The following is a 57671-nucleotide window of genomic DNA, read 5'->3' as shown; positions in this document are numbered from 1 at the left end:
TTCCGCTGGTGATGGCGGCGCTTTACTACCCGCTCGATTTCTCGCTGCTGCAAAAGATCGTCGCGTCGGTGCTCGTGGTCGGCTATTTCGTGTTCGCGCTGCCGTTCGTGATGCTGCTGCACGCGGTCATCATCCATCACGGCTCGCTGCTGTTCTTGCCGTTCTGCTATTTCCTGCTTGGCGGCCCGCTGCTGATCGGCCTGCTGGTCACGCTCTACACCTACTGCGCGAGCTGGCCCGGCTCGCTGACGAATCCTTAGATGGTTCGCGCGGAGATAGCGCGCAAACGCCGCCGTATCAGTGATGAAACGATTCGGCCGCGTTTTCGGCCGGCCTGTCGGGAGCCCGGCGCACGAAGCGAGCGCGACCGGGGCTCTGGCGCCAATGGCACGTTGTTCGCTTCTTCTCCTTCGTCGCATCGATTCGTTTTCCCCGGAGAAGACGGCGCGGCAAGCCGGGGCCGATTCACCGTCCGGCTGCCGATGGCAGATGCCGTTCGATGCTCGACGAACCGGGCAGCCCCACACATCCACCGGGCAAGGTTGGTTGACCTGACGGCACGCGCAGCGCTGCCGCCGCGCGCCACTCATTCCTGAAGCGAGGAGCACACCATGTTGGCAAAGTCAGGCAAGTTCTTGCGGATTCTGTTTGCGTTGTTCGCGCTCGCGATCGCATTCAGTCCGGGCGTCGTCCGGGCGGCCACCAACCAGCTGCTGCTGCTGGTGCCCGACACGCTGACACTGCCGGATCCGCGCGTGTCCGCGTGGCTCGATACCGCGCAGGAAGAAGGGCTGCAGATCAAGGTGATGACCGACAGCCAGTTCATGGCCGCCGGCTCGACGCTGTCGCAGTATCCGGGCCTGATCCTGCCGGACCAGATTCATACGACGGCCGCCGACACGCTCGTGACGGCAATCCAGAACTATGCGCTCAATGGCGGCAAGGTGATGCTCGTCTATGATTTCGGCGTACTGAACGCCGCAGGCTTCTATGTGAGCCCGAAATCGCGCTTCAGCAGCATGGCCGGCGTCGACTACGTGCTGTATGACCAATACGGCGGCAACATGATCGGCCTCGGCACCGTGACCGGCATGAGCAGCTGGCTGCGCACGCTGCAGGTGCCTCCGGGCAAGTCGATGGCCTGGACGACGACTGCGTCGGGCACGACCGCCAGCCCCGCGACGTCGTTCGCGTCGACGAGCAACTCCGGCACGTCGACGACTTCGGCATCGACGGGGTCCACGTCCGGCAGCGCGCTGTTCCTGCCCGCAAGCCCGTCGAACCCGGGCGGCCTCGCGAACTACAACCACGGCGCGTGGTTCCAGTACTCGACGCCGCCCGCCGGCAGCGGTGTGCTGAGCCAGTCCCTCCCGAAGATCACGGGCGCCGTGACCGGCAAGCTGAAGAAGACCACTTCGTATAGCGCCGGCTCGCTGCTGAGCACCGCGACGGGTACGACCGCCAACACGCTGGCATCCACGCTGGCCACCACCACCGACACGCTCGAAGGGATCTCCGGCTACGTATACGGCTTCCTGAGCTATCCGAGCTTCGTCACGCAAGGCACGTACACCGGCACCACGATCCTGACCTCGCCGACGTTCGGGCTGGTATCGGGCTACAACACGTACGGCAACGGCGGCGTGCTGTTCGTCAACCTGCCGCTGGCCTACCTCGACGGTCAGACCGACGGGATGCTGATCCACGGCTACCTGCATTATTTCGGCATGAAGCTGCTGAACCTGCCGTCGCTGTCGCCGCTGCCGAAGGCGCAGGCCGGGCTCGTGTTCAACTGGCACTTCTGCGCAGGCGATCAGATCCAGCCGGCGCTTTACCTGAAGAGCCTCGGTGTGTGGAACAACGGGCCGTTCTCGCTCGTGGTGACGGCCGGCCCCGACGAAGCAGCCTTCGGCGACGGAGGCGGCATCAATCTCGCCAACAATCCGTCCGCGCAGAATCTCCTCAAGTACTTCCTGCTCAAGGGGCATCGCGTCGGCAGTCACGGCGGCTGGATCCACGACTACTGGGGCGCGAATGCAAGCGAGACGAACGCGAGCACGTTCACGCAGTACCTGGTGATGAACCATCAGGCCGTGCAGGCCGTGACCGCTCAGCCGGACGTCGAATACGCGGCGCCGGAAGGCAACACGCCGACCTGGTCGGTGAACTGGCTCCAGAGCAACGGCTTCAACGGGTACTACTTCACCGGCCACACCGGCTCGGCGCCGACCCGCGCGTATCGCAACGGCGCGATGCTGAACCCGGGCCTGTGGGCTTATCCGGTGATGCCGTTCGGCAAGTACGCGACGTTCGAGGAGTTTCAGCAGTTTGCGGTGCCGACGAGCGACGTGAACAACTGGTACGCGTCGCTGATGAACTTCGTCGTCGCGAATCGCACGAGCCGGCTGATCTATGCGCACCCGCTCGGCGCGTCGTCGTACACGTCGACGCTGTCCGCCATCTTCTCGCAGGCCAACTCGCTGAAGCTGACCGGGCAGTTCAGGTGGTACACGATGACCGACATCACGGTGTTCGACCGCGCACGCCTGAACGTCACGTGGTCGGCCACCGACACGGGCACCGGCTGGGCCTTCTCGGCCAGCCACCCGACGAGCCTCGCGAACATGACGTGGCTGCTGCCGAAGGCCAGCTTCGGGACGCCGATCATCACGCAAGGCATCGGCACCATCGGCATCACCGACTCGACGTACTGGCTCGTGACCGCGACCAGCGGCACCAGCCTCAAGTTCAGCAGCGTCAAGCTGCACTGAGTCGCACCGTCGACCTGTTCGCCGGACGCGACGCGGCCAACGCCGCGTTCGGCGACGAATGCGCAGCACTACCGCGCAGGAGCCCCACATCATGAACTGGCCCGCGCTTTTCCCCGCCGCACGCACGTGCGTGGCGGCCACCGTCAGGCTGTGCCATGCGTGGCGCGTTGCCTGCTGCGTCGCCGCGTGCTGCTCCGTGCTGCCCGCGGGCGCCGCCGAACTCCAGCTCAACGGGCTGTATCAGCGCCCGGACGGCGCGATCACCGTGCGGCTGAACGGGGCCGGCATCGATCCTTATTTTGCGGCGAAGGCGCTACTTGCCGCGGCCGATACGCGGATGGATGCCCGTCAGTCGGCGCTCGCGTGGATCGCATGGCTGTTGCCGCGCCAGCGCCCGGACGGCGGCTTCGACCGCTATTGCGTGAAGGACGGCCTGACGAACCGGTGCGCGGAAGCCGACGCGGACGACGCGATGATGGCGACCTGGATCGAGCTGCTCGCACGCTTCGCACCGCCTGACGGGATGCCGGCCGCGTGGGAGCTCAGCCTGAACCGCGCGGGCGCGCACCTGGACGCGCTGCTCGACAAGACGACCGGCGTCTATCAGATCTCGTCGTCGCTGCATGTCGCGCTGCTGATGGACAACGTCGAGGTGCACAGTGCGTTCCAGGCGTTCGCCGCGTATTACATGCGCCGCGGCGACGCCGCGCGTGCGGCGCCGTGGAGCCAGCGCGCCGACCGGCTGTCGTCGGCGATCGTGAAGGTGTTCTGGCGCGGCACGCAATCCGGCTTTCGCGCGAGCACGCAGAAGATCAGCGACGCGAGCTTCTATCCGGCGAAAGTCGCGCAGATTTTCCCGATCCTGTCGGGCATCCAGGTGCCGGACCAGTCGAACGACCGGATCTATGCGCAGTGGATGCAGAAGTACGGCAAGACCTGGATGCAACTCGCCGGCTCCGATTTTCCGTGGGGGCTGATCGCGCTGGTCGCATACAAGATGAACGACTGGAACACCGTCGCCTGCTGGTATGCCCGCTCGGGCCCGTATCGTCACGGCCCGCACTGGAATGTACTGGAGGAGGCACTGTACCTGGCATTCGAAAACAGGATGACCGACCCGCTCGCGCCCGCCAAATGCGGGTTCACGACGGCGGAGGTCACGGTGACCGGATCGCGCTGATTGATACAACGGCGCACGGTTCGGCCCGCGGTTCATGAACGGACAAAGGGAAGGAGACGTGTCATGTGTGGCATCGTCGGCGCGGTCGCGCAACGGAACATCGTTCCGATTCTGATCGAAGGTTTGCGCCGCCTCGAATATCGAGGCTATGATTCATGCGGCGTGGCGACCGTCGTCGATGGCCACGCACGCCGCGAGCGCAGCGTGTCGCGCGTCGCGGATCTCGACGCGCACGTGCGCAGCGCCGGGCTGTCCGGCACCACCGGCATCGCGCACACGCGCTGGGCGACGCACGGCGCGCCCGCCACGTGCAACGCGCATCCGATCTTCTCGCGCGACGAAATCGCGCTCGTGCACAACGGCATCATCGAGAATCACGAAACGTTGCGCAGGCAACTGTCTGACGAGCATTACGAATTCGACGGCCAGACCGACACCGAGGTCGTCGCCCACCTGATCCACAGCAAGTATCGCGGCGACCTGCTCGCCGCCGTGCGCGATGCGACGTCGCAGCTGCACGGCGCATATGCGATCGCGGTGTTCAGCAAGCACGAGCCGCAGCGGCTGATCGGCGCGCGTGTCGGCTCGCCGCTCGTCGTCGGCCTGAAGGACGACGAATGTTTTCTGGCGTCCGACGCGCTCGCGCTCGCCGGCATCACCGACCGCTTCATCTTTCTCGAGGAAGGCGACATCGTCGAGCTGACGCCGGGCGGCGTGCGAATTCTCGAGCGCGGCGGCACGCCGGTCGAACGCCCGATCCAGACCGTCTCGTCGACGCAGGGCGTGGTCGAGCTCGGACCGTACCGGCATTTCATGCAGAAGGAAATCTTCGAGCAACCGCAGGCCGTGGCCGCGACCATTCCCGATGCGGGGCTGTTCGATCCGGCGGCATTCGGCCCGGATGCCGCGCGGGCGTTCGAGCAGATCGACAACGTGCTGATTCTCGCGTGCGGCACGAGCTACTATTCCGGCCTGACTGCGCGCCGCTGGCTCGAGACGATCGCGCGGCTGCCCGCGCAGGTCGAGATCGCGAGCGAATACCGTTACAGCGACGCGCTCGCGCTGCCGAATACGCTGGTGGTCAGCGTGTCGCAATCGGGCGAGACCGCCGACACGCTTGCCGCGCTCAAGTACACGCAGGCGCTCGGTCATGTCGACACGCTCGCGATCTGCAACGTGCCGACCAGCGCGATGGTGCGTCAGACCAGCCTGCGGTTCCTGACGCGCGCCGGCCCGGAAATCGGCGTCGCGTCGACGAAGGCGTTCACGACGCAGCTCGTCGCGCTGTTCATTCTCGCGGTGACGCTTGGCCGGCTGCGCGGCTATGTCGACGATGCGCAGCTCGCCCGCTATGCGACGCAACTGCGACGATTGCCGGACGCGCTCGAGGACGTGCTCGGGTTGGAGCCGCAGATCGAGCGCTGGGCGGTCGAGTTCTCGCGGCACGAGAATGCGCTGTTTCTGGGGCGCGGGCTGCATTACCCGATCGCGCTCGAAGGGGCGCTGAAGCTCAAGGAGATTTCGTATATCCACGCGGAAGCGTATCCGGCCGGCGAGCTGAAGCACGGGCCGCTCGCGCTCGTCACGCACGCGATGCCGGTCGCGACGATCGCGCCGAACGACGCGCTGCTCGAGAAGCTCAAGTCGAACATGCAGGAGGTGCGGGCGCGCGGCGGGCAGCTTTACGTGTTCGCCGATGCCGATACGCGGATCGACAACGGCGAAGGCGTGTCGGTGCTGAGGATGCCGGATTACTACGGGTTGCTGTCGCCGATCCTGCACGTCGTGCCGCTGCAATTGCTCGCCTATCACGCGGCGTGCCTGCGCGGCGCGGATATCGACAAGCCGAGGAATCTCGCGAAATCGGTGACGGTGGAGTGAGGAGAAGGGGGCTCGATGGGGCTGCTTCGGTGCAATGCGGAGCGGCTTCGGAATGGCGGCGGGCAAACCGACGCGATTCGTGCACGGCCGCCCGGTCCGTTACGATTTCGCGTCGTCAGCCGGAGCGTCGTCGTCGATGCGGAACACGATCGGATCGCGCGGATAGTGCTTGATATCCGGCGATAAAGCGTACCTGCCCTCGGCCCAGTAATACGCGAAGGAAACGATCAGGATCGCCAGCGAAAAGGGCAGCGACATGCGCCCCCATGCCCAGAAGGCCAGAAGCCCGAGCGCGACGATGATCGAAAAAGCGATCATCGCTGGGCGTCGTGCTTTCGCGAGAGGCTGCCAGGTTTCAGGGTGGATCCCCGCGGCGATGAACGTCCTCGGATTGAAACGCAGCCCCTGATGCGCGAGGCCGCACAGCAGCGCGACAACCAGTTCGTGATGATTCTTGAAGCGAACGCAGCGGATGGCACTGTCAGAGTCGTAATCCACGAGACTCGTGCGCAGCGTGAATCGCGTCGCCGGTTCGCGCTTGGCACCGCGTCGCCAGAACTGGAAACTCGCCGGCCTCATGGCCACTCGGGATGCCGTGTCGTATTCGACATCGCAGCGCGGGTCCTGGCTGGGTACGACTTCGCGCCATTCGATGTGTCGTTCCTGCTGCAGGGCCGCCGCATTCGAGCGCTTGCCGATCCCATATCGGAAGCCGGTTGCATCGACATGAAACCAGCCGCCCGTATTCCGCATGGCCCGAATGACGACGACCACCGCCCACGCGAGGCAGCCCAATATGCCGAGCCACAAAACGAATCCAATGAAGCCGCCTCGCGCGAAAGACGCATCGCCGAATGGCGCGGTGAGCAGCCCGACGAACATCGTGCCGAAAAACAGCAGGAAGCCGATATTGACCAGATAGGTGTTGAACAGGTCGGGAATCCCGTCACACGATGGAATCTGCCGAAGATGCGCCGGTAGCGTAATGACGCGCGGGTTTGCGCCGGTGCCCTGTCTTGATGGGTTCGACGTGTCGGCGATGCCGGACGACACGGTGCCGTCTGAGCGGGTAGTCATGGCGCGTGGCTCTTTTCCGGAGGAGGTGTTCTGGAGATCGACGATTGATCAGATGTTAGTCGATCTCGCGGAATGGCTCGAATCCCGTATCCCGCATCCGGAATTCGCATGAATGCGAAAGGCGAAAAAATCCGGCCCATTGTTCGCGCCTGTGTCGGAAATCGAGTAGACGATGGTGGTCGGATATCGCCGGGCTGCTCACGAAGCGGTGCGCTCACACCGCCCCATTCGTGCGAACATTAACCCTCTATCCGACCACCGAACTCGAGACCGTCGTGATCCGATCGAATCCCGAAGGCAATCCGCAATCCGGTCATCCGCCGTGGATGTCCGTCGCGCTGGCCGAGCTGGGCATCCGCCGTTTCCCGCCCGGCAGCATCAATCCGCGCATCGTCGAATACAACAACCACACGAATCTCGTCGGCTACGACGACAAGATTTCGTGGTGCTCGTCGTTCGTCAACTGGTGCATGACGCATGCCGGCATCCGCGGCACGGGGTCGGCGCTCGCGCGTTCGTGGCTCGAGTGGGGGCGGCCGCTGACGCGCCCGGTGTACGGCTGCATCGCGATCCTGACGCGCGACGATCCTGCGAGCTGGAAAGGCCACGTCGGGTTCTATCTGCGTCATGACGACGAGCACGTGCATCTGTTCGGCGGCAATCAGCTGGACGAGGTGCGCGAGCTCGCGTATCCGCTGAGCGAGGTGATCGGATACCGGTGGCCCGACGCCGGCTGAGCGCGCCGCCGGCACGGCACTCCCTGCATGCACGGGCGACGGAGGCGTTGCAGGGTGGCCGCGGTCAGTCCTTCGCGACCGTGGCCGCAACGGCCACCGCTTGCGTGTTCGTCCCGCCCGCCGCATCGTTCCTGCTCCACCCGCCGCCAAGCGACCGATACAACGCGACCGCGGCGAGCGCATGCTCGCGCCTCACCTGATTGAGCGCATCCGAGTCCCGCAGATAGACCTCCTGCGCGGACAGCACATCCAGAAAATCCGTCGCACCGCCCTTGTAGAGCTGATTCGCCAGGCCGAGCGCCTTGTCCGACGCCGACAGCGCACTGTCGAGCCGCCGTGCCGCTTCATCGCTGCTGACGAGGTTCGCGCGTGCATCCTCGACTTCCCGCAGCGCCTGCAGCATCGTCTGCCGCAAACCGAGTTCCGACTCGCGCATCCGGCTTTCGCTCTGCGTGATGTCGGCTGTGATCCGCCCCGCGTTGAAGATCGGGCTGGTCGCGCTCAACGCCGCGCTGAACAGGTTGTCGGTCAGCGTCGGCAACCCGAGGTACGACGCGGCAAGAATCCCGTCCGCCAGGTTCAGCGAGAACTTCGGATACCGCTCGGCCTTCGCGACACCGACCTGCGCCGCGCGCCGTTCGACCTGCGCGTAAGCGGTGAGCACGTCGGGCCGTCGCAGCAGCGCCTGCGACGGCAGCGTGGTGGGCGACCCGGCGGGCGGCGCGGGAATCGCGCCGGCCTGCGCGAGCACGAGCCGGTCGACCGATTCGGGCGTGCGGCCCGAATACACGGCGATCAGGTTGAGCTGATGCGCGATCTGCGCCTGCGTCGGCGGAATCCGCGCTTCGAGCGCATCGAGCTGGTTCTGCGCGCGCGTGACGTCGAGTTCCGTCGACAGCCCGAACGCCTGGCGCTTGCGCGTAAGCTCGAGCGCATGCCGGCGGATCGCCGCGTTGTCCTGCAGGATCTTCAGTTCCTGCTGCGCCCAGCGCAGGTCGACGTACGCGGACGCCGCATCGGCCGCGAGCGCGAGCCGCATCGCATCTTCCGCATGCTGTTGTCCGACCAGCTCGGCCTGGGCGGCCAGCAGGTCGAGCCGTTCCCCGCCGAACACGTCCGGCGACCAACTCAGCGCGAGCCCGATGCCGGCCTGCCGCACGTAGCCGAGCGGCGGCGGCGTGTTCTGGCGCGCGTCGGATGCACGCGCGGTCGCGTCGAGTTCGGGCAGCAGCGCCGCGCGCTTCTGCACGGTCAGCGCCTGCGCCTGCTTCACGCGCTCGGTGGCGGCCTGCAGATCGAGATTGCCGTCGAGCACGGTCGCGATCAGCCGGTCGAGCACGGGATCGTGGAAGCGCGCCCACCACGCGGCGGCATCGATGTCCGCGCGCGGCACGTCGATGTCCCACGCGGCGGGCGCGAGCGATTGAACGGAATCGTGCAGCGCGGGATGCTGCGCGGGCTGCACCGCGCAGCCGGCGGCGAACGCGCTGACGGCCAGCGCGACGAGTAGCTTTTTCATAACGATGACCTCTGCTTCAGTGCGCGTCCGGCGGCGGCGCGGTCAGGGTAATGGGACGGGAAAACGCGACGGCGATCAGCGCGACGATGAAGCACAGCGACAGCGCGTAGTACGCATCCGCGTAGGTGAGCGTCAGCGCTTCGCGATAGATCAGGCGGTGCAGGTTCGCGAGGCCGGCCTGCGCGGTATCGAGCGTGTTGCCTGCCACCGAGGTCCAGTACGCGGCCTGGCGATCGAGCAGCGACGCGATCTGCGGCTCGCCGGCGCTCACGTGCTCGTTCAGGCGCAGGTAGTGAAAGTTCAGCCGGTCGTTGAGCATCGTCGCGCTCACCGCGATGCCGATCGCACCACCGAGATTGCGCATCAGGTTGAACAGGCCGCTCGCCGATTTCAGCCGCGACTGAGGCAGCGAGCCCAGCGCCATCGTCACGATCGGCGGCACGCTGAACTGCTGGCCGATGCCGCGCAATGCCTGCGGCAGCAGCAGTTCGCGCCAGCCCCAGTCGTGCGTGATCGGCGTGTACAGGTAGCAGCCGAGGCCGAAGCAGATAAGCCCGAACACGAGCAGCGCGCGCATGCTGAAGTAGCGCGCGGCGAACGCATACGCGCAGAGCGCGAGCAGCTGGAACGCGCCGACCGACAGCAGCGCGATGCCGATCTGCAGCGAACTGAACGCGCGCACCTGCGACAGGAACAGCGGCGTGAGGAACACCGTCACGAAGATGCCGATGCCCGTCACGAACGACAGCAGGCTGCCGATCCCGAAGTTGCGCACGGCGAGCGCGCGCAGGTCGACGACCGGATCGTCCGCGGTCAGCGCGTGCACGATGAACAGGAAGCCGCAGATGCCGGAGATCCACGCGCAGATCACGATCGCGTCGTCGCTGAACCAGTTCTTGCGCGGGCCTTCCTCGAGCACGTATTCGAGGCAGCCGAGGAAGCCCGACATCAGCGCGATGCCGAGATAGTCGCCGCGCTTGAGCAGGCTCGGGTCGGGTTCGTCGATATGCACGTAGCGCGGCACCAGCACGGCCACGGCGATGCCCGGCACCAGGTTCAGGTAGAACAGCCAGTGCCACGACCATTGATCGGTGATCCAGCCGCCGATCACCGGCCCGATCGCCGGCGCGAGCGACGCGAGCGCGCCGATCGTCGTCGACGCAATCAGCCGCTGCCTGCCCGGGAACAGCACGAACGCGGTCGTGAACACGGTCGGGATCATCGCGGCGCCGAGCGCGCCCTGCAGCCCGCGAAACAGGATCATCGAGTTGATGTCCCACGCGAGCCCGCACAGCATGCTCGTGATCGTGAAGCCGACCGCCGACGCGACGAACAGCCAGCGCGTCGACATCACCTTCGACAGCCAGCCCGACATCGGGATCACGATGATCTCGGCGATCAGGTAGGCCGTCTGCACCCACGACAGCTCGTCCTGGCTGGCGGACAGGCCGCCGCCGATGTCGCGCAGCGACGACGCGACGATCTGGATGTCGAGCGTCGCCATGAAGAAGCCGACGCACATCAGCGCGAACGCGAAGACGCGCTGCTTCGTCGGTTGCGACGCGGGGTCGCCGGAAAACGCGGTGGTCATGGTCGGCTCCGGGTCAGTTCGCGTGGTCGGTGTGCACCGTCACGGCCGCGGACAGGCCGGGGCGCAGCACGTGCTCGAGGCCCGGCTGCGGATCGAGATGCACGCGCACCGGCACGCGCTGGACGATCTTCGTGAAGTTGCCGGTCGCGTTCTCGGGCGGCAGTACGCTGAAGGTCGCGCCGGTCGCGGGCGCGAGGCTGTCGACACGGCCGTGCAGGCGCGTGCTCGACGCATCGAGCGTGACGTCGACGCGATCGCCCGCGCGCATCTTGCGCAGCTGGTCTTCCTTGAAGTTCGCGTCGATCCACAGCCCCGACGCGGGCACGACCGTCAGCAGCGGCACGCCGACATTCGCGAGCATCCCGACGCGGCTCGTACGGTTGCCGACGTAGCCGTCGACCGGCGAGCGGATCGTCGTGTACTCGACGTTGAGCGCCGCGACGCGTTGCGCGGCGAGCGCCGTGTTCACGCGGGCCCGCGCATCGGCGAGCTGCGCGCCGAGCACGTCGAGCTGTCGCTTCGACGCGAGCAGCACGGCGTCGCTGCGGGCGACGGCCGCATCCGCCTTCGAATAGTCGGCATCCGCGCGCTCGACGATCTGGTTCGACACCGCATCGGATTTGACGAGCTCGCGGTAGCGCACGCGGTCGGACGACGCACGCGTGAGCTCGGCCGACGACGCATTGCGGTCCGCCGCGTGCTGGCCGATCACCGCGTATTGCAGCTGCTGCTTCGATTCGAGTTCCGTCACTGCTGAGCGCGCGCTGTCGACTTCCGCGGCGGCCTGCGCGAGCTTCGCATCGTAGTCGCGCGCATCGAGCTGCACGAGCACGTCGCCGGCCTTCACGCGCTGGTTGTCGGTCACGAGGATCTTGTCGACGAAGCCGTTCACCTTCGGCGCGAGCACGGTGACGTCACCGCCGACATACGCATCGTCGGTGCTTTCCTGGAAGCGCAGCACGAACAGCCAGTCGAGCGCGGCCGCGGCCACGACGACCACCACGGCGCCCACCGCGATGCGCATCCACGGCATGCGGCGCTGCTGCTTCGCGGGCGGGTCGATTGTGGCTGCTTCGCGGGAAGCAGCGGCTTGGGTCGTTTCCATCGATTCACCTATGTATATGCACTTATCAAAACGATCGACGACGTCGCATCGATCGGGAAAGGGGCTAGCGCTCCGGCAGGTTGTGCGTGATCCGAAACAATTCGTCTCTGAGGCGGGCCGCCTGGGTCGACCCGAACCGCTGCTCGAACGCTTGTTGCGCGGCGAGCCAGTGCACATGCGCGTCGGCAATCCTGGCTTCGCCGTGCTCGGTCAGCGCGAACATCTGGCGGCGGCAACGCGGCTCCATCCGGCCCGTCACGAGCGCCGCGCCGATCAGCGGCTTGAGCGCACGCAGGAGCGCCGTGCGCTCGATCACCAGCACCGCCGACAGCGTCGCCATCGTCAGGCCCGGGCGCTCCCGCAGCAGCGCGAGAATGCTGTACTGCGACGGCGTGACGCCCGCCCGCGACAGATAGCGCTCGTAGAACTGCGAGATTCGCCGCGCGGCCTGCCGGATCGCGAAGCAATCGTCATCGGTGAGGGTGGTCGTGTGCATGTGCACATATTAGGGGGCGAGGCGGCCTGAAGCGAGGGTCGGGGCGCGATCAGATTGGTGTCGTGGCTGTACCAATCGGCGGCCGGACGGCGCGTTTTCGCGCCGGATCAGGCGGCGGCAGGAACAATCCGGCCTTCGCGGTCGCAGTACGCGGCCGTGTAGTCGATGAACGCCTTGACCTTCGCGGGCAGCAGCGCGCGGTTCGCGTAAGCGAGCTTGATTTCCACGAACGCGTCGACCAGATCCGCGCCTTCGAGCAGCTGCACGAGCGCGCCCGACGCGAGTTCGGCCTCGACGAGCGTTCTCGGCACGACGCCGATGCCGAAGTCGTGCATCACCATTTCACGGTTGAAGACGGGGCTGTTCGACGAGATGTCGAAGCTCAACGGCACGGTCAGCGTGTCGCCGTCGACGCGGAACGACAGCGCGGGCCGGCGCAGCGACGGCGACAGCGGCACGAACGCATGCTCGGCGAGCGCGGCCGGCGTTTCGGGGCGCGGGTGCGTGCGCAGATACGCGGGCGTCGCGACGATCACCACCGGAATGCGTTCGACGAGGCGCACCACGGTCGTCTCGCTCGTCAGCATGTACGGGACGACGATGCCGATGTCGTAGCCTTCGCCGACGAGGTCGACCGGGCGCTCGGTCAGCGTGACGTCGAGGCGCACCTTCGGATGCGCGGCCTTGAAGCCGGCGATCAGCGGTACGAGCCGGTTCAGCGCGGCCGTCGTGTGCGCGACGAGCCGCAGCAGCCCCTCGGGTTCGCGCGTGTGCGATTGCGCCTGCGCTTCCAGCGAGTCGAGTTCGTCGAGCACGGCCGCGCAGCGCTCGTAGATGCGCTCGGCGGTTTCGGTCAGCGAGACCTGGCGCGTGGTCCGGTGCAGCAGGCGGCTGCCGAAGCGCGCCTCGAGATCCGCGACCGCCCGCGACACGACCGGCCGCGCGAGGCCGTGCATGTCGGCGGCGCGCGTGAAGCTGCGCATTTCCACCACCGACCGGAAGATCCGCAGCTTGTCGATGTAGTCCATGTTCGTCTCCTCGCGGCGATGGCGGCGCGCGGTGAAAGCGGCCCGCCCGGCCATGTTACGGCGGAGTGTACATTGACTTTATGCATATGCACATATAAATTGCCGATCATGAACGATATCCAGATCGCCCAGGCCTGCAATTGCCTCGCGCTGCGCCAGGCGGCGCGCTTCGTCACGCAACTCTACGAGCGGCATCTGGCCCCGGTCGGGGTCACGCCCGCGCAGTTCTCGATCATGGCGAACCTGTCGCGCCGGCCGGGCCTCGTGATGAGCGAGCTTGCCGATACGCTGGTGATGGACCGCACCACGCTGTTGCGCGCGCTCAAGCCGCTGCAGCGCGACGGATTCGTCGCCGCGGCCGCGTCCGAGCATGACGCCCGCGCGCACGCGCTCAGCCTGACGAAGCTCGGCGAGCGCACCTATGCGCAGGCGAAAGTCGCGTGGCAGGCCGCGCAGGACGAGTTCGACACGCAGTTCGGCCGCGACCGCGCCAAGGCGCTGCGCGACGAACTGTTCAGCCTGACCGCGCAGCGATAGCCGCAACGCGCGGTAGTATGACAAAAGCGATCCGGACCCGCCGGACGAGACACGAGGAGCACCCCCCATGCTGCAGTTGAGCGAGCGCGACGACGCGATGCTGCGCGGCGCATTCGGCGACGGCGCCGCGCGCGCGATGCGGATCGTCACGCGCACGGCCGAGGTCATGTCGGCGCCGCACCTGATCGACATCACGTCCGCGCATATCGACGGCTGCCTTTACCACGGCCAGACGAGCCTCGACTTCGTCGAGTATTTCGTCGACACCGGCGCGCGAGTCGCGGTGCCGACCACCCTGAACGTCGGGTCGCTCGACCTGATCCATCCCGAGCTGTATCACGGTGACCGCACGATCGAGCGCGACGCCCGGCGGCTGATGGATGCGCATCTGCAGCTCGGCTGCGAATCGAGCTTCACGTGCGCGCCGTATCAGCTGAAGAATCGTCCGCGCCTGGGCGAGCAGATCGCGTGGGCCGAATCCAATGCGATCGTGTTCGCGAATTCGGTGCTCGGCGCGCGTACCAGCCGCTATGGCGACTTTCTCGATCTGGCCGCCGCGATCACCGGGCGTGCGCCGTATGCGGGCCTGCACGTCGAATCGAATCGCGCGGCGCGGATCGTATTCAACGCGCCGGACTTCGGCAACCGGCCGTCGCGCGACATCTATTTCGCGGCGCTCGGGTTGCTGATCGGCAGGATCGCGGGCGCGATCGTCCCCGCGATCGTCGGGCTGCCCGCGGACACCACCGAAGACGAACTCAAGGCGCTCGGCGCGGCCGCCGCATCGAGCGGGGCCGTCGCGCTGTTCCATGCGGTGGGCGTCACGCCCGAGGCGCCGACGCTCGACGCCGCGTTGCATGGGCAGGCGGCGCAGCGAACGGTCGATGTCGCGATGGCCGACCTCGACGAGATCCGCCGCACGTTGAATCATGGCGCGGCCGGCGATGCGCTCGTCGCGGTCGCGCTCGGCACGCCGCATTTTTCGCTGGCCGAATTCCGCATGCTCGACGCGCTGCTCGATCAGTTCGACGGCAAGCCGAAGTGCGATTTCTACGTGAACACGAGCCGCTTCATCCTGTGGGAGCTGGGCGAGCTCGGGCTCGCCGGCAAATTCGATGCGCGCGGCGTCCAGATCGTCGTCGACACCTGCACGTACATCACGCCGGTGATGAAACAGCTGTCGGGCCTGGTGATGACCAACTCGGGGAAGTGGGCGTCGTATGCGCCCGCGAACATCGGCGTGACGGTCGCATACGGCAGCATGCGCGAGTGCGTGCGCTCCGCGTTCGACGGAAAGGTGCGATTCGATGACTGACGCAACGATGAGGCAACTGACGGGCGACACGCTCGTGCCGGGCAGCGCATGCGCGAACACGATCGTGCTCGACAAGCCGCTCAGCTTCTGGGGCGGCTACGACTCGGCCGCGGGGCGAATCGTCGATCGCGGGCATCCGCAGGCCGGCGCGAGCCTGGCCGGCCGGCTCATGGTGATGCCGCACGCGAAGGGTTCGAGTTCGAGCAGCAGCGTGCTCGCGGAAGCGGTGCGCAACGGCACGGGGCCGGTCGGGATCGTGCTGAAGGAGCGCGACCTGATCATCTCGATCGGCGCGATCGTGGCGGCGGAACTCTATGCGATCGCGGTGCCGGTGGTCTGCGTGACGGACGATGTGTATGACGCGATTGTCGCGGCGACGGGCGAAGTGCGGATCGAGGCACACGAAGGCGATGGCGGCGCGCGGATCGACGTCGGCGGCTGACTTTCCGGCTTACTCGCGTGCCGGATCGCCGGCCGAGTCCCGATAGGCACTCGGCGTCTGCCCGGCCCACCGTCGAAACGCCCGCGTGAAATTCGCCGGGTCGGTGAATTGCAGCCGCTCGGCGATCGTCTTCAGGTCGAGATCCGATGCCGCGAGCAACTGCTTCGCATCGCGAAACCGCGCTTCGTCGAGCAGTTGCCGGTAGCTCGACCCGGCTTCCTCGAGCCGGCGCCGCAACGTGCGCGTTGACACGAGCAGCGCGTCGGCGAGCGCCTCCGGGCTCGAATAGTCGCCGGCCGTGCGCGCCAGTTCCGCGCGCACGCGCTCGACCAGATCGCCTTCCTCCTGCCGCACCTGCGCATACTCGCGCTCGACCTGCACGAGCGCCTGCCGGTGTGCGACTTCGTCGGCGAGCGGCAGCGGCCAGTCGAGCACGTCGCGCGCGATCCACAGCGCATTCGCCGCGCAGCCGAATTCGACCGGCGGCAACTGGTCGCGATATCGCGCGAAATAGCCGGGCTCCGGCCACACGAAGCGCAGCGCGATCGGCGGCGATGCGCGCCCGGACCACTGCGAGATATTTTGCGCGAGCCCGGTCAGCACGAACTCGAACATCACGTGATGCTGCAGCACGGGGCTCGCCTGCACGCCGTGCAGTTCGAGGGTCGCGCCGTGTTCGTCCTCCGCGTAGGTCAGACGATATTGGCGATTGCGCATCCGGAAGTAGCGCTGCGTGACGACCAGCGCGTCGCGGATGTCCCGCGCGGTCAGGGTCGCATAGCCGAGGAAGCCGTGCACGGTCGGCTTCAGCAGCAGCCCGAACGCGAGCCCGATGCCCGGATCGCCGCCGATCCCGATCGCGTTCAGCACGAGCCGGCCCCATTGAGATGGCGCGACGCGCGCGTCCGGTTCGGCCAACACCGCGTCGCGCAGCCCGGTGCCGGCACGCACCGCGGCCAGATCGACGCCGCGCGCGGCCAGCGCCTGCAGCAGCAGGCGCGGATAGGCGACCGGAATCGTCGGCCGGCGCAGCCCGAGGTGATCCTTGCGTGACGGAGAGGTCATGTCGATTTGGCCGGAAATGACAAGCATTATGGCTGTTTGCCCCCTCACGTTCAAGGCGGCGCGCGCCTACGATGACACCCATCGCTTATCGGCAGACTCATCATGACGAACCCCTTTCCGCACCTGCTCGCACCGCTCGACCTCGGCTTCACCACGTTGAAGAATCGCGTGCTGATGGGCTCGATGCACACGGGCCTCGAGGACAGCCGCAAGACGCTGCCGCGGCTCGCCGACTATTTCGCCGAACGGGCGCGCGGCGGCGTCGGCCTGATCGTGACCGGCGGCTTCGCGCCGAACGTGGCCGGCTGGACCAAGCCGTTCGGCGGCACGCTGATGACGTCCGCCGGCGCGCGGCGCCATCGCGTGATCACCGACGCCGTGCATGCGGACGACGGCAAGATCGCGCTGCAGATCCTGCATACCGGCCGCTACGGCTACCACCCGTTCGCGGTCGCGCCGTCGAAGATCAAGTCGCCGATCTCGCCGTTCGTGCCGCATGAACTCAGCGCGCGCGGCGTCGAGCGGCAGATCCGTGCGTTCGTCCGCTGCGCGCAGCTCGCGCGCGAGGCCGGCTACGACGGCGTCGAGATCATGGGCTCCGAGGGCTACCTGATCAACCAGTTCATCTCGATGCATACGAACAAGCGCGGCGACCAGTGGGGCGGCTCGTATGAAAACCGCATCCGCCTGCCGATCGAGATCATCGAGCGCACGCGCGAAGCGGTCGGGCGCGACTTCATCCTGATCTACCGGCTGTCGATGCTCGACCTGATTCCGGACGGCAGCGACTGGCGCGAGACCGTGCAGCTTGCGAAGGCCGTCGAGCGCGCGGGCGCGACCATCATCAACACGGGGATCGGCTGGCACGAGGCGCGCGTGCCGACGATCGCGACGTCGGTGCCGCGCGGCGCGTTCGCGTGGGTGACCAGGAAGATGAAGGGCGAGGTCGGCATCCCGCTCGTGACGACCAACCGGATCAACCGGCCCGAAGTGGCCGAGCAGATTCTCGCGGACGGCTGCGCGGACATGGTGTCGATGGCGCGTCCGCTGCTCGCGGATGCCGAGTTCGTCGTCAAGGCCGCGCAGGGCCGCGCCGACGAGATCAACACCTGCATCGGCTGCAACCAGGCGTGTCTCGACCACGCGTTCAAGAACAAGATCGCGTCATGCCTGCTGAACCCGCGCGCCTGCCACGAGACGGAGCTGGTCTACGCGCGGGTGCAGCAGCCGAAGCGCATCGCGGTCGTCGGGGCAGGGCCGGCCGGGCTCGCATGCTCGACCGTGCTCGCGCAGCGCGGTCACCACGTCGACCTGTTCGACGCGGCCGCGGAGATCGGCGGCCAGTTCAACATGGCGAAGCGGATCCCGGGCAAGGAAGAGTTCGATGAAGCGCTGCGTTACTTCGGCCGGCAGGTCGAGCTGACCGGCGTGAACCTGCATCTGAACCGCCGCGTCGACGCGAACGACCTGATCGCGGGCGGCTATGACGAGATCGTGCTCGCCACCGGCGTCGCGCCGCGCGACCCGAAGATTCCCGGCCAGGACGGGCCGAACGTGCTCAGCTATATCGACGTGCTCGCCGGCAGGCAGCCGGTCGGCCGGCGTGTCGCGGTGGTCGGCGCGGGCGGCATCGGCTTCGATGTCGCCGAGTATCTGGTGCAGGACGGCGCGTCGCCGACGCTCGATCTGGAAGAGTGGAAAGCGGAGTGGGGCGTGACCGATCCGGCCGCGACGCGCGGCGGCGTGACGCGTGCGCAGGTCGGGCCGCCCGCGCGCGAAGTGACGCTGCTGCAACGCAAGGCCGCACCGCTCGGCAAGGGGCTCGGCAAGACGACCGGCTGGATTCACCGCGCGACGCTGAAGATGAAGCAGGTGAAGATGATCGGCGGCGTGAACTACGAACTGATCGATGCGCGCGGGTTGCACGTGTCGTACGGTGAACAGCGCACCGATCACGAACTGATCGAAGCCGACACGATCGTGCTGTGCGCGGGGCAGGAACCGCAGCGCGCGCTGCTGGTGCCGCTGCAGGCAGCCGGACGATCGGTGCATCTGATCGGCGGCGCGGAGCTGGCGGCCGAACTCGATGCGAAGCGTGCGATCGATCAGGGTTCGCGGCTTGCCGCGCGGCTGTAACGGGGAATCGTTTCGGGTGCCGGGGCGGTGTGCGTCGCGCGGCGGTGGTCTGCCTGCGCGACGGCTCGCGGTTTTCCGCTCCGTGATTCCACAGGGCGGTTGAGCACGTCGAATCGATGTGCCGCGTCACCACGCGACGGGATCCCCGCACACGGCCATCCGCCACCGGCCCGCGCGCGTCAGGCCGCTTCGGCCCGTTCCTCCTCTTCCGCTTCCAGCATCGCCTTGACGATCAGGTAGACGGCCGGCAGGTCGTCGTCGTCGCGACGCCAGTCTACCGGCTCCTCGACGTCCGCCGCGACCAGCCGGCTGTCGCGCAGGCGGATGAACGCGTCGACGACGGTCGGATCGTTGCGGCTCAGGAAACCGGCGTTCGAGAACGCGAGTTCCTCGACGTTCAGCAGCGCCTGCCAGCTCATCGTGCGGACGGCGGCCGGATGCGTGCGGCGTCGCAGGCCGAGCGCGCGCTGCGCAGGGCCGCCGACGACACGCTGCAGATCGACGACCGCGCGCTGCGCGGCGCGCTCGAAGTGGCCAGGGTTGAAGCCGGGTTGCTCGGGATCGAATGCGGATGACTGGAACATGGTCGCCTCACAAAAGTCCGTCCGTCATGGGTGACGGAATTCGGGTCAAATGGTGCAAAAGCACTGTAAATATATACAGTGTTCGAGGCGCTTTCAAGTGCTGAATGAATATGCGTGTGCCGCGTGCCGTTTCGGACGAGGGGGAGTGCGGCCGCGAGCGATTCATAGCGACGCGGCGATCGTCTCCCGCAGCCATCGATGCGCGGGATCGCGATGCACGCGTTCGTGCCACAGCATCGACATCTCGTAGCCGGGCACTTCGACCGGCGCTTCCACGACGCGTAATGCGGGTATGTTGCGGACCAGCCGCTCGGGCAGCATCGCGACGAGATCGGTGCTTGCGACGGCCGACATCACGAACAGGAAATGCGGAACCGACAGCACGACACGCCGCGCAGCGCCCGCTTTCGCGAGCGCGTCGTCCGTCACGCCGAAGAAGCCGCCGCCGTCGGGCGACACGATCACGTGTTCCAGCGTGCTGAACTGCGCGAGCGTCGGGCGCCGTTTCAGCTTCGGATGACCGGCACGACCGACGAGCACGTATCGCTCGACGAACAGCGGCAGGCGCCGCATGCCGTCCGGCGACCCTTCGCTCGTATGGAAGGCCAGGTCGATGCCGTTGCGCTCCGCGTCCTGCTCGATGCGCGGCGGCACGAGTTCGACGACGGCGAGCCGCGTAGCGGGGGCGGCCGAGCGCAGCGTGTTCAGCGCGGGCAGCACGATCGTCGATTCGCCGTAGTCGGTGGCGGCCACGCGCCACGTGTTCGTCGCGGTCGCCGGATCGAACGGCGTGGCCGTCAGCACTGCCCGCTCGAGCGCGTCGAGCGCGTCCCGCAACGGCTCGCGCAGCGCTTCGGCGCGGGCGGTCGGCCGCATCCCGCGCGGCCCCGGCAGCAGCAGCGGATCGCCGAACAGATCGCGCAGTTTCTGCAACTGCACGCTGACCGACGGCTGCGACATGTTCAGTTTTTCAGCCGCGCGCGTGACGTTGTGCTCGGCGAGCAGCACGTCGAGCGTGACCAGCAGGTTCAGGTCCAGTCGTCTGAGATTGTTCATAGCTATACCTGGGATATCGGGAATTCATTTCCAATATACCGTTGGCGACGGCATCCTGCAGTCATTCAATCAACGGAGTAGTGAACATGAATGTGCTGATCGTCTATGCCCATCCCGAACCGCGTTCGCTGAACGGCGCGTTGCGCGACTTCGCGGTCGAGCATCTCGAAGCGGCCGGCCACGCCGTGCAGGTGACCGATCTGTACGCGATGAACTGGAAGGCCGCGTTCGACGCGCATGACGTGACCGACCGTGCGCCCGATGCGCGCTTCGATCCCGCGCTCGATTCGAAGCGTGCGTTCGAGACGGGCACGCAACGCGACGACATCGCGCGCGAACAGGACAAGCTGAAGTGGGCCGACGCGGTGATCCTGCAGTTTCCGCTGTGGTGGTTCTCGATGCCGGCGATCATGAAGGGCTGGGTCGAGCGTGTGTATGCGTACGGCTTCGCGTACGGCGTTGGCGAGCATTCCGACCAGCATTGGGGCGACCGTTACGGCGAGGGCTCGCTGGCGGGCAAGCGAGCGATGGTGATCGTCACGACGGGCGGTTGGGAGTCGCACTACAGCGCGCGCGGCATCAACGGGCCGATCGACGACGTGCTGTTTCCGATCCAGCACGGGATTTTGTATTACCCGGGGTTCGACGTGCTGCCGCCGTTCGTGATCTACCGGACGGGGCGGATGAACGACGCGCGCTTTGAGGAAACCCGCGCGGCACTCGGCAAGCGTCTCGACGAACTGTGGACCGCACGGCCGATTCCGTTCCGGCGGCAGAATGCGGGGGACTACGACATTCCGGCGCTGACGCTGAAGGCCGGGATCGCGCCGGAGAAGGCGGGGTTTGCCGCGCACCTCGCGCACGAGCAGTGACGGTGTGCGATCACGGCCGGTCGATGCGCCGCTCGATGCGCAGGCGGCCCGGCGGTTCGAAGTAGGTGCCGAAGCGCACGAGTCCCGTGTTCTTCAGGTGGCAGGTCATTTCGAAGCTGACCAGGATGCCGGGATCGCGGTTGTCGACGATCCCGACGTCGATCGAACGGATGCGCGGCTCGTACTTCAGTAGCGTGGCTTCCATCTGCTGCTTGAGCAGATGCGCCGACGCGGGTAGCGCCTTGTAGATGTTCGTGAGGTCGGGCAACCCGTAGTCGGGCAGGTGCTTGAGCGCGCCGGCCCGCGTATTGAGAATGCGGCGCACGTTCTGCTGCACGCTCAGGCATTCGAGCGTTCGGTCGTCGTAGGCGCCGATCGGCTCGCCGCCGATCTGGCCGAGCAGCATGTCGTAGAGGGAGGGGCCGGCGGTCATCGGTGGTTCGGTTGCTCGATGCGGTTATCGGTCGTGGCCGGGGCGTCGACGAAATCGATCGTCAACGCACCTTCAACGCCGGTCGACAGCACGATGTGTCGCGGCGTGACACCCGTTGCCATCCGGGCAAGCAGCTCACGGGACACGACGGGCAGTACACGCTGGTTCAGGAATGCATCGACACCGCGTGCGCCGGATTCCCGTGACACGCAGTGCTGCGCGATCGATTCGATCAGATCGTCGTCGCATGTGAGCGTGACGGCGTGTTGCCGATGCAGGCGGTCTCCAATCTTGTCCAGTTTGATCCGCACGATCGATGCAAGCGCCGCGGCATCGAGCGGCCGATAGACGAGCGTCTGGAAGCGTGCGAGCAGCGCCGGCTGAAAATGCGCGACCAGCTGCGGATGAATGGCTTCGCGCAACGCGACCTGCGTGATCGACGCGTTCTCGGCCGTCGCGTCGTCGATCTGCGCACTGCCGAGATTGGACGTCATCACGATCACGCAGTTGCGGAAATCGATCTCGCGCCCTTCGCCGTCGCGCATCGTGCCGCGATCGAACACCTGATAGAAAATATCGAGCACGTCGCGATGCGCCTTCTCCACTTCGTCCAGCAGCACGACGCTGTACGGACGCTGGCGCACGGCTTCGGTCAGCACGCCGCCGCGTCCGTAACCGACATAGCCGGGTGGCGAACCCTTGAGTTGCGATACCGTGTGCGCTTCCTGGTACTCCGACAGATTGATCGTCGTCAGCGCCGCGGTGCCGCCGAACAGCGCGTCGGCGAGCGCGAGCGCCGTCTCGGTCTTGCCGACACCGGACGGCCCGGTGAGCAGGAATACGCCGAGCGGCGCGTGCTCGCTTTTCAGGCCGGCCTTGGCGGTGCGCAGGCTCTCCGCCAATGCACCGATCGCATCGTCCTGTCCGACCACGCGTGTCGCGAGCGTCGACTCGAGCGCGAGCAGGCTCCGCAGTTCGTCCTCGACGAGATTGCCGACCGGTACGCCCGTCCATTCGGCGACCACGCGCGCGATCGATTGCGCGTCGACGTCGGGGGAGATCATCGGCGACTTTCCCTGAGCGCTCGCCAGCGCGTCGATTGCATTGATCACGGCAGCAGGATCCGGCGCGGGTTCGGCTGCACCACGAAGCGTGCGCACGGCATCGACGAGTTCGCGCTCCCGTGCGTACTGACCGAGCAGCGTGTCGGCGGTGTCGCGCATCGCGTCGTGCTCCGTATCGATCGCGACACGGCGTTCCGCGATGCTGGCGATGCCCGCGCGGGCGTCCGCATCGAGCGCCGCGCGTTCCAGCTCGAGCGCCGCCAGCGCGGCATGCACCTGTTGCAGTTCCGCCGGCAATACGTCGAGTGCCATCCGCACGCGCGCTGCTGCCGTATCGATCAAGTCGACGGCCTTGTCCGGCAACTGGCGCGCCGGAATGTAGCGGCGCGACAGGCGCACGGCCGCGACGATCGCCTCGTCGCGGATGTGCACCTCGTGATGGGCCGCATAGCGGCTCGCGAGCCCGCGCAGCATCAGGCAGGCGGCTTCGTCGTCCGGCTCGTCGACCTTGACGACCTGGAAGCGCCGTTCGAGCGCCGCATCGCGTTCGAAGTATTGCTTGTATTCGGCCCACGTGGTGGCCGCGATCGTGCGCAACTCGCCGCGTGCGAGCGCCGGCTTCAGCAGGTTGGCGGCATCGGCGCCACCTGCCGCATTACCGGCACCGATCAACGTGTGCGCTTCGTCGATGAACAGCAGGATCGGTGTCGTTGAAGCTCGCACCTCGTCGATCACGTTCTTCAGCCGTTGCTCGAATTCGCCCTTTACACCGGCGCCGGCCTGCAGCAAGCCGAGATCGAGCGTCAGGATGCGCGTGTCGCGGATCGTTTCCGGCACGCCGCCGTCGATCACGCGCAAGGCGAGCCCTTCGACAAGCGCGGTCTTGCCGACGCCCGGTTCGCCAACCAGGATCGGATTGTTCTTGCGGCGGCGCGCGAGTACATCGATCATCTGCCGGATTTCGCGGTCGCGTCCGAAGACGGGGTCGATCTCGCCGCGACGCGCCTTTTCGGTGATGTCGAGGGTGAAGCGCGCGAGTGCGTCGTGCTCGATCGCGCGCGTGGGGGCACGTTGCGTCGCGGCCGCCGACGTCGGTGTTCCAGCTACGGGTAGATCGCCGGACGAGTCGGCTTCGCTTGCCGATACGGGTTCGTCAACCGCGTTTTCGCACGAGCGCCGCCCGAGCCGGGGCAGCACGCGACGAATCTGCGCGCTGGAGACGGACAGCAGCGGCCACGCACGCTGGGTGCGCAGCACATGAGGGGCGTCGACGATCGCTTGCAGCAGGTGCCCCGAACGAATCGAGTCGTCGGGATCGTCGGCGGTCGCATGCGCCCACGCATCCTCCAGCACCGTGGCGAGTTGCCGCGACAGCGCCGGCATGCCGCGCAATGTGCGTGGCATGCGCTCGATCACGTCGATCATCGCATCCCACACGGCGTCGATGTCGAGGTCGTAGTGGCGCAGCAGCGCGGGAATGTCGCCGTCGTCGGCTTCGATCAGCTTCAGCACCCAGTGCTCGACCGCGATTTCGTCCGCGAGCCGGGTCTGGCACAGATTCGCCGCGGCTTCGAGTGCACGCGTGCAGTGAGGATTGAGGCGGCGAATGAGATGGGAAGCGTCCCGGAGCGGCGGCGTCATGTCGGTATCGGATCAGGAAGGGAGAAGGGCGGGCGCCCCTGAGGAGCGGAATCCCGCCGCGCAAGCGCGACGGATTCCGCCAGGCGGTCAGTCCATCAGGAACGTTCGTTCCAGGTGTCCTTGTGGATGATGTTGCCGTCCTTGTACGACCACGTGATCGTCTCGTAACGCAGTTCCACGTCTTCGAGATGGTTGTGCTTCTCGTAGTCCGGGTTCTTGATGTCGAGCATCTTCGGCTTCACCGCGACGATCTTCACGTTGTCGAGCTTGGTGTTGAAGTATTCCTTTTCCTTGCCTGCGTCGTCGATTCGATACCACTTGATCTCGACCGACTTCAGCGTCTGGCCGCTCGTCACGGCCTTGTACAGGTACGGCGTCGACGCGTCGGTCTCCTTCGTCAGCGTGATCGGCTTGTGCACGCGCGTGCCGGTCAGCTTGCCCGTATTGCCGTCGGTCGGAATGTGCACGCCATGATCGAACGCGACCAGTTCGACGCTACCCTCGCGATCCTGGACGGTTACCGAACCCTTGATGTCCGCGCCACCGTCGTCCTTGAGCCACATGTAGGCCGGAATTGCCATTTGTTCACTCCTTCTTCTTCGTACTGCGAATCGCCGGAACCGAATTCCGGCGCTGATAACCCCGGGGCGACCGCCCCGGGAACCCAAACGCGTGTTACCTCGCGGCGCCGGTCGGGACGGCAGGCACCGGTGTATCGGGCACGAGCGTGATCTCGACCCGACGATTCTTCGCCCGCCCTTCCGGCGTGGCGTTGTCCGCGACCGGCCGCGTATCGCCGTAGCCCTGGATCGCGAACCGTGTCGGCGGGATACCGGACGCTTCGACGAGCCAGTCGCGCACGGCCGACGCGCGATCGATCGACAGCTTCAGATTGCGATCGGGCCGACCCTGATCGTCCGCATAGCCGGCGACGAGCACGCGTTTGCCCGGATGGGCCTTGATCAGTTCGAGCGCATCGACCATCGCGCGCGTGGTGCCCGTTCGGAGCCTTGCCTTGCCGCTGTCGAATAGCGACATGCTGTCCAGCGTGACGACGGCGGGCGGCGGCGGGGGCGGTTCGTACGACGCGATTGCGTCGTTGAGCACGGGCAGCAGCGGTGCGCCGCGATAGGTGCCGAACGACAGCCGGAGCGGCACGCCGACCCGTGCGTACCGGTCGAGCTGATCGCGGTCCGACGCAAGGACGCGGAGCGCGTCGCGTTTGGCCGCGTCGTGCGTGGCGGGGATACGGTTGTAGTGTTGGAGGTGCTCGCCGATGCGGGTCATCAACGCCTCGTTGTTCTTTGCGGCGCCGCAGATGGCGGCGATTGCGGCGCAGGCGACGATCGCGATGACGTGCGCGGCGGCGGTGATGCGCGGCGACCGCCACGTGCGGCGCGGCATCGCGTCGATCAGCGGCTGCGGCAATGGCCACGGCGTCGGCGACGCAGGCAGTGCGGCCGGGGCGATACCTGTCAGGCTGCGGACTTCACGTTCCCACGGTTTGCCGGGGCCGCTCGCCGGGCCATGGTCGATCCAGCCCGCGCCGAACAACGGCCACGGCGATGCGGGCTGGCGTCGATCCGTCAGCGTGTTGAACACGACGCGTCGGGTCCATCCGATCATCGATGCGACGCCGGCGGCGCGTGCCGCGACCGCGGGGCTGCCGTCGGCATGGAGCGCATCCGACTCGGCTGCTTCGATCGTGGTGTCGAAGCGATGCGTGTTGACGATGGCCGATCCGGTCGACATGCCATACCACCGGGCCGCCGATTCGACGGCGGGCAACGTCGCCGCGGCATTTGCGTTCGAGAGCCGCTGATAGAGGGCGACATAGCCCGGCAGCGACGTGCCGAGCATGCGGGACGCATCGGCCACGGCTTGCCGGATCACGCGCAGCGACTGCGACAGCGTGTCGTCGTTCGCATGAAGGCCCGGCGCGACCGCCAGCACGACACAATCCGGCGCATGACCGTCCCGCCACTGGCGGACCGCGACGGCAAGCCGGGGAAGATCCTGAGGGCGGTCGGCTCGCAACCAGATCGCGCCGTCGCCGACATGCACGAAACGCGACATGGCCGTATCGCGATCGAACAACGCGGACAGACCGTCGCCCGTGACGAGCGCGAGCGGCATTCTCGTGCGCAGCGTGACGGGCAGGTCGGCGGTCGCCGCGCCCAGTTGTGCGATCACCTGAACGTTTTGTTCGCGGGCGCGCGTCAATCCGAGCGAATGCAACCAGACGATCAGCGCGGAAAGCGCGACGACGAGCGCTACCCATCCCCACATGACGCCGCGCTCGACGGGTACAACCCACCCGACGACGGCCAGTGCCAGTGCCGCGGACAGCGTCACGACCGTCCGGACCGGATAGCCCAGGCCCGACAACGCCGCGCGTGCCGCATTGGAATCGGCGCGGGTTGCTGCCGTAGGGAGCATGGTGCCCGAACTCACGGCCGTTTCGCTTGCTGGACGAGTTGGGCCAGTTCGGCATCGAGGATCCGATCCCACGCGAACCAGACGAGTATCGCGATGACGCATGCCGCGCCCGCGATCATCCATGGCGACACATGCCTGAGCCGGTCGAGCAGTCGCGTGTTGGAGCGATCGGTGACGAATCCCGGGCGGACCGCCGGGCGCAATTGATCGATCTGCGCAACCAGCGCGGCGATCAGTGCCTGACGTTTCGCCTCACCGTCATGGGTGCCCGCGGACGACCCCGAGCGAGCGGCATACCGGCCACGGAATCCCAGGCCGAGAACGGCCGCATAGCATTCGAGCAGGTCGACGTTCGGCACAGGCTCGCGCATCCGGTAGTCGAGCCGCTCGTAGATGCGCGTGCCTGCATCGTGCGTGCCGAATCGCTCGACCTGTAGCGGCGTGGATTCCCACTTCGCCTTGGCGGAAGCCGGCAGGTGTCGCAGTGCGACTTCGTCGATCAGCCCGCACTGGGCGATGATCGCGTCGTCCCGTACGTCCGCGGCAATGCCTTGCGCATCGAGCGCGGTCGCGAACTGCGCGACCAGCAGGCGACACTGCTCACGCAGGCTTGCGGCGTTGTCGACTTCGCCGCCGTTCGACAGGTGAGTGACGAGCAATGCGGTATCGCGCAACAGCGCGCGCATCGAAGATCGCTGTGCATGACCGGAAGATGGATCGTGCGCAAGCAGCGCGGTTTCGTGACGCATGGAGGCGACGGCATTCATCAGCGCAGCACCGCATAAAGTTCGAGCGACGCGTCGGGAATCGACGCGGGCAGATAGATCTGGCAAGCGCGCGCGGCGAGCATCCGCGCGTGCGTGGCGTCGTGCGCATCGAGCGCGAAATAGTGGTTGTCCAGCCGGACCGGTATGGCGCCGGGCACCCGCTGCACGGCTTTGAGCGGAATTCCCGCCACCGCCGAATTGACGATGTGCTCGACGTCGTCCGGTGCGCCGATCTTGCAGAGGCGCGGAAACTGTTCGAGCAGCTCGAGCGCCGGCAACGCGGCATTGACGGATAGATACCAGTCCGCGGCGTCTTCGACGATGCGCTCGTCGCGGAACTGACCGACCCAGGTCGTCGGCGTCGTATGCGAGAGCCCGATCGAGACGACGCGCGACGGAATGATCGCGTCGAGCAGATCGCGGATCAGCGATTCGAGCGCTGCGAACACGTCATGGGCGCTCGCGTGGTCGTAGGGTGGAATGTCGGTCAGCGACACGCGTGTCGAGAACGTGATCAGCGAGCCGGCCAGTTGGGCGAGCACCTGGTACAGGCGATCGGTCGGCTGCGCCGGGTGCGACGCGAGGAAGCGCAGTTGCGGCCACGCCTGGTGAATGCAATGCAGGAGCCAGAACAGCTGGACGTCGGCGACGCCGTACTCGGCCACCTGCTCGATGCGCTCGCTGCGGCGCGCACCGAGGAGCGCACTTTTGGCGGCGAGGATGTCGGCGATCCGCCGAATACGCTCGATATGCAGCGTGTGCCCGGATAGCGCGAGACAGGGCGGCACGTATCGGCGATCGACCTGGAACTGCCCGCTCGTCGTGCGCGTGAGGCGTGCGATCGCGCATGCCGTGTCGTCGGCGTGCGATTCGAAGCCGAACAGCAACCGGACGGCGTGACGCTCGGCGGCAATTTCGGTTTCGGCCGAGCCGTTCAGGTCCGTCACCTTGACGAACTCGCGATACGCGCGACGCGGGCGGGCCAGCGCCGTTTCGCCGAAACGGCAGTTGCTGCCGTTCGCGTCCGGTAGCGCGAGCGCGGCGAGTACGTCGACGGTCTGTGTATCGGCGGGAATTTCGCCGACGAGGTCGCGCGCCGGCGGCAATGCGTCGGCGACGGTCGTGTCGATCGGCGTGCCGTCAGGGAAGCGCAATTGCAGCCGCGCAAGCTTCAGGCGGCCGGAGGACAGCGCCTCCTCGTCGATGTCGACGTTCAGCGTTCCCCATGGCGATACGGCGACAGCCGAAGCCAGTTGTTGCAGCGCGAACCCGTTCCAGCGCTCCTGCTGCTGGAAATGCTGCTGCGTAAGAATCAGCCCTTCATGCCAGAGCGGTTTGTCGATCCGCATGGTGTGGTCAATACCGATGTAGGAATTATGAGGCGCCGATTCTATACATCGTTTTCTGATTTCGTATACCCCGTTTTATTCGAATTTGTTGTGAAATGTCTCGGATAAATTGAGATAAATGGGATGTTTATTTTGAGATTTATTGGGTGCGGGGTGTTTCGTCGGTGCGAGCGGTGTCGAGTGGAGTTTTTATTGAGATTTTGTGTTCCGTGTTTTTTGTGGAAGTCGCATATAAATCAAAATGTTGTGAGATCGTTGTAAATTTGCTTGATAGTGATTTGCGGGCGAGCGTGTGGGATTCGGATAGCGTGTCTGGAATGCATCAGGGAATCGGACTAGTCTCATTTGCAAAAGACCTCGTGTCGTTAATTTTCAATTTTCCGTGTTTCGGGTTTACTCGCTGACAAAGAGCGTGATATTTTCTGCCGCCTGAGTCGGATATCGGGCCGCGAATATCCGGATGGGCCGTTCGTCGATGCACGTTGCGGGGTTGGCATGGGCGGTACGGACGGCGATGCACCCATGACTTGCGGGTGCGTGTCGCGGAGTCTTCAAGCTTCCTGAGATAAGGAGAACGAATTGGATAGCTTTCAGCGAGAGATCCCGAAGAGCCGGGTGTCGATCACGCTCGACCTGCATACGGGTGGAGCGCAGAAGAAGGTCGAGTTGCCCCTGAAGCTGCTGGTCGCCGGCGACTTCAGTGCCGGCCGTGAGCAGGCGCCGCTTGCCGAGCGCAAGAAGGTGAACATCGACAAGAACAACTTCGATGCCGTGCTGGCCGACTATGCGCCGGATCTCAGGATCGCCGCGGACAACACGCTGGCCGGCGACGGTTCGGAACTGCCCGTCAACCTGTCGTTCCGCTCGATCAAGGATTTCGCGCCCGAGCAGGTCGCGCGCCAGATTCCCGAGCTGCAGGCGCTCCTCGCGATGCGCAATCTGCTGCGCGACCTGAAATCGAACCTGCTCGACAACGGCACGTTCCGTCGCGAGTTCGAGAAGGTGCTGAAGGACGATCGCCTGTCCGCGAAGCTGCGCGGCGAACTCGCGCAGATCGCGACCGCCGCGACGCAGCCGGAAGGGCATGCGTGAAACGCGCTGGGCAAAACGCGCGTTCAGCGCATTCCGCAACATCGTAGCGATTCGATCGCAGACAGGACACGCCATGAAATCCACTGAAACGCAGCACGCCGGCGCGAGCGAGACCGTCGTGCTGGACGCCCCGCACGGGGATATCGACAGCGTCTATGCGTCGCTGTGCAGCAAGATCAACCTGAAGCCCGTCAGCGAAGCGCGCCCGCTCGAGGCGTTCCGCGACAACGACATGCTGTCCGAGGCGTCGGCCGACGAGCGCATCGCGCGCGGGATGGGCGCATTCCTCGAACTCGTCGCTAACGCGAGCCAGCCGGTTGACCGCCTCGACAAGTCGCTGCTCGATTTCCATATCGGCCAGATCGACCGGCAGATCAGCCGCCAGCTCGACGCCGTGATGCATACGCAGGAATTCCAGGCGCTCGAGGCACGCTGGCGCGGCCTGAAGATGCTCGTGAGCCGCACCGATTTCCGCAAGAACGCCCGCATCGAAGTGCTCGACGTGTCGAAGGACGCGCTGCAGCGCGACTTCGAGGACACGCCGGAACTGATCCAGAGCGGCCTGTACCGCCTGACGTACATCGAGGAATACGACACGCCGGGCGGTCAGCCGATCAGCGCGATGATCAGCGACTTCGAGTTCGCGAATTCGCCGATGGACGTCGCACTGCTGCGCAACATCTCGAAGGTGGCGGCCGCCGCGCACATGCCGTTCATCGGCTCGGTCGGGCCGGCGTTCTTCGGCAAGCAATCAATGGAGGAAGTCGCCGCGATCCAGGATATCGGAAACTATTTCGATCGCGCCGAGTACATCAAGTGGAAGAGCTTCCGCGATACCGACGATGCGCGTTACGTCGGCTTGACGATGCCGCGCGTGCTCGGCCGTTTGCCGTACGGCAAGGACACGGCACCGGTGCGGGCATTCAACTACGAGGAGGCCGTCAAGGGCCCCGACCACGACAAGTACCTGTGGATGAATGCGTCGTTCGCGTTCGCGGCGAACATGGTGCGCAGCTTTGTTAGCAACGGCTGGTGCGTGCAGATCCGCGGCCCGCAGGCAGGCGGCAAGGTCGAGGATCTGCCGGTTCACCTGTACGACCTCGGCACCGGCCACCAGCCGAAGATCCCGACCGAGGTGCTGATCCCCGAAACGCGCGAATTCGAGTTCGCGAATCTCGGCTTCATTCCGCTGTCGTTCTACAAGAACCACGACTTCGCGTGCTTCTTCTCCGCGAACTCGGCGCAGAAGCCCGCGCTGTACGAGACCCGGGAAGCGACCGCGAACAGCCGTATCAACGCACGGCTGCCGTACATCTTCCTGCTGTCGCGCATCGCGCACTACCTGAAGCTGATCCAGCGGGAGAACATCGGCACGACCAAGGATCGTCGTCTGCTCGAGCTCGAGTTGAACAACTGGATCAAGGGGCTCGTGACCGAGATGAAGGATCCGGGTGACGAGCTGCAGGCGTCGCATCCGTTGCGCGAGGCGAAGGTCACGGTCGAGGACATCGAGGACAATCCGGGCTTCTTCCGGATCAAGCTGTTCATCGTCCCGCACTTCCAGGTCGAAGGGATGGATATCGGGCTGTCGCTCGTGTCGCAGATGCCGAAGTCCAAGAACTGATCTGACGTTAGTCGCAGTGGCGCCGGGGTGGACAGGGGCACCCCGGCGTGCCGTGCAGTCGCGCAACCGAGAGATTCCATGTCGATGATTCTGCCTTCGCAGGCTTATGAATTGAAGCTGGCGCCGCACCCGGCGCCGTTCTCGATCCTGAAGTTCACCGGGCTGGACCGCGTGAGCCAGCTCTATCGATACGAGATCGAATTCACGAGCCCGATGGCAGGGATCCCGATGGATCAGGTGCTGGGGCGATCGGCCAAGTTCAGCGCGGATCCGGTCGATTCGAACATGGATTACCTGCGCAAGATGTTCGGGGAGAACGCCGCGCAGTTCAGCGCAAAGCCGGCGGCGTATACGGTTCATGGCGTGATCACGCAGTTCGACGAGTTGGAGACGTCGGCGGACGAAACGCGCTACCGGGTCGTGCTGGAGCCGACACTGGCCGATCTCGATCGCGGCGTGACCAGCCGGTTGTTTCAGAAGCAGTCGGTCGAGGAGATCGTGACCGACACGTTGCGACATTACGGGTACCGCGCGGGTGTCGATTTCCAGTTTCAGCTGCGTGGACAGTACAAGCGTCGCGAGTACGTGACGCAGTATCACGAGACGACGTTTGCCTTCATTCAGCGCCTTTGCGCGGAAGAAGGGATCTGGTTTCGCTGGGAGCAAAAGAAGGATCGCGCAGTGGTTGTGTTCGGCGACGATCTGGATGCCTATGCGCGCAAGCAGCGCATGGTGCAGTATCGGCGTGACTCGGGGCTCGAGAGTGTCGGTGCGGATGCGATCAAGACGCTCGGGCGCGAGATGAAGCGTGTGCCCGAGGCGGTGCGGCTGCACGACTACAACCATCGACAAGCCGAGGTATCGCTGCTGGTCGAGGAAAACGCCGCGCGCGACGACAAGACGACGAGCGCGGTCGATTATCGCTGGGGCGAGCATTACGAGACGCCGGAGGAGGGCAAGCGGGTTGCGCGGTTGCGGCACGAGGCCTATCTGGCGACGCAGATCACGTTCAAGGGGACGGGCAATCCGTTCTGGCTCGAAGCCGGCGAGGTGATGCGGGTCGAGCCGAAACCGGCTGACGCGAAGCACGGGGTTTTCGTTACGTCGGTCGAGTCGCACGGCGGGCGGAATGAGTCGTTCTGGGTGGCGTTCGAGGGAATTCCGTCGGATCGCGTGTGGCGCACGCCGGTGGCATCGGTTTCGCGGCCGGTGGTGGACGGGATTCTGCCGGCGCGGATTGCGTCGCCGGGCAACTACAAGTATGCGTATCTGACCGAGCAGGGCTGGTACGTGATCAAGCTGCCGTTCGATCTCGATGAATGGAGCCCGGGCGGGACGAGCCGGCCTGTGCGGTTTGCGAAGCCGTACAGCGGCGACAACTACGGGCATCACTTTCCGTTGATCGACGGGGCGGAGGTGGCGATCGTCCATACGGACGGCGATCCGAACCGGCCGGTGATCATCGGGGCGATGCATGACAGCGTGCATCCGGATCTGGTGAACAACCTGAACCATACGCGGAACCTTATTCGGACGGCTGCGCGGAATGAGTTGCGGATGGAGGATAAGGAGGGGAGTGAGCATATTCATCTCACGACGCCAACTCAGACCAGTGAGCTGAATCTGGGGCACATGGTTGATGATGCCCGTCACGAACGAGGTCAAGGGGCCGAGCTACGTACCGACGGGCATCTTGCCGCGCGCGGCCCGAAGGGCATGCTGCTGAGTACCGAGGCGCAGGTCGGAGCGTCGGGGCACCAGCTCGACATGAAAGGCGCGCAGGAGCAGCTGCAGCGGGCAATCGACCGCATGGAGTCGCTTTCCGAGGCGGTGCGGGCTGCAGAGGCGACCGTCGCCGAGCTGCAGCAGCAGAAGTCGTTCTATGCGGAAGCACTGGATGGCTTGAAACGCTCTGCAATTCTCGCGAGTGCACCCTCGGGTATCGGGCTCACGTCCGGGGCGCATTTGCAGGTCAATGCAGACCGGAATCTGATCGCGACTGCCGGCGGGAATTTCGACGTCGGAATCATGCGGAACTTCACCGTCGCGGCGGGAAGACAGGTATCGCTCTTCGCGCAGGCACAGGGGGTGCGGGTCACCGCAGCCAAACAGGATGTTGTCGTCCAGGCCCGCACGGGTGCGATGGCGCTATCGGCATCGAAGGACTTGAACTTCACCAGTAGCGATGGCGCGATTCTCGCGGCCTCGCGTGGTGCGCTGACACTGACAAGCGGTGGCGCCTATCTCAAGATCGATGGCGGCAACATCGAACTCGGATGCCCGGGCGATATCACGCTCAAGTGTGGAAATTTCCGCTGGACCGGTCCCGCTTCTCTTTCGGCTCCCCTACCGAGTATGCCCATTGGGCCATGCAAGGAGTGTTTGCTGGATGCGCACCGTGGTGTCGAAGCGATGACGGAGGTCGCCTGATGACCGGAACCGAGCTTGCGATGTCGACCGGCGATTCGGACGCGGCATGGGAGGTGTGGCGTAATCGATTGTTGGCGCAATTCGAAGCGTTTGATGCCGAGGACGTTTCGGCCTACCTTTACATACTCGCCGATGCACGTGCCAATCCGGATCTCGACAAGCTGCTGGTTCAGGTCCCCAGGCTTGAATGGCAGTCGCTGTGGGGCGGCACCGTTCTCGAGTCCTATACGGACATCGCCCCCTATCTGATTGCGATCGATCGCTTCGCGTTGGATGATGCGCGCGATCTGCAGAGCCGGCTCGTGCGGCGGCTCTGGAAAGAGGCGAGCGAACTGCACATGCTGACGTGGATATGGTCTCCGTTTCCGAGTCAGTTTCTGATTGAGCATTTTCGATCGTTCTGTCGTTATTCGACGCCGGACAAGCGCGCGTACTTCCTGCATTTTTACGATAACCGGATTCTTGCGCGGTTGAGGGCGGTCTGGACCGGAGAACAGGCGCAGACGTTTCTCGCGCCGTGCGCCGAGATCTGGTATCGCGATCGCGAATTGAGCGAGATCGTATGGTGTAACGATGCGGGTGCGACCGATGGTGTAGCCGGGGAAGAGCAGGCGATGACGGCGGAGCAGCACACGGCGTTGCTGCAGCTTGGCCGTGCCGACAAGCTCGTGATGCAACTGCGCACGATGTATGGAGCGATGCTCGACGATTTTACGGATCTGGCGCTTTACCGAAGTGTTTCTGAACAGTTGGAGCGTGCCGATCGATACCGTATAGCCGACGATGACGATCTCTTGAACTACGTTTCAAAGGGCGTCGTCATTTCGCCGCGGTTCGATCAACATCCGGTGATTCACGAGCGGCTGGCCCGCGCGATGAACGGCGAGCAGAAGTTTGGGGATGCGTTGAGTCGTATCGACGCTGATGTGTTGCGGGAGGCGTCTCGCATGACCACGGATTGCGCGGATGCGGGAGGGACCTCGCATGATTAGGTGGCTCTTCGCCTTATTGGCGGTCGCGATAGCGCTAACGCAAGCCGGCTGCGACGCGTTTCCATCCGAGCCGACCTACCGCGGCGTCAGCATCATGGGGCTCAATTACACGCCGTTCAATCTGAGCGATTTCACGATTCGTGACAAGTACGGCAACAGAGCGAGTGGAGGGGGGGATTTGCCGCCGGGTTCGGGAGCCGGCAGTCTAACTTGCTGCTACAAGCTGAAGGGAACGGATTTCACGGTTGAGTGGGAGGTCTATGACGCGGATGAAGCCATCAAGGACCTATATGCGCCCATCAAGAAGATCCACAAGACGACTGAGGTCAAATTTCCGCCAACGAAAGTTGCCGGTGGAGCAGGGGAGGACGTGCTTGCCGTGCACTTTTATCCAGACGATCACATCGAGTTTGAGATTCGTAACGACATGAGCGGGACGAGGATCGATTACACGGAAGTGGATTACTGGTTTCAAACCAAATACGGGAAGGCGGCGAACCCGGACAACGCAGATATGGCCGTAGCGTATAGGCGCACAGCGCGCGTTGCGTCGCAAGGGTGGCTGAAGTACCGCCTGACTGATTCAACGGATTTGGAGCAGTACGTGTACTACACGCAACTCATCAACCCGAAGTTCGATGAGCATCCTGTCGTGCAGCGGATCTTGAAGGACACCAAAGGCAAGCCTGGAGCCTTCGGCACAGCGATGCAGAGTTTGCCAGATGCTGTTGTACAGGAGATCAAGCAAGGGCGCTTCGATTAGGCATTGTTTCGTAGTGTTGGGTATCGATCATCAGAGGCGGCTCTGATAGGACGAACGTGTTTGCGAGAGGCCGTTTATGTGGCGGATTGTGTTCTTGATTTCGAGGTATTCAAGCAATGATTAAACGGGTTGTCATCTTGCTCGTTGTCGTACTGACGTTAGCCGGTTGCGATGCGTTTTCATCCGAGCCGACCTACCGTGGCATCAGCATCATGGGGCTCAACTACACGCCGTTCAATCTGAGCGATTTCACGATTCGTGACAAATACGGCAACAGAGCGAGCGGAGGGGGTGATTTGCCGCCGAGTGCGGGAGCCGGCAGCCTAACGTGTTGCTACAAGCTGAAGGGAACGGATTTCACGGTTGAGTGGGAGGTCTATGACGCGGATGAAGCCATCAAGGATCTATACGCGCCCATCAAGAAGATCCACAAGACGACCGAGGTCAAATTTCCACCGGCAAAGGTCAAGGGCGGCGCAGGGGAGGACGTGCTTGCCGTGCACTTCTATCCAGACGATCACATCGAGTTTGAGATTCGTAACGACATGAGCGGATCGAGAATCTCCTATGCCAAGGTGGATCATTGGTTGCAAACCAAGTACGGAAAGGCGGCCAACCCAGACGACGCGGATATGTCCATCGCGTTTAGGCGTACAGCCCGGATTGCGTCGCAGGGTTGGCTCAAGTATCGCTTGACCGACACGAAGGATCTTGAGCAGTACGTGTACTACAAGCAACTCGTCAACCCGAAGTTCGATGAGCATCCTGTCGTGCAGCGGATCTTGAAGGATACCAAAGGAAAACCTGGAGCCTTCGGCACGGCGATGCGGAGCTTGCCAGATGCTGTTGTACAGGAGATCAAGCAAGGGCGCTTCGATTAGGCATTGTTTCGTGGCGGGTATGGGTTATCCGAGTTGGCTCTATTCGGACCGAGACGAGGTTCGTTTGCGAGACGGGGCGTGCGTATCGAATCCTGTTTCTTTGAATTTGAGGTATTTCAGCAATGATCAAGCGGTTTGTCATTTTGTTTGCTGTAGTGCTGACGTTGGCTGGATGTGACGCATTTTCATCCGAGCCGACCTACCGTGGCATCAGCATCATGGGGCTCAACTACACGCCGTTCAATCTGAGCGATTTCACGATTCGTGACAAATACGGCAACAGAGCGAGCGGAGGGGGTGATTTGCCGCCGAGTGCGGGAGCCGGCAGCCTAACGTGTTGCTATAAGCTGAAGGGAACGGAATTCACTGTCGACTGGGAGATATATGACCAGGACGAGTTCATGAAAGATCCGTATGCTCCCATCAAGAAGATCCACAAGACGACAGCGGTTAAATTTCCTCCGACAAAGGTCAAGGGCGGAGCGGGGGAGGACGTGCTTGCCGTGCATTTTTATCCGGACGACCACATCGAGTTTGAGATTCGTAACGACATGAGCGGGACGAGGATTGATTACACGGAAGTGGATCATTGGTTCCAAACCAAATACGGGAAGGCAGCCAACCCAGACGACGCTGACATGGGCGTCGCCTATAGGCGCACAGCACGTATCGCATCGCAAGGGTGGTTGAAGTATCGCCTGACTGACACGAAAGACCTTGAGCAGTACGTGTACTACACGCAACTTATCAACCCGAAGTTCGATGAGCATCCTGTCGTGAAGCGGATCTTGAAGGACGCCAATGGCAAGCCCGGAGCCTTCGGCACAGCGATGCAGAGCCTTCCAGAGGCCGTCATTCGAGAAATCAAGAGCAATCGCTTTGAACGAGATACGTTGAGAGGGCAACGTGGTTGATAAAACTACCCTCGATCCCGAGGATCGAACGCCTCCCGAAGTGCGTGCAGCTATCGGAGAGAATCAGAAGGCATATCCGCATGATGAATGCATTCCTTGTGGTTCCGTTATACACGTCGGTTTCTTTTTCGACGGATTTGGTCGTCATCGAGACTACGATGATAAGAATACTTCTCGATACTCAAACATCTGTCGACTTTGGGAAGCTCATCGTGAAAACAAGGACCGGCGCCGGAGGCAGGAACCTAATCAATTCTGGTATCGATTCTACTATTCTGGGCTCGGAACCGAATTGAATGAGGACGCGAGAAACGGTCAAATCGTCTCCGCCGCATTTAAGCTTGGAAAGCAGGGCGCCAAGGCGGCAGGTTCAATCGCAGTTAGCACCGGCAAGAAAGTAACCGGCGTGAAACGGCTTCCCATCGATCCGAAAGGCACTATCACCGAGGGGCTCAAGAAAGGGCTCGAGGAATTTTCGTACCGGCCGATCGTGAAGTCATTCAAAGATTTGGTCGACTCGGTCGAATCCGCGCCGCGCAATATCGGCCGAGTGTTGCAACTGCAGCGCGACAACCGCTGGGTTCAACGTGGTCGGGCGGCTACGCGCTTGTTTCTTTACGATACGAAGAAGAACTTTCTGTCTATTGGATGGAATGCCGCCAAGTCGGTGTTCTTCGGCGTGGTGATCGATTCGATTCCGTGGTTTCGTGACAACCGCGCCATCGCCCGTGTATTTGGAACAGGCGTCGAGGACCGGCTGATGGCCGCGATCAAGCAGTTCGAAAAATCGATTGACGATACCAAGCAGAGAATGCCGAAGATCCAGCGGATCCAGGTATCCATCTTCGGCGCCGATCGCGGCTGTGTTCTCGCCCGGGCGCTGGCGAATGAGCTGACGCGACGGTACAAGCATCCGAGCGATACGAAGCTGGCTTTTACCGACCCGAAAGATCCCAACCAAACGGCTATTCCGGTCGAGATCAAGTTTCTCGGGCTACTGGATGCCGTGTCTTCGGTGATGGAAGAAAACAAGTTACTGGGAATCGTGCCGGTGCTAGGCCTGCTCAAGCAAAACTACGGGGACCGCGAGCTATCGATACCGGCTTCGGTGCAGCGATGTGTGCATTTCGCCGCGGCTCACGAACTGCGATTCTATCAACGGCTCGATAGCCTCGAGAAAACGCGTGGACTCCAGTACCTCTATCCGGGAACCAGCGAAGACATCACCGGCGGGGCGCCACCAGGAACGCTCGGAGCACGCGCTGAATTGCAACGCGTCGTGTTGCGCGACATGCTCAATGAAGCGATTTCACATGGTGTCGTGCTGGATTCGATGGAGGATCTGTTCAAGTTCAAGGGTGATACGTTCGCCAAGTTCACACTCGCCAACCCCATCTCCGACGGCAAAGCCTCCTACAAAATCGGAGAACTGATTGACGCCTACCGTCAGATAGTTCCCTACGTCGCGCGTCTGAATTTTGTCGAACACATGCAGGTATTCCTGCGCTGGATGGCGGTTCGCTACCAATCCCCGGCATTTCGCGCGACCGTGACGAGTCACTTCGATGACCTCGCCGCCCAGCACCGGGAGCTTCTGAAGGAGCGCAACGATGCCGAGGCCGCGTATCTCGCGCTGCGCAATCAACGGCCGCCTGCGGATCGAGAGACGCTTGGCAGGGCCTACGCACGCTGGCAGAACGCGGTTTTGCCGGAAATGCTTTCCGGTCGCGATGCGGGTATCGAGCAAAAGCGTCCCCCCGTGGGCGTCTGGGACCGCATTCAAAGCGAATCCGAAGCGCTGATGCGGCGCGAATCGCTACAGGCCGGGTTGCAGAAGTCAGCGAATCGCATACGTGAAATGGCTCAAGAGGGGTCGTTGCCGTGGGACGCAAACCCGGAGTTCAGCGCATCGATGATCGAGGCCTGGAAGATGACGCCCGAAGAGGAGACGCTGATCCAGGCATGGAAGATGGGCCTGAGCGGCAAGAACCCGCTGCCGCCCAAGGTCATGGCGCTCTTCGACCTGCTGGTTCACGACACGATGCTGACGAGCTGGCACGACCACGTGCTGTCGTCGAATCTGTACTTCCAGACACGTGCGATCGACACGTTCGGAACCAGCAACTACGTCAGCGAAGACAAGAAGCGCAAGCGCGACGAAAAACATGGTGAGCGCGTCAGGCAGGCCAGCGAAGCGATGAAGCCCGCAGCGCGGCTGCCGGGGCGCTTATAACTCGATATCGACCGCTCACTGTCGAACCGCAGTGGCAATGTCGATTCATTTCGGAGATACCTATGACGGGCATCATTCGCGTCGGAGACCGCCACACCGGCGGCGGCTACGTAACGTCCGGTTCGGATACGCGCTTTTTCATGGGGCGTGCGCTTGCGCGGCTCCACGATCCCGTGACCTGCCCGCGGCACGGCGACAACCGCATCGCGATGGCTACTTCGGGTGCATTCGATAATGGTCGCGAGGTCGCCCAGCACGATGACTTGTGCGGGTGCGGTTGCCGTTTGATTTCTTCTCTTGCGAACAGCGGGCGCCGCTAGGTAATGGCGCTGGATTTCTCGTCCCTTCCGCCGGAGAAGCCGGTTCCCGATAAATCGCCGTCGCGGATTCTCTGGGCTGCGGTGTTCATCGCGCTGACGGCGGCAGGCGTAGTAGCCGTGCTGATGCTCTGGCCGGCGGATGAGCCGACTCACACGCCGTGGTTCTGGATCTGCATGTCCGTATACCCGACGGGTTTTGCCGCCTTCGTCGTGTCCCGGCGCTATCGGGCATACGAACTCGAACGCGCGAAAGTCCAGGCCTGGAACGATGCAAGCAGGAAGTACAACGCGCAGGCCTTTGCGCGAGAAAGCGTGCCGATGATTGTCCTGGCAGTGGCTGCACGCGTCACTGCCGACGATACGGAAAACGGTATCGACCCAATCGCCGATGGAACGATGACGTTGCATGCCAAAGCTTCCGATCAGGAAGCAAACGAATCGGTTTCGGCGAGATGGTTCGATCCGATCGAAGCGCGCCTCGCTGCAGACGATGCACAACGTCACGATGAGGTTCTCGAATGGCTGTACGAGCGGCTGCTGAACGACCTGAAGGAACCCTTGAACGCGCTTCCTGCGGATCTGCCGTTGCGCGTGTTGCTCGATATTTCCGGCTATGTCGGCGCGTCCGACGTGATCGAACCATGGCGGAAGGAATGGAGACGTCACAAGTTGCGCTTCGCGAAGATGGAGCGTGCGCCCGAATCGCTTGATTTGATGACGATCGATTCCTGGCTCGACGGTCGGAACGGGCCGTTGCATCAGCATGCGGTGTTACTCGTATCCGTTGCGCTCAGCAAAGTCATTGCCGAGCCGCCGCCATCCGATTCAGCCGAGGCCGCGGTCGGCTTGTTGCTGGTTTCGAAGGCGCTTGCGGCGCGCTTCGAATTGCAGCCGCTCGCTGTGTTCCATCGTCCCCGGCGAGCAGGCAATGACGACCCCGGCCATGCATTGACCTACGGACTCCGTTGGGGCGACACCTCGCCGGACGAAGTCGGGACGGTGTGGATGAGCGGATTCGACAGCCGGGCGGCCGCTTCGCTACGCATGGCGTTAAGCGCGGGTCGACCGGAAGGCAAGAGCGACGAAGCGGTACCGGAGTTTGAACTCGATCGAATCGTCGGCAAGACGGGCGCCTCGGCAGCATGGCTTGCCGCGGCATGCGCGACGTACATGGCCGGTCAATCGACGAAACCGCAACTGGTCGCACACCGCGACGAAGACCACATGTTCATTGCTGTTGTGACGAACATGGATAACGCATCAACAACACACGCACTTCCGCATGAACCGGATATTCAAACTTGACCTGTTCGGGTCCCTTGTTCTTGTCGTCATTCCTGGGCTGATCGCCTGGAAGCGACCGCACTGGATCGGAATATCCGATACGGATCGAGGATTGGCGGTCGTCATTTTCTGCGCCATATTTATCGCACTCCTGTTGATCTTCAGTTTCAGTGATTCTTCGCGACCGGCCAACGCCTGGCGTGCCGTGAAGAAATGGGTCAATGATCGCACTCGTCGCACGCCCGCATCGTCGGGAAGTGGCCCAACGGCCGATGCCGCGACTCTCGCCGCAGAGCTTATGCAGGCCCAGAAGGAGAGGCACGGCTGGCGATGGCGCTATCGCGATCGTTGGGTTCTTGTTGCCGGTGACTATCCGCTTGTGCGGCGTCTCGCGCCTGGATTGGCGGATACCGGCTACGCGATTCTCGGCAATACGGTCGTGCTCTATGCGCGGCAAATTGACGACAAACTCGACACGGAATGGCTCGATCGGATTCGTCACCTGCGCCGTCGCCGTCCAGTCGACGCGATCGTGGCCATTACCCGTCACCGAAGTTCCAGCGATGCATCGTTTGACGTGGATGCGCTCGCTGCGCGGCTTGCTCGCCACGCACGCGCGTTGCGCTGGGCTGCTCCCGCCTATCTCCTCGACGTGACGGATTTCGGCAGCGCAGACGTCACTTCGGACGAAGCGATGGGCTTCACATGGGCCAACGCGCGCTTGAGTGCGGCGGTGATCGACGAATCGCTGGGAAATCTCATAGACAACCTGTCGGACGCCGGTGTCATGCGCCTTGCCGTGAATACCGATGATCGCTACCCGGCCGAACTGGCGCAGCACGTTTCGAGGCTGCGCGCAGGGTTATCCGACCTGCTGCGTCGGAGCGCTGAATCCGCCGTTTCGCGGCACCCGATTCACGGGCTATTGTTTGCGCCTCTCTTCAAGGAGAGGGCGCCCCTGTCTCAGGATTTCGATTCGCCAGCCGACGATTCGAATGATCTTGCTGCGCCGCTCAATCCTCAACCCCGAACCGTCTGGCAAACCATCGCCGATCACAGTCGCAAGGTTCAAGGTCGCCGCATTGGCTTTTCGCTGTCGACCACGGCGGCGTGGATGATGACGGCCCTGATCAGCTGCTGGTTGGTTGGCACGCTGCTGTCCGGCTTCGCGAACCGCGCAACGATCGGGACGGCCGCGAATACGGTTGCGAAGCTCGCGGGAGCCCTGAACCCGACGCAATCGCTGCAAACGTTGACCGACCTCGACCGTCAAATCGACACGCTCGAAATCCATCAGCGTGCCGGTGCGCCTTTGACCGCTCGTTTCGCGTTGAACCGCGACCACGCACTGCTCGACGCCCTTTGGCCTTACTACGCCGATGCCGCGAACCGGATTCTCGTCGGCCCGATCCGCCAGAAGCTCGAAGCGAGGCTGCATCAGCTCGCGTCCCTGTCCGACGCCGAAATCGCCAGCGGTGGCGGCGCCGAGGTCCAGGCCGCTTACGATACGCTCAAGACCTACATGATGCTCGCCAAACCCGAGCGGGCGGCAGCCACATTCCTGATACCGCAGCTCGTCGCGGCTTCCGCACCTGAACGCCCGGCCGATTCGCCGCTGTCGAAGGGCACATGGGAAGACCTGCGTCAGCAAGCGATCGCATTCTTCGCGAAACACGTTGGGCGGGGTGCCGCGTCCAGTCACACCGCATTGGCGATTGTCCCCGACGGAAGCCTGATCGCATCTACCCGTCAGACGATCATCGGCGTGCGCGGCATCCAGAACTCCGGCGACGCGATCTACCAGCAGATCATCGACGAAGCGACGCCGAAATATCCGCCGCTGTCACTCGCGACGTTGCTCGGTGACACAGCGTCGCAATCCTCTTCCGGCGGTGCGACGAGCCGGGGCCTGTTCGGCACGACCGCCACGGTACCGGGCGTATTCACGCGTGCGGCGTGGGAAGAGCGCATCTCGAAGGCAATCGACGAAGCCGGCGAGCAACGCGATGTGGCGAGCGACTGGGTACTCTCCGACACCAAGGTTGCCCATTCATCTCCGTCGACATTGAAGACCGAACTGCGTCAGCGCTATTTCGACGATTACGCGCGGGCATGGGCGTTATTCCTCAACAGTCTGCGTTGGCAACCTGCACCGACGCTATCAGCCACGGCCGACCAACTCACGCTACTGGGCGACCCGCAACGCTCGCCGCTCGTCGCGTTGATGAATGCGATCGTGTATCAGGCGGGAACGGGAGCCAATGCCCAATCGTTGTCCGACACGCTGATCAGCAAGGCACAGCAACTGGTCGGCGCGGACGAGAAGGATCCGTCCAAGCAGGCCAAGCCTCAACTGGCGCCGCTTGCCGCCGCATTCGCCCCAATCCTGCGCCTGACCGGCAGCGACCTCGCGTCGGGAATACCGACGAACGGCAACGCGGCCACCACGCAAATGGCAGCGACCGGCGACCTGAGCCTGGCCCGCTATCTGGAGCGGATCACGGCGATGCGCCTGAAGACATCGCAGATCGTCTCCAGCCCGGATCCGGACGCGATCGCACGTCTGGCCGCGCAAGCCGTGCTGCAAGGCAAGACGTCCGATATCGCCGACAGCCGCGATTACGCGAGTCGTGTCGCCGCGAGCCTCGGTGAACAGTGGTCCGGGTTTGGCGCATTGTTCCGCGCGCCGTTCGATCAGTCGTGGCAGGTCATCGTGCAGCCGGCCGCATCGAGCCTGAACGAGATGTGGCGCACCGCGATCCTCGCCGACTGGAACAAGACCTTCGGCGGCCGCTATCCGTTCGCGGATTCCGACAACGACGCATCGCTGCCCGAGATGGCGCGCTTCATGCGCCCGGACAGCGGCGTGATCGCGCAGTTCGTGACGTCGCAACTGGCCGGTGTCGTCGAAAGGCAGGGGGACCGGTGGGTCGCCGCACAGGGAGCCGATTCCGGCGCATTGACGATCGATCCGGCTTTCCTGAACGGTCTGAACAAGCTTACGCGCACATCGACAGTCCTGTTTCCGTCGGGTGACGCGCGCGTGCGCTATGAACTGCGGGCCGAGCCGACGCCGGGCGTCACCGACATGAGATTCGTGCTGTCCGGGCGCGAACTGCATTACTTCAACCAGACGCAGGAATGGACACCGTTCGAATGGCCGGGACAGTCGCTCGAGAACTTGTCGCATATCGAATGGCAAACGGAACAGGGCGGCTTGCGTACCGCGCTCGATTCGCAGGGGCGTTTCGGCCTCGTTCGATTGCTGGAGCGTGCGAAGATCACGCAGCAGGACAACGCCCGCTATCTGCTGACCTGGACGCCCGACACGAGCCAGGGCATTCCGCTCAAGGTGCAATTGCGCAGCGAAGCCGGCGGCGGTCCCCTCGACGTTCTTCAGTTGCGCAATTTCACGTTGCCGATCCGTGTTTTCGTGACGGGATCTCGGAGCGCAGAGCCTCGGGTGTCGACGATCGGGCCGCCGCCATTGCCGGCGTCGGCGATCGCGGCCGCGAAGCATGCGGCTGTGCCGTTGCCGCCGGGGTTTCCCGGCGGGAGTCCCTTGCCGGACGAAACCATGCGGGCGTCGGCGGAGCAGGCCTCCGGTCAACGCACTGCGCTCGGCCTTGCTCGGGCGAAAGCGCGAACCGCCGAGCCTGGCCCGGCGAAACAGACGAACACGCCCAAGGCCGCGATTTCGCCATTGGCGACCACGTCGGGGCGCTCCGATTCCTTCCCCCGTCCGTTTGGGCACGCCCTCGGGCTGCCGGCTGACGTATTCGTTTTTTGACACCTGCCATGACGCTTGCCAATTTTGTGAAGACACTCGTCGGTGGTCCCCGCATCGATTCACTCCGGAAGGCACGGACGGATACCTGGGCCGCATGGGTCGCGCCGATACCGGGCGATTCCGCATGCGGGCGCGACCCCGGCTACGAAGACGCGTTCTTCGAACTGAAGGATGAAGCCGGCAAGCTGTCGGGAATCGATGACGGCCTGATCGTCCGCGTGTGCGAACACCTGCTCAAGGAGACCGGCAAGGATTTGCGCGTCGCCGGCTACTACGCGTTCGCGCGCCTGCGGCAGGACGGCCCGGCCGGGTTCGCCGACGGGCTCGAACTGGCTGCCGCGCTCGTCGACCGGTTTAGCGAAGCTCTTTTGCCTGCCCGTCACGAAGCGAAGAAGGCAGCGCTCGAAATGCTCGCGACTGCGCGCGTGATCGAGACGCTGGATAGTCGGGGTGACTTTGCGCCGGTCGATCTCGAACGCGCGTTGGCCGCGCTCGATGTGCTCGTCACGCATACGGCGGCGTTGCCCGATGCGGCTCGCCCGAACCTGCAGTCACTCGTTTCCCGCTTCGAGAAAAAGGAAGGGCCGGCACGCGGTGTCGATGCCGGTGTCGCGATGCCGCCCGTGACGGCCGCGGGAAAGACTTCAGCCGGATCGATCGCGTCAACGCGCGATCTGCTCGATCAGGCGCGGGCGATGTCGGCGTGGCTCAGGGATCAGGAAAACGGCTATTTGCCGTCGGTGCGGCTCGTGCGAAGCATTCGTTGGGACACGCTGCACGACGTGCCGCCGTCGGATGCCGCGTCGCATACGCGTCTGGCGCCGCCACGCGCCGAGTTGCGCCAGCAGATGAAACGCCTCGTGCTGCAGAAGCATTGGCACGAGTTGCTGGAGCGTGTCGAGGGTGCGTTCATGGAAGGCGTGAATCACCTGTGGTTCGACCTGCAGTATTTCCAGCACGTTGGGCTCGACCACGTCGGCACCCCGTACAGCGCATGGCGTGAATTGTTGCGCACCGACTTTGCGCTGTTTCTCGAGCGACTGCCGGGCATCGAACGCCTGGCATTCAGCGACGGCACACCGTTCGCCGACGACACGACGCTCGAATGGATCGCCCGGCATGCGGTCGTGCGCGATCTGGAAGCGGGCGAGACGGTTGCGCCGCTGCCCGTTTCCGCGGATAGCGCGGGCGATGCAGCGGGCGACTGGCCGGAGATCGAAACCCAGGCGCGCGAACTCGCTGCCCGTGACGGCATCGAAACGGCCTTTGCGTGGCTCGAAGCGCTGCCCGGCATGAAAACCGATCGACATCGCTATTTGCAGCGGCTCGTGATGGCCCGCCTGGCCGACCATGCCGGCCGTCACGATGCGGCGCTCGCACTCCTCGCAGAACTCGACGGAACGTCCCGTTCGCTGCCGTTGATGCGCTGGGAGCCGGCGCTGACGTTCGAGGTCAAGCAGCAACTGATCAAAGCACTGAAAGCGATGAGCAGCCGTAAGGACGCCGACAAGCCGGCGTTCGCACGCCGCATCGGCGAGCTGCACGCGGAACTCACGGTACTCGATCCCGCCCGCGCGTTGACCCTTTCGTAACGGATTCCCATGGACAACAACGATCCCATCCTGCGCTACTACGAAGCGGAAATGCGCTATTTGCGCGAATCCGGCAAGGAATTTGCAAAGGCGCATCCCGATCGCGCGCGCCTGCTCAATCTCGACCGCGTCGGCGATCGCGATCCGTATGTCGAGCGCCTGTTCGAAGGTTTTGCGTTTCTGACGGGCCGGCTCCAGCAAAAACTCGACGACGAACTGCCCGAACTGACCGAAGGGCTCGTCAGCTTGTTGTGGCCGCACTATCTGCGGATGATTCCTTCGCTGTCGATCGTCGAACTGACGCCATTCGCGGAGAAGCTGCAGAAAACGATAGTGGTCCCGGCCGGCGTGCCGGTGCGCTCCGCGCCGATCAACGTGCCGTCGGCGGGCGGCGCGGAGGGCGCGGCACCGCCGACCGTGCGATGTCTGTACCGGACCACGCAGGATGTTGCGCTGCAGCCGATTTCGCTCACGCATGCCGGGCCGGCCGTGCGACACGACGGGCGATCGGTGATCCGCTTCGGCTTCGCATTGCAAGCGTCGGCGCTGCGCAAGGAGACGGATCTGTCGCGGCTGCGGCTGCATTTGAACGCCGATTTGCCGACTGCATTCGCGATGCATCTTGCGCTGACGCGTCAGGTCGACGCGATTCACTGGCGCGTCCCGGAAATACGCGATGGCGAATCCGTGCCGCTACCGGGCGTCACGATCGAGCCGGCGGGATTTTCCACGGAAGAACGGCTGTGGCCCAAAGCCGATGCGGCATTCTCCGGGTATCAGTTGCTGCTCGAATACTTCACGTTTCGCGAGAAATTCCTGTTCGTCGATCTGTGCGGACTCGACATCACGAAGCTGCCTGAAAAATCGACCCGCTTCGAACTGGAGATCGTTCTGAAGGATGCCTATCCGTCGGATCAGCGATTCAGCGTGGACAACGTGCGATTGTTCTGTTCACCGGTGATCAACCTGTTCGAACTGGATGCCGAGCCGATCGAGATCGACCATCACGAAACCGAGTATCGCGTCGTGCCGGCCGGTCATCAGGGCGAGCATGTCGAAACGTATTCGGTCGATGCGATCGCGACGTTCGATCACGATACGGCCGAGCGATACGAATACGTGCCGTTCACGACGTTTCGGCATCGCGGCGGCATGCTGCGGCATGAGGCGCCGGAGCGCTATTTCCATACACGCGTGCGTTCCGGTGTGTCGGGGCTGCACGAAATGTGGGTGATTCTCGGCGGTCATGCGTGGGAAACGATGGATACGCTGCCGGAGGAAAGCCTGTCGCTGCGCGTGACGGGCACGAACGGGCTACTGCCGCGCAAGGGGCTGCGCGAGGCGAGTCTCGACGAGCTGGCGGCCAGCACGCCGAACGTCGCGAGCGTGCGCAATCTCGTGTCGCCGACGTTGCCGCTCCATCCGCCGACCGAAGATCGTTTCCAGTGGCGTGTGCTGTCGCATCTCGCCCCCAACTTCCTGTCGATGATGAACGCGGAGGTGTTGCGTGGCGCTTTGGCGCTGTACGACTGGACGAACGACGAACTGAACCGGCGGCGGCTCGCCGGCATCCTGCATGTCTCGCAGGAAATGATCGAGGAGGTGTCGGGCGGGGCGGTCGAGCGCGGCGTGCTGATCGAGGTCACGCTCGATGCGCATGCGTTCTCGGGCGAAGGCGACGTGATGCTGTTCGGCGAGTTGCTGCACCGGTTCTTCGGCGCCTACGCGGAGATCAATCTGTTCACGAAGCTGGCGATCGTCAGCCTGCCATCGCGGTCGCGGACGGAGTGGCCACGCAGCAAGGCGGGGCGGGCACCGCTATGAGTGCATCGATCGACCGGATGAGTGCCGAAGCCGCTGAATCGAAGGGCCCGTCGGCCGTGGTTGCGAGGCTGTTCGAGCGGGCGCCGAAGATGACTTTCATGCAGTTCTGTCGTCTTTTGGAGGCATGTTCGTCCGAACGTCCGGGATTCGGCACACGCGACACGCCGGAGCACGAGCCGGTGCGATTCCGGCCGCGTCCTCGGTTGGGGTTCCCGGCGGGTGAGGTGGCCGCTGTCGAATTCGACGACGAGCATCCCGATGCACCGCCGACCGTACGCACGACCTTCATGGGGCTTTACGGCGTCGATGCAGCGATGCCGTCGCATACGATCGACGAGATCGCGTTGCGCGAAGAAGGGCATGAGGCTGTCGAGGCCTTTCTCGACCCGTTCAATCACCGCATCGCGACGTTGCTGTATCGCGCATGGAAGAAGTATCGGTATCCCGAGCGTTTTCGGGCCGGTGGTGTCGACGATTATTCGCAGAGCCTGTTGTGTCTGCTGGGGTTCGGATGGGGCGACAAGCCTTTGCGGGCAGGTCTGCCGGATTCGCGGATGCTCGCGTTGTCGGGGCTGCTGATTCAGCGCACGCGGACGTCCGAAGGGCTGGCCGGCGTGGTGGCGCTCGCGGCGCCGGGGGCAGAGGTTCGCGTCGACGAGTTCTGGGCGGTGACGACGAGTACCGGTCGGCCGAAGCCGTTGACGTCGACGAAGCCGGCTGCGGGCGGGCTGCCGGACGGCAAGCGCAATGGGCTCGGTGGCGGTTACGTGCTCGGCAGGCGTCTCACGTATCGCAGCCGGGCAGTGCGCGTGACGTTGCGGCCAGCCGATGCGCGGCAGGCTCAGGATCTGCTGCCGGGTGCATGGCTCCATCGAGAGGTGATGGCATTCATCCAGCTGTATGTCGGCATCAAGGCCGATGTGTATTTGCGGATGGAGGTGTCGTCACGGTTCGTTCCGCATCCGTCCGTCGGGATCGAGCGTGCCGGCCCAGCGCCGCGTCTCGGCTGGACGACGGTGTTGCCGTCTGCCGACGAACGGCTGATCGATATTGCGCTGGGTGCCTACGAGGCATTGCCCGCGCCGCAACCCAACCCGCATCTCGTGCCGCGCACGATCTGATTCCGGAGTCTTCATGTTCTATCGAATGAGTGCGGCTACGGCTGCCGCCGTATTGCTTCTGTCGGGCTGTGGTGCATGGCAGTCGGTATCGGACGCGTCGTCGAATGCCTATCGCGCAGTGTTTTTCAAGCAGGTGAAGGTGCTTGACGTCGATCTGACTGCACGCGCGGCGCTGAACCCGGACGACGCGGGGCGACCGACGTCGGTTGCCGTGCGCGTCTACCAGCTGAAGGATCGCAAGATGTTCGATGCGGCGTCGTATGACGACCTGTTGAAGAACGATCGCACGGTGCTTGCCCAGGATCTGCAAGCGGATATGTCGGCTACCGTGAGCCCCGGGGCTTCTTCGAGCTTGTCGCAACCGATGCAACGGGAGACGAAGTATGTGGCGATCGTTGCGTTGTACCGCGTTCCGGGAAGCGCCGAAGATTGGAAAAGAGTCGTCGAGAAAAAGAGACTCGATCCGGACAAGCCGCTACGGATCGGATTGGCGTCGAATCGGCTTGAGATGGCAGGCGACATCCCCAGGTAACCGCGGTCACTTCCGCTTCCCGCCCCATGCCGCCGGCCCCCCGGCGGCATGGGTCACGCAAAACTCACCGATCGTCGTCCCGAATGGACGAAGGATGCCGGCACAGCGCCCGCACTTCCATCTCCATATACGGAAACAACGGCAGCTGACTCAGCACATCATGCAGTTGCTGCACGCTCTCGACATCGAAAATACTGACGTTCGCATACTGCCCCGCGATCCGCCACAGATGCCGCCAGGTCCCTTCGTTCATCAACCGCTGGCACATCGCCTTCTCTTCGGCCTTCAGCGTGGCCGCCTTGACCGGATCCATGTCCGCCGGCAGACGGACGGTCATTTCCACATGAAACAGCATTCTGTACTCCTTGCGTTATCGATGCGTCGAACCGGACGGCCGCTCAGGCTTGCGCCCGCGCCCGCTCGACTTCACTCGCCGGCACGTCCTGCTTGTCCTTGAGCAGCGAAAAATCGAAGTCGATCAGCGCGAACTGCCCGTCGACCCCATACGGCTTGCCTTCCGCGCCCTCGGCCTGCTTGATCTTCGGGATCAGCCCTTCGCGGGTCGCGAACGCGAAGTCGTCCCAGATGTGCGGATCGCCTTCGATGTTGATCTGCGTCGTCAGCTTACGATATCCGTCCGCGGAAACGAAGAAGTGGATGTGCGCCGGACGATGGCCGTGGCGACCGAGCAGGTCGAGCAGCTGCTCGGTCTTGCTGCCCGGCGGCACGCTGTAGCCGACCGGCAGCACGCTCCGGAAGCTGTAGCGACCATCGGCATCGGTGCGGATGGAGCGGCGCAGATTGAACGCGGGCTGCGATTGATCGAAGTACGAGTAGTTGCCGAGATGGTTCGCGTGCCACACCTCGACGAGCGCGTTCGCGATCGGCGCGCCGTCCTGGCCGAGCACCTGGCCGCGCATGATCAGCGTCTGGCCCGGATCGGTGCCGTCGTCGAGGCGCGCATGGCCGACCGACTCCGGTGCGCCCGCGACATACAGCGGCCCCTCGATCGTGCGCGGCGTGCCGCCCTGGAAGCCGGCCTTCTCCTCGGCCTCGTCCATCCGCACGTCGAGGAAGCGCTCGAGGCCGAGGCCCGCGGCGATCAGCCCGAATTCACGGCCGGCTTCGTTCAGGTAGTTGAGCGCGGTCCAGAACTCGCTCGGCTGCACGTCGAAGTCCTCGATCGTGTAGCAGATGTCCTTCACGATCCGGTTGACGATCGCGCGCACGCGCGGGTTGCCGGGCTTTTCCGCGGCGTCGTCGAAGGTCTTCAGCAGGGCGTCGATGGCTTGCTTGTTCATCTGTGTCTCCGGTTTCGGTTGTCGTGTGGGGTGGGATCAGCGGGCGTCGCGTCGCATCCGTTCGATGCGGGCCCAGTCGAAGGTGATGCCGAGGCCGGGCGTCGCCGGCAGGTGTAGCTTGAAATCCTGGTAACGCAGCGGCTCGACGAGAATCTCCTCGGTGAGCAGCAGCGGGCCGAACAGCTCGGTGCCCCATTTCAGCGAGCCGAACGTGCTGAACAGCTGCGCGGACGCCATCGTGCCGGCCGCGCCCTCGAGCATCGTGCCGCCGTACAGGTCGATGCCGGCCGCCGACGCGATCGATGCGACACTCGCCGCGCCGAGCAGGCCGCCCGATTGCGCGATCTTCACCGCGAACACGTCGGCCGCGCGGTCCTGCGCGAGCGCGAACGCATCGACGGGGCCGTGCAGCGCTTCGTCGGCCATGATCGGAATCCGCGCGAGCTGCGTGAGGCGTTTCAGCCCCGCGCGATTGGTCGCGGCGATGGGCTGCTCCACGAGGCTCACGCCGGCGTCCGCGAGGCGTGCGCCGGCCCGGATCGCATCGGTTTCGCTCCATGCCTGGTTCACGTCGACGCGAACGTCGCCGCGCTCGCCGAGCGCGCGCTTGATCGCGATCACGTGCGCAACGTCGTCGTCGACCGCGTTCGACCCGATCTTCAGCTTGAATGCGCGATGGCGGCGCGCGTCGAGCATCGCCTCCGCTTCCGCGATGTCGCGCTGCGTGTCGCCGCTGGCGAGCGTCCATGCGACGTCGACCGCGTCGGTCGTGCGGCCGCCGAACAGTTCCGACAGCGGCACGCCGAGGCGGCGCGCCTGCGCGTCGAACAGCGCGGTTTCGATCGCGCACTTCGCGAAGCGGTTGCCCTGGAACAGCTTGCGGGCACGCGCCATCGCGGCGCCGGGGCGCGTTGCGTCCATGCCTTGCAGCAGCGGCGTGAAGTAGGTGTCGATGTTGACCTTGATGCTCTCGGGGCTCTCCTCGCCATACGCGAGACCGCCGATCGTGGTCGCCTCGCCGACGCCTTCGATACCGTCCGTGCATCGAACGCGGACCAGCACGAGGGTCTGGCATTTCATCATGGCGACCGACAGTTTGTGGGGCCTGATCGTCGGCACGTCGACGAGCAGCGTGTCGATGCGTTCGATGGTGGCGGCAGTTGCTATCATGCGATTCCTCCTGTTGGTGCACATGGTAGGAATTCCCGCCCCGCGTCGTCCAACACTCTTTCCGACTACTTCCATACCTTTGAGGCATGAAATGGAATTGCGTCAGCTCCGGTACTTCATCGCCGTCGCGGAGGAAATGAACATCACGCGGGCGGCGGAGCGGCTGCACATGACGCAGCCGCCGCTGAGCCGCCAGCTTCAGGCGGTCGAGGACGAACTCGGGTTGCCGCTGTTCGAGCGCGGTGCGCGGCCGCTGAAACTGACCGACGCGGGACGCGTGTTCTACGCGCAGGCGAAGCGCGTCGTCGAGCAGGCCGACGAGCTCGGCCCGCTGACGCGGCGGCTCGCGCAGTTGTCGGAGCGGATCGTGATCGGCTTCGTGCCATCGACGCTCTATGGCGCGCTGCCGGACGTGATCCGCGCGTTTCGCGAGGCGCAGCCGAACGTCGAGCTGTCGCTGATCGAAATGTTCACGCTCGAACAGCTCGGCGCGCTGAAGGGCGGGCGGATCGACGTCGGGTTCGGCCGCCTGCGCTTCGACGACGACCAGCTCGTGCGCGAGGCGCTGATCGAGGAAAAGCTGATCGCGGCGCTGCCGGTCGGGCATCCGCTCGCGGATCCGGAACGGCCGCTGACGCTGGCGGACATCGCGAACGAGACGCTGATCGTCTATCCGAGCACGCCGCGGCCGAGTTTCGCGGATCAGCAGCTTTCCGCGCTGCGCGACGGCGCGCTGGTGCCGGCGGCCGTTCACGAGGTGCGCGAGCTGCAGACGGCGCTCGGGCTCGTCGCCGCGCAGGTGGGTGTGTCGCTGGTGCCGGAAAGCGTGGAGGGCGTGCGCGTGAGGGGCGTCGTCTACCGGCGGCTGCCGGAACCCACGGCGACATCGCCGATCATCATGAGCCGCCGGCTGCACGGCGAAAGTGCCGCGACGACCGCGTTCTGTGCGATCGCGCGGGAGATGATCGTGCCGGTGGGGTAAGGGCGGTGCTGTTTGTGCGTTGACTGCAACTAACGGTCGGTTTTGGCGCGCCCGGTCGAAGGCAGAGACGGCGTCGCGATGCGATGTGGTTCGCCGGTGACGCAGGCGGGCAGCGCGCCGGCAAGCCGGCCCAGCGCGAAAGCCCAGGCCCAGCCCAGCCCAGCCGACCCAGCAAGCGGACCTAGCAAGCGGACCCAGCAAGCCGACCCAGCAAGCCGACCCAGCAAGCCGACCCAGCAAGCCGACCCAGCAGGCCGACCCACCAAGCCGACTCGGCCAGCCGGCCCAATAAGCGAGCCAGCAAGCCGACCCCAACGACCTGACCGCAACAACCCGACCGACTCGGCAGCCGACAAAGCGGTGCACCCGCACCCCCCTACCGCTTGCCGTCGAGCGTCTCCGACGGCGATTCGCCGAACTTCTCCCGATACGCGAGCGCGAACCGCCCGAGGTGCGTGAACCCGCAATCGAGCGCGATATCGGCGATCCGTCGATCGGACATCGACCCGCGCAGCAACTCCCGCGCATGGTCGAGCCGCGTCGCGCGCAGGTACTGCATCGGGCTCATCCCGCGGAACTGCAGGAAGGCGTCGCGCAGCGTCCGTTCCGGCACGTTGGCGGCCTGGACGATATCCGCGAGCTGCAGCGGCTGCGCATAGTGCGCGTTCACGAACTCCTGCGCGCGCCGCACGAAGCCCGGCGCCGGGTCGCGGTGCGACGTGCGCAGCACGGACGGCGGGTGGCCTTCGATCAACAGGTCGATCAGCAGGTGCTCGAGCTGCGACGCGACGCGCGGATTGGCGTTCGCGCGTTCGAGCAGTTCGGGCGAGCGGGCGACGAGCATCAGCTGCTGGCGCCACGCGGCGAGCGCGGCGTCGCTGATGTGCAGCACGGGGTCGAGCGTCGCGCGCGGGTCGCCGGTGAGCGAGCCGACGGTCGCCGCGTCGATGCGCAGCACGAACTGCTCGCAGTCGGCGGACAGCACCGCGTCGAAGCGCTCGCCGGGCGCGCACAGCACGCCGGTCTGCCCGTCGACGCCGAGCTGGCGTCCCATCGCGTGGACTTCCGCCTGCCCGGACAGGCAGAACATCAGCAGGTAATAGCCGTCGACGGCGTCGACCTGCACGCGCATCGCGTCGCCGAATGCGATGGTGCCGATCCCGAGCCCGCCGAGCCGCACGAAATCCATGTGCGACGCGCCTTGCACGCGGCCGCTCGGCAGCAGTGCGTGCGGCTGCATCACGCGCGAGATCCGCTCGCGCGTCTCGTCGAGATCGCGGGATTCGAACAGCCGGTGCGCGCGCAGCGCATACGGCTCGAACGACGTTGGGGACATGGGCATCGGCCTTGGTGTGGACGCGCGCTTCGATCCGACGAATGGGTCGCGATCGGGCGCGGGTCGCGTGTGTCGCCATGCTAGCGCAGAAATCCGCCGAAAGTGGATATTGCGCCGCCGCAATCGCACTTTCCGGATAGACGGCGAATATTAGCTTTTCAAAAATGGGCGCCATGCAATCAACGAACCGGAACCACAAGGAGTCCGACATGGAGCAGACAGAATCGCCCGTCGTGTTCGCCGCGCGTGACGACGCGTCCGATGTGCGTTTTCCGCACGACGACGGCTCGCGCGTGCCCTACAAGGTATTCAGCTCGCGAGCGGTCTACGATCGCGAGCAGGAACGCATCTTCCGCGGGCCGACGTGGAACTTCGTCGCGCTGGAAGCGGAAATCCCGAAGGCCGGCGACTTCAAGAGCACGTTCGTCGGCGACACGCCGGTCGTCGTCACGCGCACCGAGGACGGCTCGCTGTCCGCGTGGGTGAACCGCTGCGCGCACCGCGGCGCGCAGGTCTGCCGCAAGTCACGCGGCAACGCGAACTCGCACACGTGCGTGTACCACCAGTGGAGCTTCGACAACGAGGGCAACCTGCTCGGCGTGCCGTTCCGGCGCGGCCAGAAGGGGATGACCGGGATGCCGGCCGACTTCGACCCGAAGCAGCACGGGCTGCGCAAGCTGCGCGTCGACAGCTATCGCGGGCTCGTGTTCGCCACCTTCAGCGATGAAGTGATGCCGCTGCCGGATTATCTCGGCGAGCAGATGCGCCCGTGGATCGACCGGATCTTCCACAAGCCGATCGAGTATCTCGGCTGCACGAGACAGTATTCGAAGTCGAACTGGAAGCTGTACATGGAGAACGTGAAGGACCCGTATCACGCGAGCATGCTGCATCTGTTCCATACGACCTTCAACATCTTCCGCGTCGGGATGAAGGCGCGCTCGATTCCGGATGCGAATCACGGGCTGCACAGCATCATCACGGTGACGAAGACGGGCGACGACACGTCGGCCGCGTACAAGCAGCAGAACATCCGCTCGTTCGACGAGGGCTTCCATCTGGAAGACGAGTCGATCCTCGATCTCGTGTCCGAATACGACGAGGACTGCACGAACCATATCCAACCGATCTTCCCGCAGCTCGTGATCCAGCAGATCCACAACACGCTGGTCGCGCGCCAGATCCTGCCGAAGGGGCCGGACAACTTCGAGCTGATCTTTCACTTCTTCGGCTACGCGGACGACACGCCCGAGCTGCGCGCGTTGCGCATCAAGCAGGCGAACCTAGTCGGGCCGGCCGGCTACATCTCGATGGAGGACACCGAGGCGACCGAACTCGTGCAGCGCGGCACGGTGCGCGACGCCGATGCGACGTCGGTGATCGAGATGTCGCGCGGCAATCCGGACCAGCAGGACACGGTGATCACCGAAAGCCTGATCCGCAAATTCTGGGTCGGCTACCAGAAGCTGATGGGCTATCGAAGCGGGAGCGCGGAATGATGGAAAACCTGACGGAAGACATGAAGACGTGGTTCGAGATTTACATGCTCCAGAACCGCTATATCGGCCACCTCGACAACGACCGGCTCGAACACTGGCCGGAAATGTTCACCGAGGATTGCACGTACGAGATCGTGCCGAAGGAGAACGCGGATCTCGGGCTGCCGGTCGGGATCGTCCACTGCACGAACCAGCGGATGCTGCGCGATCGCGTGGTGTCGCTGCGGCACGCGAACATCTATGAGGAGCACACGTACCGGCACATGACGTCGGGTCTCACGATCGTCGCGCAGCGCGACGGCGAGATCGACACCGAGAGCAACTACGTGGTCGTGCAGACGCGCAGCAACGGCGAATCGAACGTGTACCAGGCCGGCAAGTACTACGACACGGTCGTGCGCACGCCCGACGGGCTGCGCTACAAGACCAAGCGCGTGATCTACGACACGTCGCGCGTGCAGACGCTGCTCGCGACGCCGATCTGACAGCCAAGGAACCGACATGACCGAAGCTACGCTCGCCGAATGGCATCCGCTGGGCGCATTCGACGAATTCTCCGAAGACGAACCGGCGGCGCGCGTCGCCGGCCAGAAGCCGATCGCGGTGTTCCGGATCGGCGACGAACTGTTCGCGATGCACGACCTCTGTTCCCATGGTCACGCGCGCCTGTCCGAAGGCTATGTGGAGGACGGCTGCGTCGAGTGCCCGCTGCACCAGGGGCTGATCGACATTCGCACGGGTGCGCCGAAATGCGCGCCAATCACCGAGCCGGTGCGGACCTATCCGATACGGATCGTCGACGGGCAGGTGGAAGTCAATGTCGACTGACCCGTTCGTGATCGTCGGCGCCGGCCACGCGGCGCGGCGCACGGCCGAGGCGCTGCGCGCGCGCGATGCCGATGCGCG

At 64.5% G+C, this 57671-nt stretch carries 49 protein-coding genes (2 of these 49 only partly in view); 30 read left to right on the top strand and 19 right to left on the bottom strand.

Features of this window, described 5'->3' with window-relative positions; genetic code table 11:
* The 4 genes from SB771_RS02730 to glmS form a co-directional block, all read left to right on the top strand.
* Window positions 1-260, top strand: the 3' portion of a protein-coding gene (locus SB771_RS02730) for a hypothetical protein (RefSeq protein ID WP_175659668.1). Its footprint begins 496 nt before the window's first position; only the last 260 of its 756 coding nucleotides appear in the window; its start codon lies off the left edge, out of view; it ends in the stop codon at window positions 258-260.
* Window positions 261-611: 351 nt separating this feature from the next.
* A complete protein-coding gene (locus tag SB771_RS02725; RefSeq protein WP_175659667.1) occupies window positions 612-2771 on the top strand; it encodes a polysaccharide deacetylase family protein in 2160 nt (719 codons plus the stop codon).
* A 91-nt stretch (window positions 2772-2862) separates the two neighbouring features.
* Window positions 2863-3951, top strand: a complete 1089-nt coding sequence (locus tag SB771_RS02720; RefSeq protein WP_175659666.1) for a hypothetical protein — start codon at window positions 2863-2865, stop codon at window positions 3949-3951.
* 63 nt (window positions 3952-4014) lie between these two features.
* Window positions 4015-5832: a glutamine--fructose-6-phosphate transaminase (isomerizing) gene (gene glmS / locus SB771_RS02715; protein WP_011660395.1), complete on the top strand. Its 1818-nt coding sequence runs from the start codon at window positions 4015-4017 to the stop codon at window positions 5830-5832.
* A gap of 99 nt (window positions 5833-5931) precedes the next feature.
* On the opposite strand, the gene SB771_RS02710 is transcribed toward glmS, so the two are convergent.
* Window positions 5932-6909, bottom strand: coding sequence for a hypothetical protein (locus SB771_RS02710; RefSeq protein ID WP_175659665.1), 978 nt, complete (start codon window positions 6907-6909; stop codon window positions 5932-5934).
* Window positions 6910-7235: 326 nt separating this feature from the next.
* Between SB771_RS02710 and SB771_RS02705 the strand changes: the two genes are divergently transcribed.
* A complete protein-coding gene (locus SB771_RS02705; protein ID WP_006752595.1) occupies window positions 7236-7646 on the top strand; it encodes a TIGR02594 family protein in 411 nt (136 codons plus the stop codon).
* 64 nt (window positions 7647-7710) lie between these two features.
* Here SB771_RS02705 and SB771_RS02700 read toward each other — a convergent pair whose 3' ends face one another.
* From SB771_RS02700 to SB771_RS02680, 5 genes are all read right to left on the bottom strand, one after another.
* Window positions 7711-9165: an efflux transporter outer membrane subunit gene (locus SB771_RS02700; RefSeq protein ID WP_175659664.1), complete on the bottom strand. Its 1455-nt coding sequence runs from the start codon at window positions 9163-9165 to the stop codon at window positions 7711-7713.
* 16 nt (window positions 9166-9181) lie between these two features.
* Window positions 9182-10756 carry a DHA2 family efflux MFS transporter permease subunit gene (locus SB771_RS02695; RefSeq protein ID WP_175659663.1) on the bottom strand — a complete coding sequence of 525 codons (1575 nt, stop codon included), beginning with the start codon at window positions 10754-10756 and terminating at the stop codon, window positions 9182-9184.
* A gap of 13 nt (window positions 10757-10769) precedes the next feature.
* Window positions 10770-11861, bottom strand: a complete 1092-nt coding sequence (locus SB771_RS02690) for an HlyD family secretion protein (protein ID WP_410721760.1) — start codon at window positions 11859-11861, stop codon at window positions 10770-10772.
* A gap of 64 nt (window positions 11862-11925) precedes the next feature.
* Window positions 11926-12357 (bottom strand): MarR family winged helix-turn-helix transcriptional regulator, encoded by a 432-nt coding sequence (locus SB771_RS02685; protein WP_175659661.1) that lies wholly within the window; start codon window positions 12355-12357, stop codon window positions 11926-11928.
* A 107-nt stretch (window positions 12358-12464) separates the two neighbouring features.
* Window positions 12465-13385: a LysR family transcriptional regulator gene (locus SB771_RS02680; RefSeq protein ID WP_175659660.1), complete on the bottom strand. Its 921-nt coding sequence runs from the start codon at window positions 13383-13385 to the stop codon at window positions 12465-12467.
* Window positions 13386-13493: 108 nt separating this feature from the next.
* On the opposite strand from SB771_RS02680, the gene SB771_RS02675 reads away from it, so the two are divergent.
* From SB771_RS02675 to SB771_RS02665, 3 genes are all read left to right on the top strand, one after another.
* Entirely contained in the window at window positions 13494-13922 is a 429-nt protein-coding gene (locus tag SB771_RS02675; protein ID WP_041491606.1) for a MarR family winged helix-turn-helix transcriptional regulator, read from the top strand.
* Between the two features lie 67 nt (window positions 13923-13989).
* The gene (locus SB771_RS02670; protein WP_175659659.1) at window positions 13990-15237 is read left to right on the top strand and encodes an aconitase X; all 1248 of its coding nucleotides are present in this window, start codon (window positions 13990-13992) and stop codon (window positions 15235-15237) included.
* Window positions 15230-15679 carry an aconitase X swivel domain-containing protein gene (locus SB771_RS02665; RefSeq protein ID WP_175659658.1) on the top strand — a complete coding sequence of 150 codons (450 nt, stop codon included), beginning with the start codon at window positions 15230-15232 and terminating at the stop codon, window positions 15677-15679. Before SB771_RS02670 ends, SB771_RS02665 begins: the two co-directional genes overlap by 8 nt.
* A 9-nt stretch (window positions 15680-15688) precedes the next feature.
* On the opposite strand, the gene SB771_RS02660 is transcribed toward SB771_RS02665, so the two are convergent.
* The gene (locus SB771_RS02660; protein WP_175659657.1) at window positions 15689-16771 is read right to left on the bottom strand and encodes an AraC family transcriptional regulator; all 1083 of its coding nucleotides are present in this window, start codon (window positions 16769-16771) and stop codon (window positions 15689-15691) included.
* Window positions 16772-16846: 75 nt separating this feature from the next.
* Here SB771_RS02660 and SB771_RS02655 point away from each other — a divergent pair, with 75 nt between their 5' ends.
* Window positions 16847-18880: an NADPH-dependent 2,4-dienoyl-CoA reductase gene (locus SB771_RS02655; RefSeq protein ID WP_175659656.1), complete on the top strand. Its 2034-nt coding sequence runs from the start codon at window positions 16847-16849 to the stop codon at window positions 18878-18880.
* A gap of 179 nt (window positions 18881-19059) precedes the next feature.
* Here SB771_RS02655 and SB771_RS02650 read toward each other — a convergent pair whose 3' ends face one another.
* Window positions 19060-19464 (bottom strand): DUF2471 family protein, encoded by a 405-nt coding sequence (locus tag SB771_RS02650; protein WP_006750278.1) that lies wholly within the window; start codon window positions 19462-19464, stop codon window positions 19060-19062.
* 162 nt (window positions 19465-19626) lie between these two features.
* A complete protein-coding gene (locus SB771_RS02645) occupies window positions 19627-20520 on the bottom strand; it encodes a LysR family transcriptional regulator (RefSeq protein ID WP_175659655.1) in 894 nt (297 codons plus the stop codon).
* 86 nt (window positions 20521-20606) lie between these two features.
* On the opposite strand from SB771_RS02645, the gene SB771_RS02640 reads away from it, so the two are divergent.
* Complete coding sequence (locus SB771_RS02640) at window positions 20607-21392, top strand: NAD(P)H-dependent oxidoreductase (protein WP_175659654.1); 786 nt, start codon at window positions 20607-20609, stop codon at window positions 21390-21392.
* Between the two features lie 10 nt (window positions 21393-21402).
* Here the strand turns inward: SB771_RS02640 and tssE are convergent, their stop codons facing one another.
* The 6 genes from tssE to tssK all read right to left on the bottom strand — a co-directional run bounded on the left by tssE (window position 21403) and on the right by tssK (window position 29085).
* A complete protein-coding gene (gene tssE / locus SB771_RS02635; RefSeq protein WP_105786623.1) occupies window positions 21403-21825 on the bottom strand; it encodes a type VI secretion system baseplate subunit TssE in 423 nt (140 codons plus the stop codon).
* On the bottom strand, window positions 21822-24530 hold the full coding sequence (gene tssH, locus SB771_RS02630) for a type VI secretion system ATPase TssH (RefSeq protein ID WP_175659653.1): 2709 nt from the start codon (window positions 24528-24530) through the stop codon (window positions 21822-21824). The genes tssE and tssH overlap by 4 nt, the downstream gene beginning before the upstream one ends.
* 95 nt (window positions 24531-24625) lie before the next feature.
* The gene (locus tag SB771_RS02625; RefSeq protein WP_006750272.1) at window positions 24626-25111 is read right to left on the bottom strand and encodes an Hcp family type VI secretion system effector; all 486 of its coding nucleotides are present in this window, start codon (window positions 25109-25111) and stop codon (window positions 24626-24628) included.
* A gap of 94 nt (window positions 25112-25205) precedes the next feature.
* On the bottom strand, window positions 25206-26969 hold the full coding sequence (locus tag SB771_RS02620; RefSeq protein ID WP_175659652.1) for an OmpA family protein: 1764 nt from the start codon (window positions 26967-26969) through the stop codon (window positions 25206-25208).
* 11 nt (window positions 26970-26980) lie between these two features.
* The gene (locus tag SB771_RS02615) at window positions 26981-27655 is read right to left on the bottom strand and encodes a DotU family type IV/VI secretion system protein (RefSeq protein ID WP_175659778.1); all 675 of its coding nucleotides are present in this window, start codon (window positions 27653-27655) and stop codon (window positions 26981-26983) included.
* Between the two features lie 80 nt (window positions 27656-27735).
* A complete protein-coding gene (gene tssK, locus SB771_RS02610) occupies window positions 27736-29085 on the bottom strand; it encodes a type VI secretion system baseplate subunit TssK (RefSeq protein ID WP_175659651.1) in 1350 nt (449 codons plus the stop codon).
* Window positions 29086-29664: 579 nt separating this feature from the next.
* Here tssK and tssB point away from each other — a divergent pair.
* The 15 genes from tssB (at window position 29665) to tssJ (ending at window position 50477) form a co-directional block, all read left to right on the top strand.
* Window positions 29665-30177 (top strand): type VI secretion system contractile sheath small subunit, encoded by a 513-nt coding sequence (tssB, locus tag SB771_RS02605; RefSeq protein ID WP_006750268.1) that lies wholly within the window; start codon window positions 29665-29667, stop codon window positions 30175-30177.
* Between the two features lie 73 nt (window positions 30178-30250).
* Entirely contained in the window at window positions 30251-31801 is a 1551-nt protein-coding gene (gene tssC / locus SB771_RS02600) for a type VI secretion system contractile sheath large subunit (RefSeq protein ID WP_006750267.1), read from the top strand.
* A gap of 78 nt (window positions 31802-31879) precedes the next feature.
* Window positions 31880-34231, top strand: coding sequence for a type VI secretion system Vgr family protein (locus SB771_RS02595; RefSeq protein WP_175659650.1), 2352 nt, complete (start codon window positions 31880-31882; stop codon window positions 34229-34231).
* Window positions 34231-35223: a DUF4123 domain-containing protein gene (locus tag SB771_RS02590; protein ID WP_175659649.1), complete on the top strand. Its 993-nt coding sequence runs from the start codon at window positions 34231-34233 to the stop codon at window positions 35221-35223. Before SB771_RS02595 ends, SB771_RS02590 begins: the two co-directional genes overlap by 1 nt.
* Complete coding sequence (locus SB771_RS02585) at window positions 35216-35986, top strand: DUF3304 domain-containing protein (RefSeq protein ID WP_175659648.1); 771 nt, start codon at window positions 35216-35218, stop codon at window positions 35984-35986. Before SB771_RS02590 ends, SB771_RS02585 begins: the two co-directional genes overlap by 8 nt.
* A gap of 116 nt (window positions 35987-36102) precedes the next feature.
* A complete protein-coding gene (locus tag SB771_RS02580) occupies window positions 36103-36867 on the top strand; it encodes a DUF3304 domain-containing protein (protein WP_175659647.1) in 765 nt (254 codons plus the stop codon).
* A 122-nt stretch (window positions 36868-36989) separates the two neighbouring features.
* Window positions 36990-37781: a hypothetical protein gene (locus tag SB771_RS02575; RefSeq protein WP_175659646.1), complete on the top strand. Its 792-nt coding sequence runs from the start codon at window positions 36990-36992 to the stop codon at window positions 37779-37781.
* Window positions 37774-40014 carry a DUF2235 domain-containing protein gene (locus SB771_RS02570; RefSeq protein ID WP_175659645.1) on the top strand — a complete coding sequence of 747 codons (2241 nt, stop codon included), beginning with the start codon at window positions 37774-37776 and terminating at the stop codon, window positions 40012-40014. The genes SB771_RS02575 and SB771_RS02570 overlap by 8 nt, the downstream gene beginning before the upstream one ends.
* A gap of 62 nt (window positions 40015-40076) precedes the next feature.
* Complete coding sequence (locus tag SB771_RS02565; RefSeq protein ID WP_175659644.1) at window positions 40077-40334, top strand: PAAR domain-containing protein; 258 nt, start codon at window positions 40077-40079, stop codon at window positions 40332-40334.
* A 3-nt stretch (window positions 40335-40337) separates the two neighbouring features.
* Entirely contained in the window at window positions 40338-41639 is a 1302-nt protein-coding gene (locus SB771_RS02560; protein WP_244096733.1) for a hypothetical protein, read from the top strand.
* Complete coding sequence (locus SB771_RS02555; protein WP_175659643.1) at window positions 41617-45408, top strand: ImcF-related family protein; 3792 nt, start codon at window positions 41617-41619, stop codon at window positions 45406-45408. The genes SB771_RS02560 and SB771_RS02555 overlap by 23 nt, the downstream gene beginning before the upstream one ends.
* A gap of 8 nt (window positions 45409-45416) precedes the next feature.
* Window positions 45417-47000 (top strand): type VI secretion system protein TssA, encoded by a 1584-nt coding sequence (gene tssA, locus SB771_RS02550; RefSeq protein ID WP_175659642.1) that lies wholly within the window; start codon window positions 45417-45419, stop codon window positions 46998-47000.
* A gap of 9 nt (window positions 47001-47009) precedes the next feature.
* Window positions 47010-48824, top strand: a complete 1815-nt coding sequence (gene tssF / locus SB771_RS02545; protein WP_175659641.1) for a type VI secretion system baseplate subunit TssF — start codon at window positions 47010-47012, stop codon at window positions 48822-48824.
* Entirely contained in the window at window positions 48821-49945 is a 1125-nt protein-coding gene (gene tssG / locus SB771_RS02540) for a type VI secretion system baseplate subunit TssG (RefSeq protein WP_175659640.1), read from the top strand. The genes tssF and tssG overlap by 4 nt, the downstream gene beginning before the upstream one ends.
* Before the next feature lie 13 nt (window positions 49946-49958).
* A complete protein-coding gene (gene tssJ / locus SB771_RS02535; protein ID WP_175659639.1) occupies window positions 49959-50477 on the top strand; it encodes a type VI secretion system lipoprotein TssJ in 519 nt (172 codons plus the stop codon).
* A 64-nt stretch (window positions 50478-50541) separates the two neighbouring features.
* Here the strand turns inward: tssJ and catC are convergent, their stop codons facing one another.
* From catC to SB771_RS02520, 3 genes are read right to left on the bottom strand one after another with little or no spacing between them, the layout of a single operon-like run.
* Complete coding sequence (catC, locus tag SB771_RS02530; RefSeq protein WP_126226705.1) at window positions 50542-50832, bottom strand: muconolactone Delta-isomerase; 291 nt, start codon at window positions 50830-50832, stop codon at window positions 50542-50544.
* A gap of 43 nt (window positions 50833-50875) precedes the next feature.
* On the bottom strand, window positions 50876-51778 hold the full coding sequence (gene catA / locus SB771_RS02525) for a catechol 1,2-dioxygenase (RefSeq protein ID WP_175659638.1): 903 nt from the start codon (window positions 51776-51778) through the stop codon (window positions 50876-50878).
* A 36-nt stretch (window positions 51779-51814) separates the two neighbouring features.
* Window positions 51815-52948 (bottom strand): muconate/chloromuconate family cycloisomerase, encoded by a 1134-nt coding sequence (locus SB771_RS02520; protein WP_175659637.1) that lies wholly within the window; start codon window positions 52946-52948, stop codon window positions 51815-51817.
* Window positions 52949-53039: 91 nt separating this feature from the next.
* On the opposite strand from SB771_RS02520, the gene SB771_RS02515 reads away from it, so the two are divergent.
* Window positions 53040-53930, top strand: a complete 891-nt coding sequence (locus SB771_RS02515) for a LysR family transcriptional regulator (RefSeq protein ID WP_105830061.1) — start codon at window positions 53040-53042, stop codon at window positions 53928-53930.
* 376 nt (window positions 53931-54306) lie between these two features.
* On the opposite strand, the gene andR is transcribed toward SB771_RS02515, so the two are convergent.
* A complete protein-coding gene (gene andR / locus SB771_RS02510; RefSeq protein WP_175659636.1) occupies window positions 54307-55266 on the bottom strand; it encodes an anthranilate 1,2-dioxygenase regulatory protein AndR in 960 nt (319 codons plus the stop codon).
* 209 nt (window positions 55267-55475) lie between these two features.
* Here andR and andAc point away from each other — a divergent pair, with 209 nt between their 5' ends.
* The 4 genes in view from andAc to andAa are tightly spaced (at most 16 nt apart) and all read left to right on the top strand, a layout consistent with a single transcriptional unit that may run on beyond the window.
* On the top strand, window positions 55476-56765 hold the full coding sequence (gene andAc, locus SB771_RS02505; RefSeq protein ID WP_175659635.1) for an anthranilate 1,2-dioxygenase large subunit AndAc: 1290 nt from the start codon (window positions 55476-55478) through the stop codon (window positions 56763-56765).
* Window positions 56762-57250, top strand: a complete 489-nt coding sequence (gene andAd / locus SB771_RS02500; protein ID WP_011660415.1) for an anthranilate 1,2-dioxygenase small subunit AndAd — start codon at window positions 56762-56764, stop codon at window positions 57248-57250. Before andAc ends, andAd begins: the two co-directional genes overlap by 4 nt.
* 16 nt (window positions 57251-57266) lie before the next feature.
* Window positions 57267-57593: an anthranilate 1,2-dioxygenase ferredoxin subunit AndAb gene (andAb, locus tag SB771_RS02495; protein WP_006756593.1), complete on the top strand. Its 327-nt coding sequence runs from the start codon at window positions 57267-57269 to the stop codon at window positions 57591-57593.
* Window positions 57583-57671, top strand: the beginning of a protein-coding gene (andAa, locus tag SB771_RS02490) for an anthranilate 1,2-dioxygenase system ferredoxin--NAD(+) reductase (protein WP_175659634.1). 1132 nt of this gene lie beyond the right edge of the window; the window shows 89 of its 1221 coding nt (coding positions 1-89); the start codon lies at window positions 57583-57585; its stop codon lies off the right edge, out of view. The genes andAb and andAa overlap by 11 nt, the downstream gene beginning before the upstream one ends.

The organism is Burkholderia sp. SIMBA_051 (assembly GCF_046534915.1).
GTDB classification, from domain to species: Bacteria; Pseudomonadota; Gammaproteobacteria; order Burkholderiales; family Burkholderiaceae; genus Burkholderia; species Burkholderia ambifaria.
The sequence above is the reverse complement of the archived record's forward strand: the minus strand, read 5'-3'. Positions and strand labels throughout refer to the sequence as shown.

Bases quoted from the DNA above. Each gene is read 5' to 3' on its own strand.
- SB771_RS02725 (WP_175659667.1), top strand. From the start codon at position 612: ATGTTGGCAAAGTCAGGCAAGTTCTTGCGGATTCTGTTTGCGTTGTTC.
- SB771_RS02720 (WP_175659666.1), top strand. From the start codon at position 2,863: ATGAACTGGCCCGCGCTTTTCCCCGCCGCACGCACGTGCGTGGCGGCC.
- glmS (WP_011660395.1), top strand. From the start codon at position 4,015: ATGTGTGGCATCGTCGGCGCGGTCGCGCAACGGAACATCGTTCCGATT.
- SB771_RS02710 (WP_175659665.1), bottom strand. From the start codon at position 6,909: ATGACTACCCGCTCAGACGGCACCGTGTCGTCCGGCATCGCCGACACG.
- SB771_RS02705 (WP_006752595.1), top strand. From the start codon at position 7,236: ATGTCCGTCGCGCTGGCCGAGCTGGGCATCCGCCGTTTCCCGCCCGGC.
- SB771_RS02700 (WP_175659664.1), bottom strand. From the start codon at position 9,165: ATGAAAAAGCTACTCGTCGCGCTGGCCGTCAGCGCGTTCGCCGCCGGC.
- SB771_RS02695 (WP_175659663.1), bottom strand. From the start codon at position 10,756: ATGACCACCGCGTTTTCCGGCGACCCCGCGTCGCAACCGACGAAGCAG.
- SB771_RS02690 (WP_410721760.1), bottom strand. From the start codon at position 11,861: ATGGAAACGACCCAAGCCGCTGCTTCCCGCGAAGCAGCCACAATCGAC.
- SB771_RS02685 (WP_175659661.1), bottom strand. From the start codon at position 12,357: ATGCACACGACCACCCTCACCGATGACGATTGCTTCGCGATCCGGCAG.
- SB771_RS02680 (WP_175659660.1), bottom strand. From the start codon at position 13,385: ATGGACTACATCGACAAGCTGCGGATCTTCCGGTCGGTGGTGGAAATG.
- SB771_RS02675 (WP_041491606.1), top strand. From the start codon at position 13,494: ATGAACGATATCCAGATCGCCCAGGCCTGCAATTGCCTCGCGCTGCGC.
- SB771_RS02670 (WP_175659659.1), top strand. From the start codon at position 13,990: ATGCTGCAGTTGAGCGAGCGCGACGACGCGATGCTGCGCGGCGCATTC.
- SB771_RS02665 (WP_175659658.1), top strand. From the start codon at position 15,230: ATGACTGACGCAACGATGAGGCAACTGACGGGCGACACGCTCGTGCCG.
- SB771_RS02660 (WP_175659657.1), bottom strand. From the start codon at position 16,771: ATGCTTGTCATTTCCGGCCAAATCGACATGACCTCTCCGTCACGCAAG.
- SB771_RS02655 (WP_175659656.1), top strand. From the start codon at position 16,847: ATGACGAACCCCTTTCCGCACCTGCTCGCACCGCTCGACCTCGGCTTC.
- SB771_RS02650 (WP_006750278.1), bottom strand. From the start codon at position 19,464: ATGTTCCAGTCATCCGCATTCGATCCCGAGCAACCCGGCTTCAACCCT.
- SB771_RS02645 (WP_175659655.1), bottom strand. From the start codon at position 20,520: ATGAACAATCTCAGACGACTGGACCTGAACCTGCTGGTCACGCTCGAC.
- SB771_RS02640 (WP_175659654.1), top strand. From the start codon at position 20,607: ATGAATGTGCTGATCGTCTATGCCCATCCCGAACCGCGTTCGCTGAAC.
- tssE (WP_105786623.1), bottom strand. From the start codon at position 21,825: ATGACCGCCGGCCCCTCCCTCTACGACATGCTGCTCGGCCAGATCGGC.
- tssH (WP_175659653.1), bottom strand. From the start codon at position 24,530: ATGACGCCGCCGCTCCGGGACGCTTCCCATCTCATTCGCCGCCTCAAT.
- SB771_RS02625 (WP_006750272.1), bottom strand. From the start codon at position 25,111: ATGGCAATTCCGGCCTACATGTGGCTCAAGGACGACGGTGGCGCGGAC.
- SB771_RS02620 (WP_175659652.1), bottom strand. From the start codon at position 26,969: ATGCTCCCTACGGCAGCAACCCGCGCCGATTCCAATGCGGCACGCGCG.
- SB771_RS02615 (WP_175659778.1), bottom strand. From the start codon at position 27,655: ATGCGCGCGCTGTTGCGCGATACCGCATTGCTCGTCACTCACCTGTCG.
- tssK (WP_175659651.1), bottom strand. From the start codon at position 29,085: ATGCGGATCGACAAACCGCTCTGGCATGAAGGGCTGATTCTTACGCAG.
- tssC (WP_006750267.1), top strand. From the start codon at position 30,251: ATGAAATCCACTGAAACGCAGCACGCCGGCGCGAGCGAGACCGTCGTG.
- SB771_RS02595 (WP_175659650.1), top strand. From the start codon at position 31,880: ATGTCGATGATTCTGCCTTCGCAGGCTTATGAATTGAAGCTGGCGCCG.
- SB771_RS02590 (WP_175659649.1), top strand. From the start codon at position 34,231: ATGACCGGAACCGAGCTTGCGATGTCGACCGGCGATTCGGACGCGGCA.
- SB771_RS02585 (WP_175659648.1), top strand. From the start codon at position 35,216: ATGATTAGGTGGCTCTTCGCCTTATTGGCGGTCGCGATAGCGCTAACG.
- SB771_RS02580 (WP_175659647.1), top strand. From the start codon at position 36,103: ATGATTAAACGGGTTGTCATCTTGCTCGTTGTCGTACTGACGTTAGCC.
- SB771_RS02575 (WP_175659646.1), top strand. From the start codon at position 36,990: ATGATCAAGCGGTTTGTCATTTTGTTTGCTGTAGTGCTGACGTTGGCT.
- SB771_RS02565 (WP_175659644.1), top strand. From the start codon at position 40,077: ATGACGGGCATCATTCGCGTCGGAGACCGCCACACCGGCGGCGGCTAC.
- SB771_RS02560 (WP_244096733.1), top strand. From the start codon at position 40,338: ATGGCGCTGGATTTCTCGTCCCTTCCGCCGGAGAAGCCGGTTCCCGAT.
- SB771_RS02555 (WP_175659643.1), top strand. From the start codon at position 41,617: ATGAACCGGATATTCAAACTTGACCTGTTCGGGTCCCTTGTTCTTGTC.
- tssA (WP_175659642.1), top strand. From the start codon at position 45,417: ATGACGCTTGCCAATTTTGTGAAGACACTCGTCGGTGGTCCCCGCATC.
- tssF (WP_175659641.1), top strand. From the start codon at position 47,010: ATGGACAACAACGATCCCATCCTGCGCTACTACGAAGCGGAAATGCGC.
- tssG (WP_175659640.1), top strand. From the start codon at position 48,821: ATGAGTGCATCGATCGACCGGATGAGTGCCGAAGCCGCTGAATCGAAG.
- tssJ (WP_175659639.1), top strand. From the start codon at position 49,959: ATGTTCTATCGAATGAGTGCGGCTACGGCTGCCGCCGTATTGCTTCTG.
- catC (WP_126226705.1), bottom strand. From the start codon at position 50,832: ATGCTGTTTCATGTGGAAATGACCGTCCGTCTGCCGGCGGACATGGAT.
- catA (WP_175659638.1), bottom strand. From the start codon at position 51,778: ATGAACAAGCAAGCCATCGACGCCCTGCTGAAGACCTTCGACGACGCC.
- SB771_RS02520 (WP_175659637.1), bottom strand. From the start codon at position 52,948: ATGATAGCAACTGCCGCCACCATCGAACGCATCGACACGCTGCTCGTC.
- SB771_RS02515 (WP_105830061.1), top strand. From the start codon at position 53,040: ATGGAATTGCGTCAGCTCCGGTACTTCATCGCCGTCGCGGAGGAAATG.
- andR (WP_175659636.1), bottom strand. From the start codon at position 55,266: ATGTCCCCAACGTCGTTCGAGCCGTATGCGCTGCGCGCGCACCGGCTG.
- andAc (WP_175659635.1), top strand. From the start codon at position 55,476: ATGGAGCAGACAGAATCGCCCGTCGTGTTCGCCGCGCGTGACGACGCG.
- andAd (WP_011660415.1), top strand. From the start codon at position 56,762: ATGATGGAAAACCTGACGGAAGACATGAAGACGTGGTTCGAGATTTAC.
- andAb (WP_006756593.1), top strand. From the start codon at position 57,267: ATGACCGAAGCTACGCTCGCCGAATGGCATCCGCTGGGCGCATTCGAC.